At 65.9% G+C, this 56,275-nt stretch carries 54 protein-coding genes and 1 other RNA gene (2 of these 55 cut by a window edge); 36 read left to right on the forward strand and 19 right to left on the reverse strand.

Going from position 1 to position 56,275, the window contains the following annotated elements; translation table 11 throughout:
- Positions 1–214, forward strand: partial view of an ABC transporter ATP-binding protein/permease gene (locus WN73_RS08285; protein WP_271552292.1) — the final stretch only. Its footprint begins 1,637 nt before the window's first position; the window shows 214 of its 1,851 coding nt (coding positions 1,638–1,851); its start codon lies beyond the left edge, outside the window; its stop codon occupies positions 212–214.
- 196 nt (positions 215–410) lie between these two features.
- On the opposite strand, the gene WN73_RS08290 is transcribed toward WN73_RS08285, so the two are convergent.
- The 3 genes from WN73_RS08290 to WN73_RS08300 are packed head-to-tail and all read right to left on the reverse strand — an operon-like array spanning position 411 to position 2,909.
- Positions 411–857 carry a GNAT family N-acetyltransferase gene (locus WN73_RS08290; protein WP_028173454.1) on the reverse strand — a complete coding sequence of 149 codons (447 nt, stop codon included), beginning with the start codon at positions 855–857 and terminating at the stop codon, positions 411–413.
- Positions 857–1,885 (reverse strand): peptidoglycan -binding protein, encoded by a 1,029-nt coding sequence (locus WN73_RS08295; RefSeq protein WP_011084326.1) that lies wholly within the window; start codon positions 1,883–1,885, stop codon positions 857–859. The genes WN73_RS08290 and WN73_RS08295 overlap by 1 nt, the downstream gene beginning before the upstream one ends.
- A 4-nt stretch (positions 1,886–1,889) precedes the next feature.
- Positions 1,890–2,909, reverse strand: coding sequence for a hypothetical protein (locus WN73_RS08300; protein WP_038965387.1), 1,020 nt, complete (start codon positions 2,907–2,909; stop codon positions 1,890–1,892).
- 185 nt (positions 2,910–3,094) lie between these two features.
- On the opposite strand from WN73_RS08300, the gene WN73_RS08305 reads away from it, so the two are divergent.
- The 5 genes from WN73_RS08305 to WN73_RS08325 all read left to right on the forward strand — a co-directional run bounded on the left by WN73_RS08305 (position 3,095) and on the right by WN73_RS08325 (position 9,811).
- A complete protein-coding gene (locus WN73_RS08305) occupies positions 3,095–3,247 on the forward strand; it encodes a hypothetical protein (protein WP_162494056.1) in 153 nt (50 codons plus the stop codon).
- On the forward strand, positions 3,244–4,284 hold the full coding sequence (locus WN73_RS08310; protein ID WP_271552295.1) for an SAM-dependent methyltransferase: 1,041 nt from the start codon (positions 3,244–3,246) through the stop codon (positions 4,282–4,284). The genes WN73_RS08305 and WN73_RS08310 overlap by 4 nt, the downstream gene beginning before the upstream one ends.
- Before the next feature lie 347 nt (positions 4,285–4,631).
- Positions 4,632–5,039, forward strand: a complete 408-nt coding sequence (locus WN73_RS08315; RefSeq protein WP_038965389.1) for a hypothetical protein — start codon at positions 4,632–4,634, stop codon at positions 5,037–5,039.
- A gap of 419 nt (positions 5,040–5,458) precedes the next feature.
- Complete coding sequence (locus WN73_RS08320; protein ID WP_011084331.1) at positions 5,459–6,652, forward strand: efflux RND transporter periplasmic adaptor subunit; 1,194 nt, start codon at positions 5,459–5,461, stop codon at positions 6,650–6,652.
- Between the two features lie 6 nt (positions 6,653–6,658).
- Positions 6,659–9,811 (forward strand): multidrug efflux RND transporter permease subunit, encoded by a 3,153-nt coding sequence (locus WN73_RS08325; RefSeq protein ID WP_271552296.1) that lies wholly within the window; start codon positions 6,659–6,661, stop codon positions 9,809–9,811.
- A gap of 132 nt (positions 9,812–9,943) precedes the next feature.
- Here the strand turns inward: WN73_RS08325 and WN73_RS08330 are convergent, their stop codons facing one another.
- The 8 genes from WN73_RS08330 to tkt form a co-directional block, all read right to left on the reverse strand.
- The gene (locus WN73_RS08330; RefSeq protein WP_028173448.1) at positions 9,944–10,735 is read right to left on the reverse strand and encodes an inositol monophosphatase family protein; all 792 of its coding nucleotides are present in this window, start codon (positions 10,733–10,735) and stop codon (positions 9,944–9,946) included.
- A 98-nt stretch (positions 10,736–10,833) separates the two neighbouring features.
- Complete coding sequence (locus WN73_RS08335; protein WP_028173447.1) at positions 10,834–11,898, reverse strand: tetratricopeptide repeat protein; 1,065 nt, start codon at positions 11,896–11,898, stop codon at positions 10,834–10,836.
- A gap of 8 nt (positions 11,899–11,906) precedes the next feature.
- The gene (locus tag WN73_RS08340; protein ID WP_028173446.1) at positions 11,907–12,593 is read right to left on the reverse strand and encodes a thiamine phosphate synthase; all 687 of its coding nucleotides are present in this window, start codon (positions 12,591–12,593) and stop codon (positions 11,907–11,909) included.
- Positions 12,594–12,596: 3 nt separating this feature from the next.
- Positions 12,597–13,622: a class I fructose-bisphosphate aldolase gene (locus WN73_RS08345; RefSeq protein WP_028173445.1), complete on the reverse strand. Its 1,026-nt coding sequence runs from the start codon at positions 13,620–13,622 to the stop codon at positions 12,597–12,599.
- 239 nt (positions 13,623–13,861) lie between these two features.
- Positions 13,862–14,929 (reverse strand): class II fructose-bisphosphate aldolase, encoded by a 1,068-nt coding sequence (gene fba, locus WN73_RS08350; RefSeq protein WP_011084337.1) that lies wholly within the window; start codon positions 14,927–14,929, stop codon positions 13,862–13,864.
- Between the two features lie 54 nt (positions 14,930–14,983).
- A complete protein-coding gene (locus WN73_RS08355) occupies positions 14,984–16,180 on the reverse strand; it encodes a phosphoglycerate kinase (protein WP_011084338.1) in 1,197 nt (398 codons plus the stop codon).
- A gap of 139 nt (positions 16,181–16,319) precedes the next feature.
- Positions 16,320–17,327, reverse strand: a complete 1,008-nt coding sequence (gene gap / locus WN73_RS08360; RefSeq protein WP_028173444.1) for a type I glyceraldehyde-3-phosphate dehydrogenase — start codon at positions 17,325–17,327, stop codon at positions 16,320–16,322.
- 149 nt (positions 17,328–17,476) lie between these two features.
- Complete coding sequence (gene tkt / locus WN73_RS08365; RefSeq protein WP_074076589.1) at positions 17,477–19,492, reverse strand: transketolase; 2,016 nt, start codon at positions 19,490–19,492, stop codon at positions 17,477–17,479.
- Between the two features lie 366 nt (positions 19,493–19,858).
- Between tkt and WN73_RS08370 the strand changes: the two genes are divergently transcribed.
- From WN73_RS08370 to WN73_RS08390, 5 genes are all read left to right on the forward strand, one after another.
- Positions 19,859–20,179, forward strand: a complete 321-nt coding sequence (locus WN73_RS08370) for a DUF4164 domain-containing protein (RefSeq protein ID WP_020608063.1) — start codon at positions 19,859–19,861, stop codon at positions 20,177–20,179.
- Entirely contained in the window at positions 20,176–20,559 is a 384-nt protein-coding gene (locus tag WN73_RS08375; protein ID WP_028173442.1) for a cell division protein ZapA, read from the forward strand. The genes WN73_RS08370 and WN73_RS08375 overlap by 4 nt, the downstream gene beginning before the upstream one ends.
- 274 nt (positions 20,560–20,833) lie before the next feature.
- Positions 20,834–20,994, forward strand: a non-coding RNA gene (ssrS, locus tag WN73_RS08380) — 6S RNA.
- A 207-nt stretch (positions 20,995–21,201) separates the two neighbouring features.
- Positions 21,202–21,798: a 5-formyltetrahydrofolate cyclo-ligase gene (locus WN73_RS08385; RefSeq protein WP_028173441.1), complete on the forward strand. Its 597-nt coding sequence runs from the start codon at positions 21,202–21,204 to the stop codon at positions 21,796–21,798.
- Positions 21,776–22,600 (forward strand): TIGR00282 family metallophosphoesterase, encoded by an 825-nt coding sequence (locus tag WN73_RS08390; RefSeq protein WP_028173440.1) that lies wholly within the window; start codon positions 21,776–21,778, stop codon positions 22,598–22,600. Before WN73_RS08385 ends, WN73_RS08390 begins: the two co-directional genes overlap by 23 nt.
- 207 nt (positions 22,601–22,807) lie before the next feature.
- Here WN73_RS08390 and WN73_RS08395 read toward each other — a convergent pair whose 3' ends face one another.
- From WN73_RS08395 to WN73_RS08415, 5 genes are all read right to left on the reverse strand, one after another.
- Entirely contained in the window at positions 22,808–24,151 is a 1,344-nt protein-coding gene (locus WN73_RS08395; protein ID WP_271552303.1) for a c-type cytochrome, read from the reverse strand.
- Positions 24,148–26,316, reverse strand: coding sequence for a xanthine dehydrogenase family protein molybdopterin-binding subunit (locus WN73_RS08400; protein WP_028173438.1), 2,169 nt, complete (start codon positions 26,314–26,316; stop codon positions 24,148–24,150). The genes WN73_RS08395 and WN73_RS08400 overlap by 4 nt, the downstream gene beginning before the upstream one ends.
- An 8-nt stretch (positions 26,317–26,324) precedes the next feature.
- Complete coding sequence (locus tag WN73_RS08405; protein WP_028173437.1) at positions 26,325–26,789, reverse strand: (2Fe-2S)-binding protein; 465 nt, start codon at positions 26,787–26,789, stop codon at positions 26,325–26,327.
- A gap of 705 nt (positions 26,790–27,494) precedes the next feature.
- On the reverse strand, positions 27,495–28,919 hold the full coding sequence (locus WN73_RS08410; protein ID WP_271552307.1) for a methyl-accepting chemotaxis protein: 1,425 nt from the start codon (positions 28,917–28,919) through the stop codon (positions 27,495–27,497).
- Between the two features lie 119 nt (positions 28,920–29,038).
- A complete protein-coding gene (locus tag WN73_RS08415) occupies positions 29,039–30,787 on the reverse strand; it encodes a methyl-accepting chemotaxis protein (RefSeq protein WP_028173435.1) in 1,749 nt (582 codons plus the stop codon).
- Positions 30,788–30,992: 205 nt separating this feature from the next.
- Here WN73_RS08415 and WN73_RS08420 point away from each other — a divergent pair, with 205 nt between their 5' ends.
- The 8 genes from WN73_RS08420 to WN73_RS08455 all read left to right on the forward strand — a co-directional run bounded on the left by WN73_RS08420 (position 30,993) and on the right by WN73_RS08455 (position 37,392).
- Entirely contained in the window at positions 30,993–31,739 is a 747-nt protein-coding gene (locus tag WN73_RS08420) for a YebC/PmpR family DNA-binding transcriptional regulator (RefSeq protein WP_271552310.1), read from the forward strand.
- Positions 31,740–31,977: 238 nt separating this feature from the next.
- A complete protein-coding gene (gene ruvC, locus WN73_RS08425) occupies positions 31,978–32,505 on the forward strand; it encodes a crossover junction endodeoxyribonuclease RuvC (RefSeq protein WP_011084351.1) in 528 nt (175 codons plus the stop codon).
- Between the two features lie 185 nt (positions 32,506–32,690).
- Complete coding sequence (gene ruvA, locus WN73_RS08430; protein WP_011084352.1) at positions 32,691–33,308, forward strand: Holliday junction branch migration protein RuvA; 618 nt, start codon at positions 32,691–32,693, stop codon at positions 33,306–33,308.
- Between the two features lie 20 nt (positions 33,309–33,328).
- A complete protein-coding gene (gene ruvB, locus WN73_RS08435) occupies positions 33,329–34,360 on the forward strand; it encodes a Holliday junction branch migration DNA helicase RuvB (RefSeq protein ID WP_171463833.1) in 1,032 nt (343 codons plus the stop codon).
- Positions 34,361–34,453: 93 nt separating this feature from the next.
- The gene (locus tag WN73_RS08440) at positions 34,454–35,323 is read left to right on the forward strand and encodes a DUF6869 domain-containing protein (RefSeq protein ID WP_271552315.1); all 870 of its coding nucleotides are present in this window, start codon (positions 34,454–34,456) and stop codon (positions 35,321–35,323) included.
- Positions 35,324–35,408: 85 nt separating this feature from the next.
- Complete coding sequence (locus WN73_RS08445) at positions 35,409–36,326, forward strand: metallophosphoesterase (protein WP_028173433.1); 918 nt, start codon at positions 35,409–35,411, stop codon at positions 36,324–36,326.
- Between the two features lie 114 nt (positions 36,327–36,440).
- Entirely contained in the window at positions 36,441–36,845 is a 405-nt protein-coding gene (ybgC, locus tag WN73_RS08450) for a tol-pal system-associated acyl-CoA thioesterase (protein ID WP_246740660.1), read from the forward strand.
- Positions 36,846–36,924: 79 nt separating this feature from the next.
- Positions 36,925–37,392: a nuclear transport factor 2 family protein gene (locus WN73_RS08455; RefSeq protein WP_271552316.1), complete on the forward strand. Its 468-nt coding sequence runs from the start codon at positions 36,925–36,927 to the stop codon at positions 37,390–37,392.
- Positions 37,393–37,576: 184 nt separating this feature from the next.
- On the opposite strand, the gene WN73_RS08460 is transcribed toward WN73_RS08455, so the two are convergent.
- On the reverse strand, positions 37,577–38,281 hold the full coding sequence (locus WN73_RS08460; protein WP_271552318.1) for a type 1 glutamine amidotransferase: 705 nt from the start codon (positions 38,279–38,281) through the stop codon (positions 37,577–37,579).
- 42 nt (positions 38,282–38,323) lie between these two features.
- Positions 38,324–39,250, reverse strand: coding sequence for a LysR family transcriptional regulator (locus tag WN73_RS08465; protein ID WP_271552319.1), 927 nt, complete (start codon positions 39,248–39,250; stop codon positions 38,324–38,326).
- Between the two features lie 151 nt (positions 39,251–39,401).
- On the opposite strand from WN73_RS08465, the gene WN73_RS08470 reads away from it, so the two are divergent.
- From WN73_RS08470 to WN73_RS08510, 9 genes are read left to right on the forward strand one after another with little or no spacing between them, the layout of a single operon-like run.
- A complete protein-coding gene (locus WN73_RS08470; RefSeq protein ID WP_074077758.1) occupies positions 39,402–40,358 on the forward strand; it encodes an N-carbamoyl-D-amino-acid hydrolase in 957 nt (318 codons plus the stop codon).
- A 32-nt stretch (positions 40,359–40,390) separates the two neighbouring features.
- Positions 40,391–41,218 carry an ABC transporter substrate-binding protein gene (locus WN73_RS08475; RefSeq protein ID WP_271552320.1) on the forward strand — a complete coding sequence of 276 codons (828 nt, stop codon included), beginning with the start codon at positions 40,391–40,393 and terminating at the stop codon, positions 41,216–41,218.
- Positions 41,215–42,072: an amino acid ABC transporter permease gene (locus tag WN73_RS08480; protein ID WP_271552321.1), complete on the forward strand. Its 858-nt coding sequence runs from the start codon at positions 41,215–41,217 to the stop codon at positions 42,070–42,072. The genes WN73_RS08475 and WN73_RS08480 overlap by 4 nt, the downstream gene beginning before the upstream one ends.
- On the forward strand, positions 42,069–42,833 hold the full coding sequence (locus WN73_RS08485) for an amino acid ABC transporter ATP-binding protein (protein ID WP_271552322.1): 765 nt from the start codon (positions 42,069–42,071) through the stop codon (positions 42,831–42,833). The genes WN73_RS08480 and WN73_RS08485 overlap by 4 nt, the downstream gene beginning before the upstream one ends.
- A gap of 16 nt (positions 42,834–42,849) precedes the next feature.
- Positions 42,850–43,665 (forward strand): ABC transporter substrate-binding protein, encoded by an 816-nt coding sequence (locus WN73_RS08490; protein WP_271552323.1) that lies wholly within the window; start codon positions 42,850–42,852, stop codon positions 43,663–43,665.
- Positions 43,652–44,536, forward strand: coding sequence for a polysaccharide deacetylase family protein (locus WN73_RS08495; RefSeq protein WP_271552324.1), 885 nt, complete (start codon positions 43,652–43,654; stop codon positions 44,534–44,536). The genes WN73_RS08490 and WN73_RS08495 overlap by 14 nt, the downstream gene beginning before the upstream one ends.
- Positions 44,537–44,544: 8 nt before the next feature.
- Positions 44,545–45,201: an aspartate/glutamate racemase family protein gene (locus tag WN73_RS08500; RefSeq protein WP_271552325.1), complete on the forward strand. Its 657-nt coding sequence runs from the start codon at positions 44,545–44,547 to the stop codon at positions 45,199–45,201.
- A gap of 22 nt (positions 45,202–45,223) precedes the next feature.
- A complete protein-coding gene (locus WN73_RS08505) occupies positions 45,224–46,807 on the forward strand; it encodes an ABC transporter substrate-binding protein (protein ID WP_271552327.1) in 1,584 nt (527 codons plus the stop codon).
- Positions 46,804–48,177 carry an amidohydrolase family protein gene (locus tag WN73_RS08510; protein WP_271552328.1) on the forward strand — a complete coding sequence of 458 codons (1,374 nt, stop codon included), beginning with the start codon at positions 46,804–46,806 and terminating at the stop codon, positions 48,175–48,177. The genes WN73_RS08505 and WN73_RS08510 overlap by 4 nt, the downstream gene beginning before the upstream one ends.
- Before the next feature lie 210 nt (positions 48,178–48,387).
- Here WN73_RS08510 and WN73_RS08515 read toward each other — a convergent pair whose 3' ends face one another.
- Positions 48,388–49,287: a LysR substrate-binding domain-containing protein gene (locus WN73_RS08515; protein ID WP_028172978.1), complete on the reverse strand. Its 900-nt coding sequence runs from the start codon at positions 49,285–49,287 to the stop codon at positions 48,388–48,390.
- 276 nt (positions 49,288–49,563) lie between these two features.
- Between WN73_RS08515 and WN73_RS08520 the strand changes: the two genes are divergently transcribed.
- The 8 genes in view from WN73_RS08520 to WN73_RS08555 are tightly spaced (at most 27 nt apart) and all read left to right on the forward strand, a layout consistent with a single transcriptional unit that may run on beyond the window.
- Entirely contained in the window at positions 49,564–50,598 is a 1,035-nt protein-coding gene (locus tag WN73_RS08520; RefSeq protein WP_271552329.1) for an ABC transporter substrate-binding protein, read from the forward strand.
- 23 nt (positions 50,599–50,621) lie between these two features.
- Positions 50,622–51,659, forward strand: a complete 1,038-nt coding sequence (locus WN73_RS08525; protein WP_060910221.1) for an ABC transporter ATP-binding protein — start codon at positions 50,622–50,624, stop codon at positions 51,657–51,659.
- Positions 51,656–52,555, forward strand: a complete 900-nt coding sequence (locus WN73_RS08530; RefSeq protein WP_011089930.1) for an ABC transporter permease — start codon at positions 51,656–51,658, stop codon at positions 52,553–52,555. Before WN73_RS08525 ends, WN73_RS08530 begins: the two co-directional genes overlap by 4 nt.
- Entirely contained in the window at positions 52,552–53,358 is an 807-nt protein-coding gene (locus tag WN73_RS08535) for an ABC transporter permease (protein ID WP_011089929.1), read from the forward strand. The genes WN73_RS08530 and WN73_RS08535 overlap by 4 nt, the downstream gene beginning before the upstream one ends.
- Before the next feature lie 8 nt (positions 53,359–53,366).
- Positions 53,367–54,503: an NAD(P)/FAD-dependent oxidoreductase gene (locus WN73_RS08540; RefSeq protein WP_271552332.1), complete on the forward strand. Its 1,137-nt coding sequence runs from the start codon at positions 53,367–53,369 to the stop codon at positions 54,501–54,503.
- A 27-nt stretch (positions 54,504–54,530) separates the two neighbouring features.
- Positions 54,531–54,827, forward strand: coding sequence for a (2Fe-2S)-binding protein (locus WN73_RS08545; RefSeq protein ID WP_011089927.1), 297 nt, complete (start codon positions 54,531–54,533; stop codon positions 54,825–54,827).
- The gene (locus WN73_RS08550; RefSeq protein ID WP_271552333.1) at positions 54,824–56,242 is read left to right on the forward strand and encodes an FAD/NAD(P)-dependent oxidoreductase; all 1,419 of its coding nucleotides are present in this window, start codon (positions 54,824–54,826) and stop codon (positions 56,240–56,242) included. Before WN73_RS08545 ends, WN73_RS08550 begins: the two co-directional genes overlap by 4 nt.
- A protein-coding gene (locus WN73_RS08555) for an NAD(P)/FAD-dependent oxidoreductase (protein ID WP_271552335.1) crosses the window boundary here: on the forward strand, positions 56,239–56,275 show its start. 1,085 nt of this gene lie beyond the right edge of the window; only the first 37 of its 1,122 coding nucleotides appear in the window; its start codon is at positions 56,239–56,241; the stop codon falls past the right edge of the window. Before WN73_RS08550 ends, WN73_RS08555 begins: the two co-directional genes overlap by 4 nt.

Raw genomic sequence — 56,275 nt, forward strand, 5'->3', positions numbered from 1 at the left:
CGAAAGCGAGACGCTGGTTCAGACCGCACTCGAAGAGCTGATGAAGCACCGCACCACGCTGGTGATCGCCCATCGCCTGGCAACCGTCTTGTCCTGCGACCGCATCCTGGTGATGGACCAGGGCAAGATCGTCGAGCAGGGCACGCATGCCGAGCTGGTGGCTGCGAACGGGCTCTATGCGAGGCTCGCGAGGCTGCAGTTCGAGGGGGCGTGACGAGCGAGACACCCGCCGGCTGCCCTAAATTCGGTGTCGTCCCGGCGAAGGCCGGGACCCATAACCCCAAGAAGAAGTTTGTCGAAGACTCGTAGTGAAGAGTCCTCTCACGGTACGGTCACCTGCGCCTATCGATAGATCACGCGGTATGGGTCCCGGCCTTCGCCGGGACGACGCCGGAGAGATTGGCGCGCGCCTACGGCCTCCACACCATCTTCAGCACCGGCCGTCCCGAGGTCGGATTCACGTCGTCGCCGGCATGCGCAAAGCCGTTGCGCTCATAGAAGCGGATGGCGCGCGTGTTGTCCTTGTTGACGAGCAGCGTGACGCCAGAAGGTGACAGGCGCTTGGCTTCCTCCACCAGCAGCCGCGCGGCATCCGAGCCCCAGGATGCGGGATCGACCACGAGCTGGTCGAGATAGCCCTCGCCGTCGATGGTGACGAAGCCGGTTAGCGCGCCGTCCGCCTCCGCAACCACGATCGAGGCCTTCGGCACCAGATCCTTGCGCCAGCGCTCGCGCCACCAGTCCAGCCGCGCCGCGAAGTCGATCTGCGGGTAGGCCTGCTGCCAGGTGCGATGCCAGAGGTCGATGGCGGCAGCCTCGTCCTCGGCGCGATAGGGGCGGAGGTGGAGGGCGCTCACTACCGCTCCGTCAGCTTCAGCTCGATGCGGCGGTTGCGCTTGTAGGCGTCCTCCGTGTTGGCGGTGTCGAGCGGCTGGAATTCACCGAAGCCGGCGGCGACGAGGCGCTGGGCCGGCACGCCGAGCGAGATCAGGTACTGCACCACCGAGATCGCGCGCGCCGCGGACAGGTCCCAGTTCGACTTGAAGCTCGCACCGCTCACGGGGCGCACGTCGGTATGACCGTCGACGCGCAGCACCCAGGCGATCTCGGCCGGGATCTTCTTGTCGAGCTCGATCAGCGCGTTCGCCACCGTGTCGAGCTCGGCGCGCCCCTCGGGCAGGAGCGTCGCCTGGCCGGTGTCGAAGAACACCTCGGACTGGAATACGAAGCGGTCGCCGACGACGCGGATGTCGGGGCGGTTGCCGAGGATGGCGCGCAGACGGCCGAAGAATTCCGAGCGGTAGCGCGACAATTCCTGCACGCGCTGCGCCAGGGCGACATTCAAGCGAGAGCCCAGATCGGCGATCCGGTTCTGCGATTCCTTGTCGCGCTTCTCGCTGGCATCGAGCGCCTCTTCCAGCGCGGCGAGCTGCCGCCGCAGCGCGCTGATCTGCTGGTTCAGCACCTCGATCTGCGCCAGCGCCCGCGCCGAGACCGCCTTCTCCGAGTCCAACGCCTTGCCGAGTTCGGTGGACTTGCCCTGCGCGTCGTTGCCGGCGGCAGCCAGGCCGTCATAGAGGCCCTTGATGCGGTCGCGCTCGGACTCCGCCGAGGCGAGGCCGGCCTTCAATTGCGAGACCTGGTCGTCGAGCGTGAGCTTGCCGAGCTTCTCCAGCGACAGCAGCTCGTTGAGCTGGGCGATCTTGGCGTTGAGCTGCTCCAGCGCCTTGTCCTTGCCGCTCACCTCCTGCGACAGGAAGAACTGCACGACCAGGAACACCGACAGCAGGAACACGATCGACAGCACCAGCGTCGACAGCGCGTCGACGAAGCCGGGCCAGTAGTTGAAGGCGCCGTCGCTGCGGCGGCCGCGCGCTAGAGCCATGTCGCTAACCCTTCTCGGGCTGGCGCGCGAGCCGCTCCAGCAGGCGGCGGATCTCGCGGTTCTGCTCGCCCTGGCCGTCGGCCCATTCGCGGATCATCTGCTGCTCGGTGCGCATGTGCGAGACCAGCGCCTGGATGGCTTCGGCAAGGCTCGCCATCGCCGCCGTGGTGCCGCGGCTGGCGCTGCCTTCCTCCAGCACGGAGCGCAGCCGCTCGACGGCGGCCTGAAGCTCGCCGCTGGCAACACCCCCGCCGGTGGCGGCCACGGTCACTTCGCCGCGGCCATATTCGCGCACGGTGGTGGCGAGCCAGTCCTCGAGGTCGGTGTAGAAGCGGTTCTGGGCCTGGCTCGATTGCAGGTCGAGGAAGCCGAGGATCAGCGAGCCGGCGAGGCCGAACAGGGAGCTCGAGAACGAGATGCCCATGCCGCCGAGCGGGGCGGCGAGGCCCTCCTTCAGCGTGTCGAACAGCGCCCCGGAATCGCCGCCGACCTTGAGCCCGTCGATCACCTTGCCGACCGAGCCGACCGTCTCGATCAGACCCCAGAAGGTGCCGAGCAGGCCGAGGAAGACGAGCAGGCCGGTCATGTAGCGGGAGATGTCCCGGGCCTCGTCGAGGCGGGTCGCGATCGAATCGAGCAGGTGCCGCATCGTGGTCTGGGTGATCGTCATCCGCCCGGTGCGCTCGCCGCCCAGGATCATCGCCATCGGCGCCAGCAGCTTGGGGTGCCGGGCCGGGGCAAGGCCGGGATCGGCGATGCGGAAATTATTGACCCAGGACACCTCTGGGTAGAGCCGGATGACCTGGCGGAAGGCCAGCACGATGCCGATGAACAGCACCGCCCCGATCAGGGCGTTGAGGCCCGGATTGGCGAAGAAAGCCTGGATGATCTGCTTGTAGAGCACCACGCCCACCAGTGCGCAGAGCACGAGGAAGACCAGCATCCGCACCAGGAAGACGCTGGGCGAGGATAGCTTGGTGTATTCGATGTCCATGGGGGAGCGGGGCGAGGCGCCTGACGGCATGTCCGGTATCATCCGTTACGAAAGCTTGCTTGCGGCGCGCACTATGGCACAGCGCCAGCCCAAAAAAAGCGCCGGATGCGCGGATTCCGTGGAGAGCTTCCGGAACCCAAAGCCGAAACCGCGCTTTGATAAGGACGTATTTTGCAAAACTTCGGCAATCCGCAGGCTTAGGTCGGATTTTTTGCATGGTGACGGATCTCGGGGGACTGGACGTCATCGCGCCGTTGCTCGCGGTCCTGATGGCGTTCGCCTGCATCCGGCCGGGCGGCAACGCCCGAACCTGCCCGTTGCTTCTTCCGCGTCCCGAACCAGACATGACCAGGGGAGTGGCCGCATGAGCGTCGTTTCCGCGATCATCGGGACTGCCGAACGCGTGCCGCTGCCTGATGTCGTGATCCGCGCCGCGATCCAGCGTCTGTGCTCGCGGACGGCGACCCGCATCTCCGCCCTCGGCGCGGACGACGAGGCCGCCTTCGCCGGGCGGATGATGCTGCGGCCGATCGCCGAGGACATCGATGCCGCCAATGCCGGGCACGACGAGGCGCCCGCATCCTTCATCGCGCAGGCGCTCGGCCCCAACCGCAAATACTCGTCCTGCTTCTACACGACCGATGCGACCACCCTGCGGGAGGCGGAAGAGGAGGCGCTGCGCCAGACCGTCGCGCATGCCGGTCTCGCCGACGGGCAGACCATCCTCGAGCTCGGCTGCGGCTGGGGCTCGCTGTCGCTCTGGACGGCGCGGCAGTTTCCGCATGCCAAGGTGACGGCGGTGTCGAACTCGCAAGGCCAGCGGGCCTATGTCGAGGAGCAGGCGCGGCTGCGCGGGCTTTTGAACCTGCGCGTGGTCACCGCCGACATGAACGTGTTCGCGCCCGAGGGCCAGTTCGACCGCATCGTCTCGGTCGAGATGTTCGAGCACGTGATGAACTGGCGCAAGCTGATGACGCGCCTGCGGTCATGGCTCGCGCCCGAGGGGCGCCTGTTCATGCACATCGTTACCCATCGTTCCGGCTCCCATCTGTTCGACCGGGCCAATCGCGAGGACTGGATTGCGCAGCACGTCTTCACCGGCGGGCTGATGGCGAGCCATCACCTCGTCAGGCAATTCGACGACATCTTCACGGTCGAGAAGGAATGGTGCTGGAGCGGCACGCATTATCAGCGCACCGCCAACGACTGGCTCGCCAATTTCGATGCCCATCGCGACGCGATCGAGGCTTCCTTGCGCAACGTCCATGGCGACGAGACCGCCTTATGGATGCGACGCTGGCGCTGGTTCTTCCTCGCGACATCGGGCCTGTTCGGCTACGCCGGCGGAACGGAATGGGGCGTCAGCCACTACCGGATGAAGGCGGCGGATGAGGGGGTCTCATAGTCCCGCGTGCCCAGCGCATGCATGAGGTCCGCTGTGCCCCCATAGCGGCGCGATGGCAGACCTCATCCGAGGTCCGAATTGGGGCCAATTCCGGACATTCCTAAGGGGCCGCAGTGTCTTCGTGCGACGCCACCTGTTTCCCGGATGCGTCAGGTGACGTAGAATGTCACTGCCCCTTGAAGCGGGACGTGCCGAAATCACCGTCCGGGCAAACGAGAGCACGGGTGCTATCGGCAGGCACACTCCTCTTAGAGACCGTTCTTTTTTCGGTCTCGCACCACCGTTCACCACGAACTTTGCGCGCTGCGTTTGCGGCGGCTCGTTCGAGTAATGTCGGGAGGAAAGCAATGAGCAAGGTCAATCGAAGGTCCGCACTGGGAATCGGGTTGGCTGCAGTTTCGGCTGCCATGGTCAAGCCAGCGGCCGCTCAAGCCACAAGCTACAAGGATACGACGCCTTGGCCAGGTGTCGTGGTGCGTGAATATGAAGGCGAAACACCATCCCTGATCCCAGGTTTTAAGACCGTCTCAATGCGCGATATCATTATGCAGCCGGGGTCGAAGACCATGGGCCCCCCGATGATGAATGCCATGGTCTGCCATGTCACCGAAGGGGAGCTTCGGCTTGAGCAGGAGGGAAAGACCTTTACGGGCAAGAAGAATTTTGTCTGGACCTGCAACAAGGAAACAAAAGAACAGGCGTACAACGACGGGAATGTGGTCGCGATTATGCGGATCACCGACCTGAAAGCTTAAGTCTCGTTTCTTCGCAAGAGATCTATTGTGGGAGCGGATGGCGCATGCGAGGACGCGCCATCCGCGTGCAGGACCGCTTCGGGTCACGAGCGTGATGCTATGATTGATCGCAAAACTTCCGCTTGGCCGTCAGTAGCTGAATATCGTTTGCGCCCTCGTGAACGCACGTCCCGGCTCGAAACGTTTGATTGCGATGTTCTGTCGCAGCGCGCGGCGATGGAACTCGACTCACAATCCGGTGAGAGCCGGAAAGTGACCTGAACTCAGCACGATAGGTCATGTGACATTGGGCCGCCCGCGCCACGCGTTGCATCGCAGCAGGCGCATTCTATTTTGACGACATCAGCCGCGCGTGATTTGCCCAGAACGGGCCCGCGCGGAGCGTGACCAGTTTCAACAACATCGGGGCACTTAACTTCATGTCAGGACTTCGTGCGCGATCGGCATGCGTTGCAATGATGCTCGCGGCCTTTGCGCCGCTGCTCGCGGGCTGCGAGGAATCCAGCTCGGCCGTGTCCGCCGCCCAGCCTGCCGATCCTGACGTCAGCATCGTCGTCGTCAAGCAGCAAGCCCGCGCCGTGGTGCGCGAATTGCCCGGCCGCATCGCGCCGACGCGCGTCTCCGATGTGCGGCCGCGCGTCTCCGGCATCGTGGTCGAGCGCCTGTTCCGCCAGGGCAGCGAGGTCAAGGCGGGCGATGCGCTCTATCGCATCGATCCGCGTCCGTTCGAGGTCGAGGTGATGGCCAACGAGGCGGCGGTCGCCAAGGCCGAAGCCGGGTTGATGCAGGCCAAGCAGCAGGCGCACCGTATCGCCACGCTCACCAGCCAGCGTGCAGCGCCCGAAGCCGAGAACGAGAAGGCGGTTGCCGCCGAACGCCAGGCCCATGCCGAGGTCGAGGGCCGCAAGGCCGACCTCGCGCGTGCCAAGCTCAATCTCGACTATGCCACCGTGCGCGCGCCGATCGACGGCGTGGTTGGTGCAGCGCTCGTCAGCGAAGGCGCGCTCGCCGTGCAGAACGAGACCAACCTCGCCACCATCCAGCAGCTCGATCCGATCTATGCCGACTTCACCCAGTCGGTGAACGAGCTCAACCAGCTCCGCCGCGCCTTCGAGAGCGGCGATCTCGATCGCATCGAGGCCGATGCCGTCAAGGTGCGCCTCGTGCTCGACGACAACACCCTTTATTCGCTCGACGGCAAGCTGCTGTTCTCTGAAGCCAAGGTCGACGCCCATACCGGCCAGGTGACGCTGCGCGGCGAGTTCCGCAATCCGAAGCGCGAGCTGTTGCCGGGCATGTATGTCCGCGTCCGCCTCGACCAGGGCCTCGATAGCGACGCCATCGCGGTGCCGCAGCAGGCGATCCAGCGCAATGGCGGCGGCGGCAGCGAGGTGTTCGTCGTCAAGGATGACAACCGCATCGCGGTGCAGCCGGTGCGCACCGGCTCGGTGCAGGACGGCATCTGGTTCGTCACCGATGGCCTCAAGGCCGGCGACAAGGTCGTGGTCGAAGGCTTCCAGAAGTTCGCGGCCGGCGACAAGGTCAAGCCGCAATCCTGGTCGGAGGCGGACGCGACCGCAGATAACCGTCACGCTCAGAAGCTGACGCGGTAACGTGCCATGGCGAGTTTCTTCATCGACAGGCCGATCTTCGCCTGGGTTGTGGCGCTGTTCATCTGTCTGATCGGCGCGATCTCGGTGCCGCTGCTGCCGATCGCGCAATATCCGATCATCGCGCCGCCCTCGATCTCGATCTCGACCAGCTATCCTGGCGCCTCGCCGGAGAACCTCTACAACAGCGTCACGCGCCTGATCGAGGAGGAGCTCAACGGCGCCTCCGGCATCCTCAATTTCGAATCGACCAGCGACTCGCTCGGCCAGGTCGAGATCATCGCCAATTTCCAGCCCGGCACGGATACCAGCGCGGCGTCCGTCGAGGTGCAGAACCGCATCAAGCGCGTCGAGGCGCGGCTGCCGCGCGCGGTGATCCAGCAGGGCATTCTGATCGAGGAAGCCTCGAGCGCGGTGCTCCAGATCATCACGCTGAACTCGACCGACGGCAGCCTCGACGAGGTCGGCCTCGGCGACTTCATGATCCGCAACGTGCTCGGCGAGATCCGCCGCATCCCCGGCGTCGGCCGCGCCACGCTGTATTCGACCGAGCGCTCGCTTCGCGTCTGGGTCGATCCGGCCAAGCTCGTCGGCTATGGACTGACCGCCGACGACGTCAACAAGGCGATATCGGCGCAGAATGCGCAGGTCGCCTCGGGCAGCATCGGCGCCGAGCCGTCGACCTCGACCCAGCGCACCTCCGCGCTGGTGCTGGTCAAGGGCCAGCTCTCGTCCCCCGATGAATTCGGCGCCATCATCCTGCGTGCCAACGCCGACGGTTCGACCGTGCGCCTGCGCGACGTCGCGCGCATCGAGGTCGGAGGCCTCAGCTACCAGTTCAACACCCGCCTCGACGGCAAGCCGACCGCGGGCCTGTCCGTGCTGATGTCGCCGACCGGCAACGCGCTGGCGACCGCGAGCGCGGTCGAAGAGAAGATGAAGGAGCTGTCGCGCTTCTTCCCGGCCAACATCTCCTACGAGATCCCCTACAACATCACGCCCGTGGTCGAGGCCTCGATCAAGAAGGTGCTGTCGACGCTGGTCGAAGCCGTGGTGCTGGTGTTCGTGGTGATGTTCCTGTTCTTGCAGAACATCCGCTACACCATCATTCCGACCATCGTGGTGCCGGTGGCGCTCCTGGGCGCCTGCACCACGCTGCTGCTCGCCGGCTACTCCATCAACATGCTCTCGATGTTCGGCATGGTGCTTGCCGTGGGCATCCTCGTCGACGATGCCATCGTCGTGGTCGAGAACGTCGAGCGCATCATGAGCGAGGAGGGGCTGCCGCCGAAGGAGGCGACGCGCAAGGCGATGTCGCAGATATCGGGCGCCATCATCGGCATCACGCTGGTGCTGATGGCCGTGTTCGTGCCGATGGCGTTCTTCCCCGGTTCGGTCGGCATCATCTACCGCCAGTTCTCGGTGACCATGGTGGCCGCGATCGGCTTCTCCGCCTTCCTCGCGCTGTCGCTGACGCCGGCGCTGTGCGCCACGTTGTTGAAGCCCGTGGCCAAGGGGCACGGCGATTCCAGCAACGTCGTGTTCAGCCGGTTCAATCACATGCTGGAGGCCGCTCGGTTTCACTACGGGCGCACCGTCGGCTTCTCGCTGAAGCGCACCGGCCGCCTGATGCTGGTCTATGTCGCGCTGCTCGTCGGCCTGTCCTGGGCCTTCGTCAACCTGCCAGGCGGCTTCCTGCCCGTCGACGACCAGGGCTTCGTCACCACCGACGTGCAGACGCCGTCGGACTCCTCCTACGCCCGCACCGAAGCCGTGATCGAGAAGGTGGAAAAATATCTGGCGCAGCGGCCGGGCGTCGACAACGTCACCTTCCTCACCGGCTTCAGCTTCTCCGGTCAGGGCATGAACACCGCGCAGGCTTTCATCACCTTGAAGGACTGGTCGGAGCGTGGGCCGAAGGAGTCGGCCGCCGCGATCGTTGCCGACATCAACCGCGATTTGTCGTCGTCGATCCGCGATGCGAAGATCTCCGCGCTGCAGCCGCCGCCGATCGACAATCTCGGCAACTCCTCGGGCTTCTCGTTCCGTCTCCAGGACCGCGGCCAGAAGGGCTATCCGGCACTGATGCGCGCCGCCGACCAGCTCATCGCGGAAGCCAATGCGAGCCCGGTGCTGCAGAAAGTCTATGTCGAGGGCTTGCCCGAGGCGGGCGTCGTCAATCTCGTGATCGATCGCGAGAAGGCCGGCGCCTTCGGCGTCACCTTCGAGGACATCAACAACACCATCTCGACCAATCTCGGCTCGAACTACATCAACGACTTCCCGAACCGCGGTCGCATGCAGCGCGTCGTGGTGCAGGCCGACGCCCGCGACCGCATGCGCACCGAGGACATCCTCAACTACAACGTCAAGAACAGCCGCGGCCAGCTCGTGCCGTTCTCGTCGTTCACCACGGTGGAGTGGGCACGCGGCCCGACACAGATCGCCGGCTTCAACTACTATCCGGCGGTGCGCATCTCCGGTGAGGCCAAGCCCGGCTTCACCTCGGGCGACGCCATCGCCGAGATGGAGCGCCTTGCCGGCAAGCTGCCGCGCGGCTTCGGCTATGAATGGACCGGTCAGTCGCTCCAGGAGAAGCTGTCGGGCTCGCAGGCGCCGTTCCTGCTCGCGCTCTCGGTGTTCGTGGTGTTCCTGTGCCTCGCCGCGCTCTACGAGAGCTGGACCATTCCGCTCGCGGTGCTGCTCACCGTGCCGCTCGGCATCGTCGGTGCCGTGATCGCGGCGATGCTGCGCGGCCTGCCCAACGACGTCTATTTCACCGTCGGCCTGATCACCATCATCGGGCTTGCGGCCAAGGACGCGATCCTGATCATCGAGTTCGCCAAGGATCTGCGCAAAGAAGGCAAGCCGCTGGTGGACGCGACCATCGAGGCCTGCCGCCTGCGCTTCCGCCCGATCCTGATGACCGGCCTTGCCTTCATCTGCGGCGTGCTGCCGATGGCCATCGCCCACGGCGCCGGCGGCGCCAGCCAGCAGGCGCTCGGCAGCATCGTCATGGGCGGCATGATCGCGGTGGTGATCCTGGCGCTGCTGATGGTGCCGGTGTTCTTCGTCTCCGTGCAGCGCGTGCTGGCGGGTGATCGGGAGAAGGTGGCGGCGGAAGGCGAGGCCTACGGGCCCCCGGCGCCGGTGAAGCTATAGGGCAAACTGTCATGCCGGGGCGCGCATCGCGCGAACCCGGAATCCATCGCGCCACCATTGACTCGGATCAATGGATTCCGGGCTCGCGCCAAGAGGCGCGCCCCGGAATGACGACGTGGACGGGGCGGCGCGCTACGCAGGCTTCCGCAAAATCTTCACCAGCTCCCCGTGCACGAACTCGTTCCCGCACACCACATGCCCGGTCACCAGCGCATCGCCTGTCGTGTCGATGTCGCTCACCGTGCCGCCTGCCTCGCGCACCATGATCATGCCGGCGGCGATGTCCCAGGATTGCAGGTTGCGCTCCCAATAGCCGTCGAGGCGGCCGGCGGCGACGAAGGCGAGGTCGAGGGAGGCGGCGCCGAAGCGGCGCAGGCCCGCGACGCGGTCCTGGATCGCGGTCATCTCGCGGCGGAATTCCTCGTGGTCGCCGCGGCCGATATGGGGCAGGCCGCAGGCCACCACGCATTCGTTGAGCTGGCGGCGGCCGGCCACGCGCAGGCGCTGGTCGTTGAGGAAGGCGCCCTTGCCGCGCTCGGCGATGTAGAGCTCGTCATTGGCGGGGTTGTAGATCACGCCGGCGATGATCGTACCCTCGCGGGCGAGGCCGATCGAGATCGCGAATTGCGGGATGCCGTGCAGGAAGTTGGTGGTGCCGTCGAGCGGATCGACGATCCAGGTGTGGCTCTTGTCGGTGCCCTCGCGGGTGCCGCCTTCCTCGCCGATGAAGCCGTAGCCGGGCCGCGCCTTGGCGAGGTCCTGATAGAGGATCTCCTCGGCGCGCTTGTCGGCGAGCGAGACGAAATTCGCCGGCCCCTTGAGCGAGACCTGCAGATGCTCGATCTCGCCGAGATCGCGTTTGAGGCTGCGGCCGGCGCGGCGCGCGGCCTTGACCATGACGTTGATAGTGGCGGAATACAGCATGAGCTTCCGGTCTTGATCGGGGGAAATGGCGCGAAAACGCGCCTGTTTGGGGGATTGGGTGCCCTGTGGGGGGCCCAACGTCAAGTCATTGCGTCAGGTCATTTGGCGCCGAGCCATTTCCTGGCGGCGGCCTCGGCCTTGGCCCGGTCCTCGGCCGGCAGATCGGACAATTGCTTGTCGAGCTCCGGATCGCCCTTGCCGCCGGTCTTGGCCACCAGGTGCCATTTGAACCCCTCGACCTTGTCCACGGGCGTGCCCATGCCGTTGATCAGCACCCAGGCCAGCCGGTTCTGCGCGATCGCGCTGCCCTGGCGGGACGCCTTGCGGAGCAGGGCTACGGCCGCCGGTTGGTTCTTCGGCGTGCCGGTGCCGTTGAACAGCGCGATGGCGTATTCGACCTCGGCATCGACATTGTCGGTCAGCGAGGCCGCCTGGAGCAGCCGCACCGCGCGTTCCGGGTCCTTCGGCACGCCGGTGCCCTCCTTGTAGAAGGTCGCCAGCGCGTATTGCGCCTCGGGCAGGCCGGCGTCCGCCGCCTGCCGCAGCAGCTCGGCGGAACGCTTGACGTCCTGCGGCAGGGTCTGGCCGTCGAGATAGAGCAAAGCGAGGTTATAGGCAGCCTTGGGCTCGCCGAGCTTGGCGGCGGAAGCCATCAGCTTCACCGCCTCGCCCTTGTCGACCGGGCCGCCGCGGCCGGCGATGCGCATCATGGCGAGCGCGAACATCGCCTCGCGGTCGCCGGCGTCGGACGCACGCTTGTACCATTCGAGCGCCTTGGCGTAGTCGCGCTTGATGCCCATGGCGTTGGAATAGAGCTCGCCCAGCATGGTCATCGCCTTGGGATCGCCCGCCTGGGCGCGGGCGGTGGCGAGCTCGAACGCGGTCTTGTACTGGCCGCGCTGGTAGGCGCCGAACACCAGGTCGACATTGGAATTGTCGGTCGGAGGCGCCGGGATCACGGTCGCGGGCAGCGCCGGCTTGGGGGAGGCGGACGGCTTCGGCGCCGGCGCGGCCTCCTTCTTCTTGGGGGGCGCGGGCGGCTTGGCTTTCTGCTTCTCGGCCGGCGGGCTCGGCGTTGTGGCCGGCGGCGCGATCTGGAGTTGCGCGGCCGCGGGCACCGTGAGCAGCAGCGTGGCCAGGATGGTGATGCGCGGGAGCTTCATGTCGGGCGCTAGCCGTGCTCGCCCGCGGGATTTTGGCTTGCGAGCGCAGCCGCATGGGCCTTCTTGATCGTGGCGTCGGCCTCGATCAGTGCGGCCTTGGCCCCGCGCGGATCGGCCCAGACGAACTCGCCGACCAGCACGAAATCGGCGCCGCTGGCGGCGAAATCGTAGGCCTCTTCCAGCGAGGTCGCAAAGCCGACGCAGGGCGGCTCGAACAGCTCGGCCCACCAATCCAGCCGCTCGGCGATCGCCTCGGACGACGGACGCTGGCCCTTTGCATCGGGCTCGCCGAACAGCAAATAATCCGCGCCAATTTCGCCCGCATCCATGGAATGGTGCCGTGTCGTCAGCCCGCCGACGCCGGCGATGCGATCGGGCTTGAGCGATGGCAGCGCCTCTTTCAGCGCGGCGATGCCGGGCAGGTGCGCGCCGTCGGCACCGCCGCGCGCGACCAGTTCGGCATGGCCGTCGATCAGCAGCGCGGCGCCGGCCTTCTGGACCGGCGGCGCGAGTGCCTTGATCCACGAGATCATGGTGCGCTGGTCGGTCTCCTTCAGCCGCACCAGCACGGCCGCGACGTCGGCGGCCGCGAGCAGGCCCGGCAACTCGGCGACGAGCGAAGCTGGGTCATCGACAACAGGCGTCGCGAGATAAAGGCGCGGCGCCGGGCGCGGCGGAGGCGATTTGTTCGACAAGGTCTAGGCCGCTTTCTTTTCCAGGCTGCTTTGCCATTCGCCTTTGGAGGCGAGGCCGTTCATTCGTGCACGATGGCTGAAGGCGCGCTGGCCGGCCGCGACGTTCTCGGCCTTGCCGGACCAGGCCTTCTGCGGCGCGGCCTGAAGCGCGCGGCCGTAGGAGAAGGTCAGGCCCCAGGGCAGCGGGCCGAGCTTGTGCATGGCGTTGAGATGCGCGGTTGCCTCTTCGTCCGACTGGCCGCCGGAGAGGAAGGCGATGCCGGGCACCGCCGCCGGCACACAGGCCTTGAGCAGCCGTATCGTCTTCTCCGCGACCTCCTCGACGGGGGCCTGCTTCGCGCACTTCTTGCCCGAGATCGCCATGTTCGGTTTCAGCACCATGCCTTCGAGCGCGACGCGCTGCACGCGCAATTCCTGAAACGTCTTGTTGAGCACGCGCTGCGTGACCTCGTAGCAGCGGTCGATGTCGTGATCGCCGTCCATCAGCACTTCCGGCTCGACGATCGGCACGATCCGCGCGGCCTGGCACAGCGCCGCATAGCGCGCCAGTGCGTGGGCGTTGACGCTGATCGCCGTCATCGAAGGAATGCCGCTGCCGATGTCGATCACCGCGCGCCATTTGGCGAAGCGCGCGCCGCGCTCGTAATATTTCTTCAGCCGCTCGGCGAGCTTGTCGAGCCCGACGGTCACGAGCTCGCCCGGGCACATCGGCAAGCCTTGCGTGCCTTCGTCGACCTTGATGCCCGGGATGGCGCCGCTACTCTCGATCAGCTTCACCAGCGGCGTGCCGTCCTTCGCATCCTGCCAGATCGTCTCGTCATAGAGGATCACGCCGGAGATGTACTGGCTCATGGCTTCCCTGGATCGGAACAGCATCTCGCGGTAGTCGCGCCGGTTCGATTCCGTCGATTCCACGCCGATCGCGTCGAAGCGCTTCTTGATGGTGCCGGAGGATTCGTCGGCGGCAAGGATGCCCTTGCCGGGCGCGACCATGGCGGTCGCGATCCTGTTGAGCTCAGTCAGATCCATCGAGAGGTCCTCCCAAAACGATTCTGCCCTTGCCCGTGAAAATAGACCGTTCTCGGGCAAATGCCGAGTTAACGTTCGTCGCAGGGGTAAGGGGGTTCTCTGTCATTCCGGGATGCGCCGAAAGGCGCAGGCCCGGAATCCATAACCCCAGGCTGTGGTTATGGATTCCGGGCCCACGCTTCGCGTGTCCCGGAATGACGGGAGGGTGTGTCCGGAGGCCTTACGCCACCGCGCGATCGCTACGCGACGCGGGGGTCGAGCTCACCCTTGGCGTAGCGCTTGGCCATCTCGGCGGTGGTCAGGACCTTCTTGATCTTGGAGGCCTGGCCGGCGGTGTTGAACTCCTGGAGCCGCTGCTTGCACAGCTTGGTCATCGCTTCCATCGCCGGCTTCAGGTACTTGCGCGGGTCGAACTCTTCCGGATTGTCCTTCAGCACCTTCCGGATCTGGCCGGTCATCGCCATCCGGTTGTCGGTGTCGATGTTGATCTTGCGCACGCCGTTCTTGATGCCGCGCTGGATCTCGGTAACAGGCACGCCCCAGGTCGGCTTCATCTTGCCGCCATAGGTGTTGATGATGTCCTGGAGGTCCTGCGGCACCGACGACGAGCCGTGCATGACGAGGTGCGTGTTCGGCAGCTTGCGGTGGATCTCCTCGATCACCTTCATGGCGAGGATGTCGCCGTCCGGCTTGCGGGTAAATTTGTAAGCACCGTGCGAAGTCCCCATCGCGATCGCGAGCGCGTCGACCCTGGTCTCCTGCACGAACTTCACGGCCTCGTCCGGATTGGTCAGGAGCTGGTCGTGGCTGAGCTTGCCTTCGGCGCCGTGGCCGTCTTCCTTGTCGCCCATGCCGGTCTCGAGCGAGCCGAGCACGCCGAGCTCGCCCTCGACCGAGATGCCGCCGAGATGGGCCATGTCGGTCACGGTCTTGGTGACGCCGACATTGTAGCCCCAGTCGCCGGGGGTCTTGCCGTCGGCCTTGAGCGAGCCGTCCATCATCACCGAGGTGAAGCCGGCCTGGATCGCGGTCATGCAGGTCGCCGGCTCGTTGCCGTGGTCGAGATGCACGCAGACCGGGATGTGCGGGTAGATCTCGGTCACCGCGTCCATCATGTGCTTGAGCATGACGTCGTTGGCGTAGGAGCGCGCACCGCGCGAGGCCTGGATGATGACGGGCGCATCGACCTGGTTGGCGGCGTCCATGATCGCCAGCGCCTGCTCCATGTTGTTGATGTTGAAGGCCGGTACGCCGTAATCGTTCTCAGCCGCATGGTCGAGCAATTGACGTAACGTGATCCGAGCCATGTGTCTTTTTCTCCGGTTTGGGCCTTCAGGGCCCGCTAGCTACTTGTCGACTGACTACTTGATGCGCAGGACCTCGACGCCGGGCAGTGGCTTGCCTTCCATCCATTCAAGAAATGCGCCACCGGCGGTCGAGACATAGGTGAAGTCACCGGCCACGTGGGCCTGGTTGAGGGCCGCGACGGTGTCGCCGCCGCCCGCGATCGAGATCAACTTTTTCGCCTTGGTGCGCTCGGCGGCGTGCTTGGCGGCCGCGACCGTGCCGCGGTCGAACGGCTGCATCTCGAAGGCGCCGAGCGGCCCGTTCCAGACCAGCGTCGCCGCGTCGTCGATCGCCGCGTGCACGCGCGCGACCGATTGCGGGCCGACGTCGAGGATCATGCCGTCGGCCGGGATCGCATCGAGGCCGTAGGCGTGGGACGGCGCGTTGGCCGCGAAATGATAGGCGACGGTGGCGTCGACCGGCAGGATGATGGCGCAGTTGGCGGCTTCCGCCTTCTCAATGATGCGCAGCGCGGTCGGCGCGAGATCCTTCTCGGCCAGCGACTTGCCGATGCCGACGCCCTGGGCGTGCAGGAAGGTGTTGGCCATGCCGCCGCCGATCACCAGCGCGTCGACCTTGCTGACGAGATTTTCGAGCAGGTCGATCTTGGTCGAGACCTTGGCGCCGCCGATGATCGCGATGACCGGCTTGGTCGGCGAGCCCAGCGCCTTCTCCAGCGCATCGAGCTCGGCCTGCATGGTGCGGCCGGCGTAGGCCGGCAGCTTGTGGCCGAGGCCTTCGGTCGAGGCGTGGGCGCGGTGCGCGGCCGAGAACGCGTCATTGACCCAGATGTCGCCGAGCTTGGCCAATTCCGCGACGAAGGCGGGATCGTTCTTTTCCTCTTCCTTGTGGAAGCGGGTGTTTTCCAGGCACAGGATGTCGCCGTCCTTGAGTGCCGCCACGGCCGTGGCCGCGGGCTCGCCGATGCAGTCGTCGGCAAACGCAACGGGCTTGTTCAGGACCTTCGACAGCGCCTCGGTGACGGGCTTGAGCGACTCCTTGGCGTCGCGTCCCTTCGGCCGGCCGAAATGCGCGAGCAGGATCACCTTGCCGCCCTTGTCGGCGAGCTCGGTGATGGTCGGCGCGACGCGCTCGAGCCGGGTTGCGTCGGTGACGCGCCCGTTCTCCATGGGCACGTTGAGGTCGACGCGCAGCAGCACGCGTTTGCCCTTCACGTCGACGTCGTCGAGGGTGCGGAATTTGTTCGCCATGGGATGGCCTCAACCATTTGGACTGTCATTCCGGGGCGCGCTTAGCGCGAACCCTGGTGCGCAGTTGCGCACCTGAGAATCTCGAGATTCCGGGTCTGGTCCTTACGGACCATCCCGGAATGACGAAACCGCTGCGGAGTTAGATCACCTTCGCGATCGCGACCGCGGTGTCGGCCATGCGGTTCGAGAAGCCCCACTCGTTGTCGTACCAGGACATCACGCGCACCAGCGTGCCGTTCTGCACCTTGGTCTGGTCCTCGTGGAAGGTCGAGGAGTGCGGATCGTGGTTGAAGTCGATCGAGACGTTCGGCGCATTGGTGTAGCCGAGGATGCCCTTGAGCTGCTGCTCGGAGGCGCGCTTCATCGCCGCGTTGATTTCCTTCACGTCGGTGGCGCGCTTGGCAATGATCTTGAGATCGACGACCGAGACGTTCGGGGTCGGCACGCGGATCGCGACGCCGTCGAGCTTGCCCTTCAGTTCCGGCAGCACGAGGCCGATCGCCTTGGCGGCGCCGGTCGAGGTCGGGATCATCGACATCGCCGCCGCGCGGCCGCGATAGAGATCCTTGTGCATGGTGTCGAGCGTCGGCTGGTCGCCGGTATAGGCGTGGATCGTGGTCATGAAGCCGGTCTCGATGCCGACGAGATCGTTCAGGACCTTGGCGACCGGCGCGAGGCAGTTCGTCGTGCAGGAACCGTTGGAGACGACCAGGTGATCCCTGGTCAGCGTGTCGTGGTTGACGCCGTAGACGATGGTGGCGTCGGCGCCGTCGGCGGGCGCGGAGACCAGCACGCGCTTGGCGCCGGCGGTCAGATGTGCGGAGGCCTTGTCCTTCGAGGTGAAGATGCCGGTGCATTCCAGCGCGATGTCGACGCCGAGATCCTTCCAGGGCAGCTTCGAGGGATCGCGCTCGGCGGTCACCTTGATCTTGCCGCCTCCGAGGCTGATCGAATCACCGTCGACGGTGACGGTGCCGGGGAAGCGGCCGTGAACGCTGTCGAAACGGAGCAGATGGGCATTGGTCTCGACCGGGCCGAGGTCGTTGATGCCGACCACCTCGATATCCTTGCGGCCGGACTCTGCAATCGCCCGCAGGACGTTGCGGCCGATACGACCAAAACCGTTGATTCCAACGCGGACTGCCATCTTTCGTCTCCTTCAATGACCGTTGTCGTCCCGCCGGACGCGCGGCTAACGCGTCAGCGAGGGTTTTTTAGGGCGGACGCCCGGTTCGGCCGGGCGGTGCTTGATCATATGGGACGTTACGTAGTCCTTTTTTTTGGCAAGCTCAACTCTCAGGATACGCGCTTCAGCACGGCGTTAACCGCAGCCTCGGCGGTAATGCCGAAATGCTTGTACAGGTCCTTCGCCGGCGCGCTCGCGCCGAAGGAATGCATGCCGACAAATTCGCCATCCTGGCCGATCACAGCATCCCAGCCCCAGCGCACGGCGGCCTCGATAGCGACCTTCACCGGCGCGTTGCCGATGATCTCGGCGCGCTTGGCTTCTGGTTGCGCTAACAAAAGCTCGAGCGAGGGCACCGACACCACCCGTGACGGGATGCCGCGCTCGGCGAGCTGCTTCTGGGCGGCGACCGCGATTTCGACCTCGGAGCCGGAGGCGAACAGCGTCGCCTTGGCTTCGCCCTGCGCCGGAACCAGCTCGTAGGCACCGGCCGCGCAAGGATTGTCGTTCGGCGCGGTGGTGCGGAGCTGCGGCAGGTTCTGCCGCGTCAGCGCCAGCACCGTCGGGCCGTCGATGCGGTTGAGCGCGAGCTCCCAACACTCGGCGACTTCGACGGAGTCGCAGGGACGGAACACGCGCATGTTTGGAATGGCGCGAAGCGCGGCGAGATGCTCGACCGGCTGATGGGTCGGGCCGTCTTCGCCGAGGCCGATGGAATCGTGCGTCATCACGTAGACGACACCGGTGCCCATCAGCGCGGCAAGGCGCATCGCCGGACGCGCATAGTCGGTGAACACCAGGAAGGTTGCGCCGTTCGGCGCGAAGCCGCCGTGCAGGAAGATGCCGTTCATCGCGGCGGCCATGCCGTGCTCGCGGATGCCGTAATGGATGAAGCGGCCCTTCGGCGTCTTGGCCGAGAAGGCGGTCGCCGACTTCGCCTTGTTGTTGTTGGAGCCGGTGAGGTCGGCCGAGCCTGCGAGGAATTCCATCGGCATGGCGCCGGCAATGACTTCGATCACCGCTTCCGAGGATTTGCGGGTGGCCGCAACCAACGGCTTTTCCAGTAGCTCCTTCTTGTACGCGCGCACCGCCTTTGCGAGCGAGGCCGGACGCTCATGGCGCAGGCGGCGCTCGAACTCGGCGCGCTTGCGGCTGCCGAGCTCGCCGAGCCGTCCTTCCCATTCCTGCCGAGCCGCAGCGCCGCGGCTGCCGGCCGCGCGCCAGGCTTTCAGCACGTCGTCGGGCACCGAGAACGGCTCGAGCGAGATGCCGAGATTTTCCTTGGCGGCCTTGAGCTCCTCGGCGCCGAGCGCCTCGCCGTGCACCTTCGACGTGCCGGCCTTGTGCGGCGCGCCGAAGCCGATGGTGGTGCGGCAGGCGATCAGCGTCGGCTTGTTGGACTTCTTCGCGCGCGTGATGGCCGCTGTGATGGCGGCCTGGTCGTGGCCGTCGATCTTCTCGGCGGCCCAGCCGGCGGACTTGAAGCGCTTCACCTGATCGACGGAATCGGCGATCGAGGTCGGGCCGTCGATCGAGATGCCGTTGTCGTCGTAGAGCACGATCAGCTTGTTGAGCTTCCAGTGCCCGGCCATCGCGATCGCTTCCTGCGACACGCCTTCCATCAGGTCGCCGTCGGAGGCGAGCACGAAGGTGTGGTGATCGACGATCTTCTTGCCGAACTCGGCGGCGAGCATCTTCTCGGCGAGCGCCATGCCGACCGCGGTCGAGATGCCCTGGCCGAGCGGACCGGTGGTGGTCTCGATGCCCTTGGTGTGGAAGTTCTCCGGGTGGCCAGGCGTCAGCCCGCCGAGCTGGCGGAATTGCTTGAGCTGGTCCAGCGTCATGTCGGCATTGCCGGTCAGGTACAGCAGCGAATAGAGCAGCATCGAGCCGTGGCCGGCCGACAGCACGAAGCGGTCGCGGTCCGGCCAGGCGGGCGCGGCGGCGTCGAATTTCAGGAACTGCGTGAACAGCACCGTGGCGATGTCGGCGGCGCCCATCGGCAGGCCGGGATGGCCCGATTTCGCCTTCTCGACAGCGTCCATCGAAAGGCCGCGGATCGCGTTGGCCATACGGGAGTGGTCGACCTGCGTATGGGCCATACGGGAGGCATCGAGCTGCATCATGATGAAAATCCGTCTGGAATGAGGTGCTTGATGGCCGTGTGCGCCGCGCTGGATCGAGCCTGGCGGTCACGGGAGGTTGGGGGCTGGATAGCATCTCGGTTCCGGGAGTCCAAGGCAATCAAACGCCGGTTTGGCCGCAAAAGTTGCCTGGGGCATGATCCGGAAAAGCCGCAGCCGCGGATCATGCAGATCTGGAACCAGCCGGCCGCCATGCCGAGGGCCGATCTAGCGGTGCATAGTTTCGCGGCGACATTGCGCTGGGCTAGCTTGCCACGTAAATTTCTGCTTCTAACCGCTTGCCGAACCGAGTCTTTTGCCGGGCGGCAAGCCCCGATGCAAAGGCCACCAAGGTCCGCCGCTGACCGCATGAACGATCGCGTATCCAACAGTTCCGCCATGACGGAGTCCTCCGCCGTCGAGATCGAGATCGCGACCCGCAGGCTCATGGCGGCGCTCGACGCGCTCGAGAGCGCGGTGGAGCGCCGGCGCGACGCCGATCGCGACGAGAACGAGCTCGCCGCGCGAATCCAGGCGCTCGGCGCGGACCGCTCGCGGCTTGCCGATGAGCTCGATGGTGCGCTGGTGAAGGCGCGCAAGCTCGAGCGCACCAATCGCGAGATCTCCGATCGGCTGGATTCCGCGATCGTCACGATACGCTCGGTGCTCGATACCGGAGAGGATGGATGAGCCACATCAACGTCACCATCAACGGCCGGCAATACCGCATGGCCTGCGAGGAGGGCCAGGAGGTGCGGCTGCTCAAGCTCGCCGAAAGCCTGGAGACGCGGATTCAGTCGCTGCGCGGAAAATTCGGCGAGATCGGCGATGCGCGCCTGACTGTGATGGCGGCGCTGACCGTCTGCGACGAGCTGGTCGACGCCGGCAACCGCGTCCGCACCATGGAGCAGGAATTGACCGAGCTGCGGGATTTCCGCAATGCCGCCGTCGAGCGCGCCAGGATGACGCAGACCGCGGTGGTGAACGCGCTGAACGCCGCAGCCGAACGCATCGAGAAGTCGACCCAGGTCCTGAACCGGACCGTCGGAGGCGGCATCGCGATCGGGTAGGGACCGCGGAAGACTCGATCAGTTGGTCCGCTCGATGTAACCGCGGGCTCAACCTCTCCCGCTTGCGGGAGAGGTCGGCGCGAAGTGCCGGGTGAGGGCTCTCACCTCTTGGGGAATCTCAGTGCGGAGACACCCTCTCCCCAACCCTCCCCCGCAAGCGGGGGAGGGAGCGCACTTCCGCCGTGGCGGCAGGAAGGACTGATTTCATTGCACCGAAGCTCGGCAGCCCGTCGGCGGGCTGGCGGTTCGTCAGTATCGTTGTTACATTGCAAAGGCGAGGCTGCGACGCGCGTCCGGAGCCATATATCCCCGGGGCCTTATCGATCCTTTAGGGAACTGTCCCTGGCCGGGCCCGTGGGCCCGGACATATGGTGCCCACCTACTTTCGTAGGGAACTCCGGGATCGAGTGCTTCAACGGCGTCCGCGGCTTCGCACTTTTGTTTGCTTGGTTTGTGCTTGTCGAAATTGCGTCCCCGACACGCTTGCGGTTCAATTGAGTCTCGGTGTCATGCCCGCGAAGGCGGGCATCCAGTACGCCGCGGCGTCTCGGTTCTTGCAACTCGCGTCTCTGGAATACTGGATCACCCGCTTTCGCGGGTGATGACAGCGGAGCGAGGCTCTGCCTTCGGGGGAAAGCGCGCATGTCCAATTCGAAAGCCGAGCTCCGTGCCAAAGCCCTCGCCAAACGCGACGCGCTGAGCGAGAAGAAGCGCGCCGCCGCTGCCACCAAGCTCGCCAAGCGCGGGCTGCCGTTCAAGCTGCTGCCCGGCAGCATCGTCTCCGGCTATTCGCCGATCCGCAGCGAGATCGACCCGATGCCGCTCTTGAGGAAGCTCGCCGAGGAGGGCGCAAGGCTGGCGCTGCCCTGTGTCACCGCGCGCGGCCAGTCGCTGGTCTTCCGTATCTTTCATCCGAACGACCGGCTGATGCTCGGCCCGCTCGGCATTCCCGAGCCGTCGCCGGCAGCAAGCGAAGTCATCCCCGACATCATGCTGACGCCGCTCGCGGCCTTCGACCGGCTCGGCCACCGCATCGGTTATGGTGCCGGGCATTACGACTTCACCTTCGCTCACTTGCGCAAGACCAAGCAAATCGTCGGCATCGGGCTTGCGTTTGCCGCGCAGGAGATCGAGGCGGTTCCGGCACTATCCCACGACGTCGCGCTGGATTATGTGCTAACGGAATCGGACGTGTTCGATTTCCGGAGTTCTGAAGTTGCGCATTCTCTTCGTGGGTGATGTCGTCGGCCGTGCGGGGCGCACGGCCATCGCCGAATATCTGCCCGGCATGGTCAAGGACTGGTCGCTCGATTTCGTCGTCGTCAACGGCGAAAATTCCGCCGGCGGCTTCGGCATCACCGAAGCGATCTATCAGGAGTTTCTCGATGCCGGCGCCGACGCGGTGACGCTCGGCAATCACTCCTGGGACCAGCGCGAGGCCCTGGTGTTCATCGAGCGCGCCGACCGCCTGGTGCGGCCCGCGAACTATCCGCGCGGCACGCCCGGCCGCGGCGCGGCGCTGGTCGAGACCAAGAACGGCAAGCATGCGCTCGTCGTCAATGCTTTGGGCCGCGTCTTCATGACTCCGTTCGACGATCCCTTTGCGGCGCTGGAGCGCGAGCTCGGCGCCTGTCCGCTCGGCGTTGCAGCGGATGCGATCGTCGTCGATTTCCATTGCGAGGCGAGCAGCGAGAAGCAGGGCATCGGCTTCTTCTGCGACGGCCGCGCCAGCCTCGTCGTCGGCACCCACACCCATGTGCCGACCGCCGATCACCAGATCCTCAACGGCGGCACCGCCTACATGACGGATGCCGGCATGACCGGCGACTACGATTCCATCATCGGCATGCAGAAGGAAGAACCGCTGCGCCGGTTCACGTCGGGGATTCCCTCCGGCCGGTTCGAGCCGGCGGCCGGAGTGGCGACGCTCAGCGGCGTTGCGATCGAGACCGACGATGCAACGGGCCTCGCGCTGCGGATCGCGCCGGTGCGCGTGGGCGGCCGGCTGGAGCCGGCGACACCGAGGTTCTGGTTGAGCTGACGGTCGCGCTACACACTCGCTGTCGTCCCGGCGAAAGGCCGGGACCCATAACCCCAGGGAGAAGTGTGGGGCACAGCTCCCACTCCGAGTCTTCGCCACACTACTCCCTGTGGGTATGGGTCCCGGATCTGCGCTTCGCTTGTCCGGGACGACGGCGGAGATTGATGCGCGCGATTGCGCATCAATCTCGCGGCGGATGGCTGCGCGCTACTCCGCCGTCTGCTCCCTCAGCTCCGCCACATCCTTCGCCGTCAGCTTCGAGCCCTTCGCGCCGAACCGCGCCGTCACATAGTTCGCCACCGCCGCGATCTCGTCGTCGGTGTAGGCGTTGCCGAACGCCGGCATCGACAGCGCACCATCAGGCGTATGGCGCCTGGTGCCCGAGATCACGATCTGCGCGACGTTGGTGGCGGTGGGGTCGTTGACGGCCCAGGTGCCGGTGAGTGTCGCCATCGGCGACACCGGGCTCTCGCCGCTCCAGCCGTGGCAGCTGGCGCAGGCGCTGGCGAACACCTTCTTGCCGCGGGCGTCGGCCGTCACGCCGTCCTTGTGCGAGGCGGGCGCGACCGGCGCCGTGGTGGCGGGGAGGTCGGGCGAGGGCTGCGGCGGCACGCTGCGCAGGTAAGCAACGATGCTGCTTATGTCCTCGGGGGCGAACTGGCTGAAGCTGTGGTCGACGGCTTCACCCATCGGACCCGAGGCCGAGCCGTGGCCCGGCGCATGGCCGAGCGACAGATACGAGATCAGATCCGCGTCGCTCCAGTTGCCGAGACCTGTCGCCTTGTCCGACGAGATGTTGAAGGCGCGCCAGCCCGCCGTGATAGCGCCGGTGAACTTCTTGCGGTTATCCAGCGCGAAGCCGAGATTGCGCGGTGTGTGGCACTCGCCGCAATGCGCCAGCGCTTCGGCGAGATATGCCCCGCGATTCCATTCCGGGCTCTTCGACGTATCCGGCGCAAAGCGCGTGTCCGGATTGAACACGGCCGACCAGAAGGTCATCGCCCAGCGCTGGTTGAACGGGAACGACAGCGTGTTGTCGGGCGCCTTGGCGCGCACCGCCGGCAGGCTGAACAGATACGCTTTCACCGCGAGCACGTCCTCGTCGGTCATGAAGGTGTAGGACGTGTACGGCATCGCCGGATAGAGCCGCGCGCCGTCATTGCGTTTGCCGTGCTGGACCGCGTTCAGAAAATCCTGGTCGCTGTAATTGCCGATGCCGGTGTCCTTGTCCGGCGTGATGTTGGTCGAATAGAGCGTGCCGAACGGCAGCCTGAAGGCGAGCCCGCCGGAATAGTCCTCCTCGCCCGGCTTGGTGTGGCAGACCATGCAGTCGGCGGCCTTCGCCAGATATTCGCCGCGTTCGACCAGGCTCGCTTTCTCCAGCTTTGCCGGCACGCCGGTCGGCTTTCCGGCGCGGTAATCCGCCAGCGCCACTTTCGTGCCGCCGGCAAAGTCGAGCGGGCCGGGCCCGCGGACGAGGAAGACGCCAAGCGCCACCGCGACGATGGCGATCACAACGATACTTGTGAGGATACGCATCGTGCCGCTCATGCCTTCTTCCCCGCAGCCAGCAGTTTCCGGTCGATCGGGAGGCGCCGCAGCGCCACGCCGGTTGCGGCGTAAATCGCGTTGCGCAGCGCCGGCGGCCCCGCCGTCGTGCCGGTCTCGCCAATTCCGCCGGGTGCCTCGCCGCTCTTGACGACGTGAACCTCGATCTTGGGCGTCTGATGGATCCGCAGCATCCGATAGTCATTGAAGTTGGATTGCTGGACGCGCCCCTTTTCGATGGTGATCTCGCCGTAGAGCGCGGCGGTAAGGCCGAAGATCAGCCCGCCCTCGACCTGAGCCACGATCGTATCGGGATTGACGGCGATGCCGGTATCCACCACCGAGGTCGCACGGCGTAGATTGATCTCGCCTTGCTCGTCGACCTCAGCTTCCACAACGGTTGCGATGAAACTCCCGAAAGACGGCTGCAAGCACACGCCGCGCCCGACGCGCGCCGGCAAGGGTTGACCCCAATTGGCTTTCTCTGCCGCAAGATTGAGGACGGACAGGAAGCGCGATTGATTGGCCAGCATTCCACGGCGAAACTCGACCGGGTCCTTGCCCGCCTTGCGCGCCAGTTCGTCGATGAAGCATTCGACCGCGAACACGTTGTTGTTGGGCCCGACCCCGCGCCAGAACCCCGTTGGTATTGCCGGCGGTTCGGCCCGCACATATTCGACGTGGACATTCGGGATGTCGTAGGGCACGTCGGTGGCGCTGTCGATCGCGTCGATATCGATGCCCTTCTGGAAGGCCGGCGGCAGCCAGCGCGCGATGATCGCAGCGCCGGCAATCTTGTATTTCCAGCCGACGATCTTGCCGGCCGACAAGGTCGCCGCGATCGTATCGCGATAGACCGGTCGATAGACGTCGTGCTGAATGTCCTCCTCGCGGGTCCACACGACCTTGACCGGCCCGTCGACCTCTTTGGCGATGCGAACGGCCGCGACCACCATGTCAGGCTCGAGCTTGCGGCCGAAGCCGCCGCCCAGCAGGTGCTGGTTGACGGTCACCTTCTCGACCGGGAGCCCGGCCGCCTTTGCCGCCTCCGACTGCACGCGCGCCATGATCTGCGTTCCGGTCCAGATTTCGCAAGAATCGGGCGTGCAATGCACCGTGGCGTTCAACGGCTCCATCGTTGCGTGGGCGAGAAACGGCAGCTCGAACGAAGCTTCGAGTTTTTCGCCGCTCGCGAGACCCTTGGCGATGTCGCCGGTGGATCTGGCGACCACGCCGTCCTTTGCGCTGGCGGCGCGCAAATCGTCCCAAATCGCCTTCGAATTGAGCTTTGCGTTCGGTCCCTCGTTCCACGTGATGTCGAGCGCATCCAGGCCCTTTTTCGCCGCCCACATGTGATCGCCGACGACGGCGACGAGATCGTCGAGCACGACGATCTTTCGCACGCCCGGAATCTTCTTCGCGGCACGATCATCGACCTTGCCGACCTTGCCGCCGAAAACCGGGCACTGCGCCAGCGTTGCGAACTTCATGTTCGGCACGATGGCGTCGATGCCGTAGACCGCCTTGCCGTTGACCTTCTCGGGTGTATCGAGCCGCTTGAACGGCTGGCCGATATAGACGAAATCCTTGGGGTCCTTGAGCGGGACGTCCTTGGGCGGCGTCTGGCCGCTCGCGGCAGCCGCAAGCGCGCCATAGGAGAGCGTCCGGCCGCTCGCCTTGTGGGTCACCTCACCCTTCGACGTCGTGCAACTGGCGGGATCGACGTTCCATTGCGCAGCTGCAGCCTGCACCAGCATGGCACGCGCGCTGGCGCCGGCTTCACGCAGCGGCTTCCAGAATGCCCGGACCGATGTGGAGCCACCGGTCGCCTGAATGATGAAAATCGGATTGCCGTAGAGCTTCTCGTTGGCCGGTGCGTGCAGCAGTTGGACTTTCGACCAATCCGCGTCGAGCTCTTCCGCCAGGATCATCGAGATCGCGGTGTAGATTCCCTGCCCCATCTCGACCTGCGGCATCACCAGCGTGGTCGCACCTTCAGGGTCGATCCGGATGAAGGCGTTGGGCGCGAACTTGCCATCGGTCGTATCCTTCGGCTGCACCGGCTCGTTGACGGCGGCGCGCAGCGGCAGGTGGAAGGCGAGCAGGAAGCCGGTGGCAAGGCCGCCGGTCAGGAGCGTGCGGCGGGAGACGCTGTTGTGTGCATTCATGGCGGACCTCACGACTGACGGCCGGAGGCCGCCTGCTTGATGGCCTCGCGGATGCGCACATAGGTGCCGCAGCGGCAGATGTTGCCGGCCATGGCGGCGTCGATGTCGGAATCATCAGGGTTGGGCGTTGCCGCCAGCAGTGCCGCGGCCGACATGATCTGGCCGGACTGGCAGTAACCGCACTGGATCACTTCGGCATCGAGCCAGGCCTTCTGCACCTTCGCGCCCGTAGGCGTGCTGCCGATATGCTCGATGGTGGTGATGGTGCGGTTCTGGACCGCGCTCACCGGCAGCACGCAGGAGCGCACCGCCTTGCCGTCGACATGCACCGTGCAGGCGCCGCATTGCGCGATGCCACAGCCGAACTTGGTGCCGGTCATCCCGAGGATGTCGCGCAGCACCCACAGCAGCGGCATTTCCGGCGGCGCGTCGAAGGATTTCGTTTCGCCATTGATGGTGAGAACAGTTGCCATATGCATCCCCTTGCTCGACGATCGCTTGCGGCGATCAATTCGGCGAATTTCCGCGCGACCATAATCATAACGACGCGAAACGATGAAGCGTCGAAATTCCCGGCAATGCATATTTGCGCGACTGACGCGTCAGGCCATGACGTTCACGAATTTGTGCGGCGGCTCATTGGTATGATAATCGTCATATTGTGGCGCATTTTCGCCGCGCGCGCCGTGAATCGCCGCAGATGATCGTGCGAATGCGCAAAATCATGCGATCACGAAATTCGTGCGATTGGGAAAAGCGAGCGACGGCAAGCACGGTGCACGGGATCAATTGCAACGGCCAATAGCCGGATGGCCGACGTGCGCGATGATGACATCATGCTCCTGTTTTGCCCGACGGAGCAATGGCCGCACTAGGCGCTTGGAACGTTCTCCGCAATCCCTGGCAATCCCGACGCGGAGACACCCCCACCCCAGCCCTCCCCCGCAAGCGGGAGAGGGAGCCGAGTGCCGATGCCGCCGCATCATGCACACCACATGCGATAGCCCTGCCCACAAGGGGGGAGGGAACGGAGAGGGTGCTGCTGTCGGCCGCACTAGCTTCGATCTCATCCCATGAGGCTTCTAAGCCATTGATTCCGCGTGCCCCGGCTACTGTGCATGGGGTTGTTTTTCAGGTTTTTGATTGAAGGGCCGCAGGAGCGGCCGTCGCGAGATCCTTCAGCCGTGCCGGAAGCCCATCCGGAACGCGCCCCAGTGCTTGCCGCGGATCATGATCGGCGAGGACAGATCCTTCATCAGCACGAACTGCCCGCCGCCCATGTCGCGGCGGTAGGTCTGGAGCAGGAACGGCTTGGTGTTCGCAGCGACCTTCTTCACCGCGCGATCGGTGAACAGGCGGCGGTTGCGACAATTGGCGTTGTTCCAGACCGGGTCCTTGCCCTGTGGCAGGCGGTAGTTCGGATTGTGGGTCGGCAGGTAGCCGCCCTTGGCCCAGGCGACGCAGAACACGATGCGGGGATCGGCTTTCTGGATCGGGTCCTGGATGGCGGGCAGCACGCGATCGGTGAAGTCGACGTAGCTGGTGAGATACTGCTTTGGATCGGTGCCGGGAATCTCGCGGTACTTCTCGTCCATGAGCTGGTCGAGCGTGATCTCGCCGCGATCGATCGCGGCCTCGAACTCGGCCGAGATCCGCTTGGCGGTCTCGACGACCGCGCGGATCAGCGGCGCGTCCGACGTCTCCACGCCGCTGTCGGCGATCATCGCGATCAGGCCTTCGGAGGTGTCGAGCAGCTTGGCCACCCGCTCGTCGGCGTATTTGAGGTCGCGCGAGGAGAGGTCGACGCCCTTGGCGAGCTCGTTGAGCTCGCTGATGACGGTGTCGCAATGGCCGAGATTGGAGGTCGCCGCGCGCGCGACGCTGTCGATCTCCGCTTCCACGGAGGCGAAGCCCTGCTGGACGCGCGAGATGATGCTTGAGATCTGCTGGGCGCCTTCGCCGGCGGTCTTCGCGCGCTGCGAGGCGTCGCTGCTCTCGCCGATCAGGCCTTCGATCTGGCCGTCGAGATCGCGCACGGTGTCGGAGATCTGGTGCGTCGCCTGGCGGGTGGCTTCGGCAAGGTTCTTCACCTCGCTTGCGACCACCGCGAAGCCGCGGCCGGCATTGCCGGCCCGCGCTGCCTCGATGGTGGCGTTGAGAGCGAGCAGGTTGGTCTGCTTCGCGATCGCCTCGATCGAGCCGGACACCTTGGCCACCTGCGCCAGCGCCGAGCCGACCGCGCTCAGGCGCGCCTCGATCCGTCCAACGGCCGCGACAAGCTCGGAGATGTGGCTGACGGCGGTATCGACCGCGCTGCGCGACTGCGCGATCTCGCCGACCGCCGCGGACGTCGTCGTTTGCACCGCCTGCGACGCATTGGCGATGTCGTGGTTGGCCGAGACCATCGTCTCCGCCGTCTCCTGGAGGTGATGGAACCGTTCCGACTGGTTCGCGACGCGGTTGGCGACTTCCTGGACGTTGCCGGCGATGTCGGCGAGCTCGACGCCGAGACCGCCGATGCGGTCGGCGAGCTGGTCGATCAGGCGTTCAGCCAGCGTCCGGTCCGACCCGGTGTCCAATACTGCAAGTTGTGCCAGAGACATGTACGGGTTTTCTCCAGTCAGAGCCGTGGATTGGCTCTCGGCGGCATTCCCATTCCAGTTTCGACCTTAGAGGATGATTCGCGAGCGGCGTCTTGCCCAGGAGTGCACGAGAGCGGGCACTACAGCTTGTAAGCTGTGCGGAATCCGCCCCAGTGCCGGCCCTGCACGCGGATCGGGACGTCGATTTCGCGCATCATCACCGTATTCCCGTTACCCATGTCGCGCGCATAGCTCTGGACCAGGTACGAGCGCAGGTTGCGCGCGGCCGCGAGCCCCGCCGGATCGTTGAAGATGCGCCGGTTGCGGCTGTTGGCCGTGTTCCAGGCGGCGTCGCCCGGCCGCTGCGGATGCGAATAGATCTTGTTGTGCACCGGCAGGAAGCCGTTGCGGTCGACCATGGCGCAGAACGCCATGCGCGGTTCCTTGGCGAGAAACGCTTCCTGGAACGGCGGCAGTGCGCGGTCAGCCCAGTCCAGATACCTGGTGCGGTATTGCTGTGGATTGGTGCCTGCGATCTCCACATAGTCGGTGTCGAAAAGGTCGTCGATCCCGACCTCGCCGCGTGCAACCGCCTGCTCGAAGATTTGGGTCAGCGCGTTGCCCGCTTCCATCGCGCGGGTGACGAACTCCGTGTTCTCCTCGTGGATCGACCACAGCCGGTCTTCGATCTTCTCGCGGAGCTCGGCATCGGGATTGACGAAATGCGCGCGGGCTCCGGCCTTGGACTGCTCGACGACGCGCAGGCGGCAGGCGCCGACCAGTTCGAGGCTGCCTTCGATGATCGCTTGCGGCGTCAGCCGGCCCGAGCCCGCACCGCCAATCAGCACGCCGTCCATCGCGATCTCGTAGACCGGCATCACGCCGCGCGCGCTCTCGAATTTGAGATGGCAGGGCAGCCGCTCGGTCTTGCGGCGGTCGTCGTGCTCGCTCTGGCGCAGCAGCACCGCGCAGCGCGATTTCAGCTTCTGTGCGAAGGTGGTGACCGCCTTGCCGGCGCTGGCGACGTTCTCGCCATGGGTCTCGGCCGCCTTGGTCGCGGCATCGATCTCGGCCGCGCTCTGGCCGACCGAGACGATGAACTCCGAGGCGCTGGCGGCATTGCCGGAGACTTCGCTCGTGGTGGCATTCTGCTCGGCGACCGCGCCATTGACGGTTTCGAATACCGGGCGGATCGCCTCGATCGCCTGCGAAATGCGGTGCACGGCATCGGCGGAGCCGGCGGCGTCGCGCTGCAGCGCGTCGATCTTCTTGGTGATCTCTTCCGTCGCGCCTTGGGTCTGCACCGCGAGTGCTTTCACTTCGGTCGCGACGACCGCAAAGCCCTTGCCCGCAGCGCCCGCGCGCGCGGCCTCGATGGTCGAGTTGAGCGCGAGCAGCGTCGTCTGCCGCGCGATCTGCGCGATCAGATTGACGACGTTGCCAATGGCGGCGGAGGACTCGCGCAGTCGGTCGACATTGGCGCGGGCTTCCTGCGCCGCGGCACTGGCCTCGTCGGCGAGCTTGCCGGCCGCGCGAACCTGCGCGCCGATGCCCAGCGCGGACTGGGTGAACTTGTCGGCGGCATGGGCGAAGGTGGATGCGGTCGACTGTGCGGCGTTGGTGCGGCCGGTCAGGGCGTCGGTCCGGTCGCGGATGGCCGCAAGCGTCGTGGCGGTCGCTTCGGCGCCGCCGGCCACCGAATTGGCGGCGCGCTCGAGCTGGCGAATCATCGCGCCCAGCTCGAGTTCCAGCAGTTCCAGGATTTCCCTGGCAGAATCGCTCTCAGCGGCCGGGCCGGGCTCGGAATGGGCCGGCGGCGCCGCAGCCTGCGGGGCGGCCGCGGGCGCAGCCATGTCCGGCAGAGGCTTCCGAAATAGTCCGAACGCCATCAAGTCTCTCTTGTCGGGGGACGGTCGTACGCTATTTTCGCAGGCCGGAATGAAGTCAGGGTTAACGATGCCTGACATCTGGGCAAGGGCCACTACGGTGTTACCTTAAAGTCGTAGAGCCTCTTTCATTCCGGTGGGTTGGCGGCCTATAAGGCCGCGCTTCCCACGCTCACCTTAGGCGCACGATTCCTTTACGAGACCACGCATGGCCGGACATTCCCAATTCAAGAACATCATGCACCGCAAGGGGCGGCAGGATGCCCAGAAGTCGAAGCTGTTCGGCAAGCTGGCGCGGGAAATCACCGTCGCCGCCAAGCTCGGCACGCCCGACCCCGCCATGAACCCGCGCCTCCGCGCCGCCGTGATCGCCGCGCGCGCGGAGAACATGCCGAAGGACAATATCGAGCGCGCCATCAAGAAGGCGCTCGGCAGCGACGGCGAGAACTATGACGAGATCCGCTACGAGGGCTATGGCCCCGGCGGCGTCGCCGTCATCGTCGAGGCGCTGACCGACAACCGCAACCGCGCCGCCTCCGACATCCGCTCCTTCTTCACCAAGTCGGGCGGCAATCTCGGCGAAACCGGTTCGGTCTCCTTCATGTTCGACCGCACCGGCATCATCGAATACGACCGCAGCGTCGCTTCCGACGACGCGGTGCTCGATGCCGCGATCGAGGCCGGCGCAGACGACGTCGTCTCCGGCGAAGGCGGACACGAGATCTACGCCTCGACCGAAGGCTATCGCGACGTCGCCAAGGCGCTGGAAGCCAAGTTCGGCGAGCCGCGCAAGGCCGCGCTGATCTGGAAGCCGCAGAACACGGTCGCCGTCGATGACGAGACCGGCGAGAAGCTGCTCAAGCTGATGGACCTGCTCAACGAGCACGACGACGTCCAGAACGTCTACGCCAATTTCGAGGTGTCGGACGCGCTTATTGCCAAGATGGGCGGGTAGGGGACACACGAACGGTGTGCGCCCTCGCCCCGCTCTGCGGGGAGAGGGTTGGGGTGAGGGGCTGTTTCCGCGTCGGCGGTGATAGAGGGACTCGTGGAGTCCCCCTCACCCGGAATCCGCGCTTCGCGCGCATTCCGGCCTCTCCCCGCAAGCGGGGAGAGGCGAAGAGCGACACTTCCCCTGTTACTTCCGTTCTGTTTCTGTTTCCCCCGCCGCAGCCAGCCGCTATCACTGGCCCATGACTGCGCTCCCGATTCGTGGCCCCGTTCGCATCATCGGCATCGACCCTGGCCTCCGCCGTACCGGCTGGGGCGTGATCGAGGCTGAGGGCAACCGCCTGATCTATGTCGCCTGCGGTTCGGTGGAACCGCCGGACGACCTGCCGCTGTCCAGCCGCCTGCTCGCGATCCACGAAGGGCTCGCCTCTGTCCTATCCGATCACAAGCCGATGGAAGCCGCCGTCGAGCAGACTTTTGTGAACAAGGACGGCGTTGCGACGCTGAAGCTCGGCCAGGCCCGGGGCGTCGCCATGCTGGCGCCCGCAATGTTCGGCATCAGCGTCGCCGAATATGCGCCGAACCAGGTGAAGAAGACTGTGGTCGGCGCCGGCCATGCCGATAAGCAACAGATCGCGATGATGCTGAAGATATTGCTGCCGAAGGCCGAACCGCCGTCAGCCGACGCTGCCGACGCGCTCGCCATCGCCATCACCCACGCCCATCACCGCCAGAGCACGGCGCTCAGGCTGAAGGTGGTGGGAGTTTAAGTTCGAGTCATGAGGCGCAACATGAGCCGCACGCACACTCTTCTCCCTCCCCCCTTGTGGGGGAGGGTTGGGGAGGGGGGTAGCCCCGGGCGCCGGCGTCTGTGGCTTACCCCCCTCCCGGATCGCCTTCGGCGATCCGACCTCCCCCACAAGGGGGGAGGTAACAAGAAGAGCGCTGCGCAATCATGATCGGCAAGCTGAAGGGCCTGATCGATTCCTACGGCGAGGATTTCGTCATCCTCGACGTCGGCGGCGTCGGCTACCAGGTGCACTGCTCGACGCGCACGCTGCAGCATCTGCCGTCGCCCGGCGAGGCCGCCGTGCTGTCGATCGAGACCTATGTCCGCGAGGACCAGATCAAGCTGTTCGGCTTCCGCACCGACCAGGAGCGCGAATGGTTTCGCCTGCTCCAGACCGTGCAGGGCGTCGGCGCCAAGGTCGCGCTCGCCGTGCTCGGCACGCTGGCGCCCTCCGACCTCGCCAATGCGATTGCGCTGCGCGACAAGGCCGCGGTGGCACGCACGCCGGGCGTCGGCCCCAAGGTGGCCGAGCGCATCGTCACCGAATTGAAGGACAAGGCGCCGGCCTTCGCCAATGTCGATCCCGCCGTGGTGCATCTTGCCGGTGCCGTCGACGACCAGCGCGCGCCGCGCCCGGTGGCGGATGCGATCTCCGCGCTGGTCAATCTCGGCTATGGCCAGCCGCAGGCCGCCGCGGCCATTGCATCGGCCTCGCGCAGTGCGGGTGAAGGCGCCGAGACCGCGCAGCTCATTCGCCTCGGCCTGAAGGAACTCGCGAAGTGAGCGATCCCAAGGCCAACCGCATGGTCTCGCCAGAGCGCCGCAGCGACGATGTCGGCGACACCGCGCTGCGCCCGCAATCGCTGTCCGACTTCGTCGGCCAGCAGCAGGCGCGCAAGAACCTCTCGATCTTCATCGAGGCGGCGCGCAAGCGCGGCGAGGCGCTGGATCATGTGCTGTTCGTCGGCCCCCCCGGCCTCGGCAAGACCACGCTGGCGCAGATCGTGGCCAAGGAGCTCGGCGTCGGCTTCCGCGCCACGTCGGGTCCCGTGATTGCCAAGGCCGGCGATCTCGCCGCCCTGCTGACCAACCTCGAAGAGCGCGACGTGCTCTTCATCGACGAGATCCATCGCCTGAGCCCTGCGGTGGAAGAAGTGCTCTATCCCGCGATGGAGGATTTTCAGCTCGACCTCATCATCGGCGAGGGCCCGGCGGCGCGCTCGGTGAAGATCGAGCTGTCGAAATTCACCCTCGTCGGCGCCACCACGCGTGCGGGCCTCCTCACCAATCCCTTGCGCGACCGTTTCGGCATTCCGGTCCGGCTGAATTTCTACACGATCGAGGAGCTCGAAAGCATCGTCAGCCGTGGCGCGCGCGTGCTGAACGTCGGCATGAGCGCGGACGGCGCCAACGAGATCGCGCGCCGCGCCCGCGGCACGCCGCGCATCGCCGGGCGCCTGCTCCGGCGCGTGCGCGATTTTGCTTCCGCCGCGGATGCCGACACGATCGATCGCAAGATCGCCGATCACGCGCTGAGCGCGCTCGAGGTCGACGCCGCGGGCCTGGACGCCATGGACCGCCGCTACCTCACCACCATCGCGATGAACTATGGCGGCGGTCCCGTCGGTGTCGAGACGATGGCCGCAGCGCTCTCCGAGCCGCGCGATGCGATCGAGGACATCATCGAGCCCTATCTGATCCAGTGCGGCTATCTCCAGCGCACCCCGCGCGGCCGCCTGCTCACCTCGCACGCCTTCCGCCATCTCGGTCTCGCCGAACCCAATCGCGATGCGGCGCAGTTCGGCCTGTTCGGCACCGACGAAAGCGACGACTGATCGCCGAAGTCGATGAACCCGCAGGTTCCATCCCAGCACTAATCCGAACGCGCGGCGAACGGGATCGCCGTACACGGACTGGAGTGGGAAGGAATGGAGCCGACGGACGACACGAGGCTGCTCAAGACCATCGCGGCCGCGCCGCAGCTGCGCACGCCTGACGAAACCGAGGCGTTGCTGGATTCGATGCCGCTTGGCGAGCTGGCGTCGATGTGGTGCGCGCTTCAGCGCGTCAGCCGTCGCGACCAGATCGGCAGCATCTGGGCCATCAAGGTCTATTTCGACCATCTGCCGCATCGCAAGCCGCAAGCCGCGCTCAATCTCGTGCTCGATGTGCTCAAGACCGAGGCCGACAAGCCGACGGTGATGCAGCTGAACGACAAGTTCCTGCTGGCGCTATTCTATGCGCATGGCAAGGAGATGATGGCGCGTGTCGAGCAGGAAGCCGCGCACAATGACAGGCTGCGCTGGCTGCTAGGCGGCGTGCATGTCGGTCCCGACGATCCCTTGATGTCGCGTATTGCAAGCCTGGCCGATCGCGAGGCGTGGCATGCCGACCATCTGGCGCAGCGCACGCCGCGCGAGCCGCTCGATTGCGCCAACATGTCGGTTGCCGAGCTCGCGGGCGCCTGGGTCGAGCAATATTCCAGATCCGAGCGCGACCAGGACGACAATCTGTTCGCGATCATGGATTTCGAGCGCGACCTGCGCGAGGACGATCCCGACAGGATGATCGACCTGATCCTGGAGATCCTCAAGATCGAGTCCAACCCGGTGCTGCTGTCGCTGCTGGCCGCCGGTCCCCTCGAGGACGTGATCAGCGCCGGGACGATCGACCGCATCGAGCGCGAGGCGCGCGCCGACGCACGTTTTCGCGACCTGGTCGGCGGCGTCTGGTACTACCGCGCGCCCGACGAATTGAAGGCGCGGCTGGATGCGCTTATCGGCGAGAGCCGATGGTAGCGCTTGTGCAGACGGTCTGCACAAGAGTACCCCAATTCCGCTTCAATCGGACCGCATCAAGACGCCGTAGCAGAAGCGGGCTTCCATGATCACGCGCCGTCATCTCATCCGTTCCTTCGGCGGCCTGTCCGCTCTCGGCTTCTCGACCGCCGCCTACGGCGTCGGTATCGAGCCCCACCGGCTCGGCGTCACCCGCTATCATCCGACCCCGCGGCAATGGCCGGCGGATCTGCCGCTCAAGATCGCTGTGATCGCCGACGTCCATGCCTGCGATCCCTGGATGTCGCTGGAGCGGATCGAGGCCATCGTCGACCGCGCCAATGGTTTGAACGCCGACCTCGTCGTGCTGCTCGGCGACTATGTCGCCGGTCTTCACCAGGTCACGCGCATCATTCCCGCGAAGGAATGGGCCAGGGTGCTCGCGGGCCTGAAGGCGCCGCTCGGCGTCCACGCCGTCATGGGTAATCACGATTATTGGGTGGACACGGCCGTGCAGCAGGCCGGGCATGGCCCGACGGTGGCGCATCGTGCGCTCGAGGCGGCCGGCATTCCCGTCTACGAGAACGACGCCGTGCGCCTCACCAAGGACGGCCGCCCGTTCTGGCTCGCCGGCCTCGGCGATCAGCTCGCTTTTCTGCCGGCGCGGCGCTTCCGGAGCACGGGGCGCTTCGGTGCCGACGATCTCGCCGCGACGCTCGCCAAGGTCACGGACGATGCGCCAATCATCCTGCTCGCGCACGAGCCCAACATCGCGCCGCGCGTGCCCGCGCGCGTCGCGCTGCAACTGTCCGGCCACACCCATGGCGGCCAGGTTCGCCTGCTCGGCTGGTCGCCCGCCGTTCCGCGGCAGCACGGCCTCCGGCTCGCCTATGGTCATGTCAGGCTGAAATGCGACGTCATCATCTCCGGCGGCCTCGGTTGCAGCTTCATGCCGCTCCGTGTCGGCGTGCCGCCGGAGATCGTCGAGGTGACGCTGGGAAGGACGGGGCCGGCGGTGGCGTAACCCGCGCTTGCACGGCCGGCTGTTTTTGCGCAAAACGGGCTGGTTGCAAAAAGCGAAGAGGCTCGCGACGTGACTGCCCATCTCGACGGCGAGATCCGCGACGGCCGCCACCACATGCAGGTCCGCGTCTACTACGAGGACACGGATTTCTCCGGCATCGTCTATCACGCCAATTATCTGCGCTTCATGGAACGGGGGCGGACCAATCATCTGCGGCTGATGGGCGCCGAGCAGCAGGCGCTGTTCGAGCAGCCCGCGACGGAGGACTCCGGCTTCGCCTTCGTGGTGCGCTCGATGCACCTGGATTTCCTCAAGCCCGCGCGGATGGACGACGTGCTCGACGTCGTGACCTGGCCGATCGCGGTGAAAGGCGCCTCCATCATGCTCGCACAGGAGGTCCGGCGCGGCGAGGACGTGCTGGTCAAGGCCGAAGTGCGCGTCGCCTTCATCAGCGGCGGCCGTGCCCAGCCGATCCCGAAGTCGATCCGCACGCTGATGAAGGCTGATCTGATTTCGTGATCGCCCGATTGGTGATGGCCTCTCGACTCCGCCGGCTGCGGCGATAGATTTGCGGCCCCGACCAACCGATGAGGCCACCATGTCGCGTCCGCCGCTTCCCCCCTTTACCCGCGAGACCGCTGCGCAAAAGGCCCGCATGGCCGAGGACGCCTGGAATTCGCGCGATCCGGTACGTGTCTCGCTCGCCTATACCGAGGACAGCCGCTGGCGTAACCGCTCCGAGGTGTTCCAAGGCCGCGAGGCCATCGTCGCCTTCCTCACCCGCAAATGGGAGAAGGAGCACGACTACCGCCTGATCAAGGACCTCTGGGCCTTCGACGGCAACCGCATTGCGGTGCGCTTCCAGTACGAATGGCACGATGGAAACGGCCAGTGGTATCGCTCCTACGGCAACGAGCAATGGGAGTTCGACGAGCACGGCCTGATGAAGCGGCGCGAGGCGTCGATCAACGACATCATGATTGCAGAGAAGGACCGCCGGTTTCATTGGCCCGCGCCGGGGCCGCGGCCGGCGGATGTGGCGGGGTTGGGGACGGATCCGTTCTGAAGCGCTTCCTGTCCTCTCCCCGTTCTTACGGGGCCGCGACGAGATTCGCTCGCGCTGAGAGGGTCGGGGTGAGGGGCTGCTTCAGCAAATTCGATGGCAGACGGACTCGCGGAGAGTCCCCCTCACCCGGATTGCATCTTCGATGCAATCCGACCTCTCCCCGCAAGCGGGGCGAGGTGAAGTCTCACCGCCTCGCCAGAAACCGCGTAATCGCCCCACCGAGCTTCGCGTTGTCCAGCGGCTGCGCCAGCGACGCGCGCGCCGTGGCGACGACGTCATCCGGCGCCTTGCCGTCGCGCAGCTCGCAGCACACTTGCGCGAACTCCACGTCGAACTCCGGATGCGGCTGCACGGTCAGCGTCGCGCCGTTGGCGTAGAGCAGGCCGGCATGCGGGGTGAACTCGGACGAGAGGATCGTCAGCGCGTCGGTCGGCGGCTCGACCACCTGGTCCTGATGTGAGGCGGCGATCGCGACCGCTTCGCCTTCGACGACGCCGTTCTCGGGCAGCACCTGATAGACGTGCCGGCCGATGCCCCAGCCTTTCTCCGACTTGCGCACGGTGCCGCCCAGGGCCTGCGCGATCAATTGATGGCCGAAGCACACGCCGACCATCGGCGTCTTGTTGGCGTAAGCCGTACGCACGAAATCTTCCAGCGACGCGATCCAGTCGAGCCCGTCATAGACGCCGGCGGCCGCGCCGGTGATCAGCACGGCTTCGAGCTTGCCTGGATCGGGAAGTGCATCGCCATTCGGGATGCTGATCACGTCGACCGTGGCCGTCGGATCCTCGGCGCGGACCATCCGCTCGAACATGTCGGGAAACGAGCCGTGCTGCTCGCGATATTCTTGCGGGACCTGCCCGGTCTCGATGATGGTGATGCGTGCCATGTGCCCCCAAGGTCAAAAGGACAAGGTCAAAGGTTGCGATGCTCAGTCGCTTTCTGCCCCATGTTGCTGGTGTGGCGCTGGGCCCTCCAGCAGCGCGCTCTGCTTCCGCACCTCGCTCAGAAAGGCCTTGGCGAGGCGTGACAGCGGCTCGGCTTCCGACCAGAGCATGTAGGCGACCGCATGGGTCGTCGGCGTGAACGGCCGGACGACGAGGCCATTGCCGCCGTTCTGCCGCGGCGAGAACGGATCGACCACCGCGGCACCGACGCCGGCGGCCGCGAGCACGCAGGCGGTGTTGCAGTAGCGCACCTCGACGGTCGGCCGGAATGGCGCGCCGGCCCGCGCAAAACTGTCGCGCACGGCCTCGCCGAGGCGTGTGCCGCGCTCGAGCCCGATGAAGGGCAGGCCGGACAGATCCGCGGCCGAGATCACGGGCCGGTCGGCGAGCGGATGCCGCGGCGGCAGCACGCAGACCATCTCGCCGGTGTGCACCACCTCGTGTGCGATGCCGGGATGATGCGTCAGCCCGAGCGCGAAGCCGAGCTCGGCGACACGGCTGAGCACGCCCTCGATGATGCCCTCGTAGCGCCGCACGTCGAAGAAGACGCGCGTCTCCGGGCGGCGGCGCAGGAAGCCCGACAGCGCGGACGGGATGATGCTATAGGCAAGCGGCGGCGTCGCCACGATCGCAAGATGTCCGGACCGGTTCTCGCGCAGATCGCGCACGCGGTTCTCGAGTTTTGCGTGCAGCGCGAAGATCGCCTCGCTCTCCTTGTAGAGCGCCATCGCCTCGGCGGTCGGAAACAGCCGGTTGTTGACGCGCTCGAACAGCGCGAAACCCGCCTGCGCCTCCATGGTCTTCAGCGCGTTGCTGACCGCGGGCTGCGACAGTGCCAGCTCATCCGCCGCCGCCACCGTGGTGCGGTGGCGGATGACGGCACGCAGGATCTCGAGCTGACGCAGGTTCATATCACTGCCGATTATACTCAGGGCCAAAACATCATAGCAGAACGAATTGATTTTGCAGCCCCGTTTCCGCGTAATGGCGGCGGATTTGCACGTCGCATCAAGGGGTTCATTCGCCCATTGAGGCGGCACTGCGCACAGATTGGAGGCAATCTTGGTTCGTGTCCTTCGCGCCGCCGCCGCCCAGATGGGCCCGACGCAGAAAGCAGACTCGCGTGAGCATACGCTCTCGCGCATGCTCGCGCTGCTGGAGGAGGCCGCCGGCCGCGGCGCCAGCCTCGTGGTGTTTCCAGAGCTTGCCTTCACCACGTTCTTTCCGCGCTGGCTGCTGGAGGGCGAGGCGCTCGACCAATATTTCGAGCGCGGCATGCCCAACCCGGCGGTGGCCAAGCTGTTCGACCGCGCACGTGCGCTCCGTGTCGGTTTTTATGTCGGCTATGCCGAGCTGACGCCGGACGGCCGCCGCTACAATTGCGCCATCCTGGTCGATCGTGACGGCGAGATTCTCGGCCGCTATCGCAAGGTGCATCTGCCGGGCTCGGTCGAGCCGCGGCCGGGTGCGCGCTACCAGCAGCTGGAGAAGCGCTATTTCGAATATGGCGATCTCGGTTTTCCCGCCTTCCGGGCCGGTTCGGCCTGGGCCCACGCCATCATGGGCATGATGATCTGCAACGATCGCCGCTGGCCGGAATCCTGGCGCGTGCTCGGCCTGCAGGGCGTCGAGCTCGTCTGCATCGGCTACAATTCCGCTGCCTACGATCCGAATGGTGGCGCCACCGAAGACGGTGCCTTGCGCACCTTCCATTCGACGCTGGTGACGCAGGCCAATGCCTACATGAACGCGACCTGGGCGATCTCGGTGGCGAAGGCGGGCGAGGAGGACGGCTCCGGGCTGATCGGCGGCTCCTGCATCGTCGATCCCAATGGTCGCATCGTCGCGCAGGCCCAGACGCTGGCGGACGAGGTGGTCGTCGCCGACATCGATCTCGACCTCTGCCGCCAGGGCAAGGACAAGATGTTCAATTTCGCCGCCCACCGGCGGCCGGAGCAATACAGGGTGATCACCGAACGCGCCGGCGTCATCGAGCCGGCCGTTCTCGATGCGGACTGACCAAATGGCACGGCGTTAGCAAAGGAGCTGACATGACACGCCTCTCGCATTTTCTCAGCCTAGCAGCCTTGGCTGCCGTGACGTCGGCGCAGGCGGCCGAGCTTCCGGCGGAGATCAAGCAGGCGGGCGCGTTGAAGCTCACGGTCAACTCCACCTACGCGCCGATGGAATATCGCGATCCCGCGACCAACGAGCTGGTCGGGCTCGACATCGATCTGGCGGGCGAGCTGGCCAAGCGGCTCGGCGGCCTCAAGATCGTCTGGAGCGAGACGCCATTCGCCGAGCTGATCCCCTCGCTCCAGACCAAGCGCGCCGATTTCATCATCTCCGGCATCTCGGACCGCGCCTCGCGGCGCGAGACCGCCGATTTCGTCGATTACCTCCAGACCGGCCCGCAGTTCTTCGTGATGGCGGAGAGCGAGGCGAAGGCCGCGACGGATCTCTGCGGCAAGAAGGTCGGCACCACCCGCAGCACCAGCTTCCCGGTCGAGATCGAGAAGTGGAGCAAGCAGAACTGCGAGGCGGCCGGCAAGCCGGCGATCCAGTACGTGCCGGGCGAGAACTCGATCGACGTCCGCAACCAGCTCAAGCAGGGCCGCATCGACGTCGCCGTGCAGGGCAGCGAGACGCTGCCTTATGCGCAGACGCAGGAGCCCGGCAAATACCGCATTGTCGGTGAGGCCTTCGCCAAGGGCTACCAGGGCATCATGTTCCGCAAGGACGATGCGGCCCTGCGCGAGGTGGTGACCGAGAAGCTCACGGCGATGATCGCCGACGGCGCCTACAAGGCCGTTCTCGACAAATGGGGCCTTGGCGCGAACGCGGTCGCCCAGCCCATGCTGAACGCGGCGCCGCAATGAAGCCGGCGCCGGCACTCGCGGAGGGTTTCCCTGATTTGTCGGGGATGCGGATCGCGCGCGAGCCGCACTGGTTCCGCTGGCTCAGCGCGGCCCTGATCGTCCTCGTGCTGGCGGCGATCGTGCGCGCGTTTGCGAACGGTCAGATCGAATGGTCCTATGTCAGCCGCTTCCTGACCGTGAAGGTTATCCTCGAAGGCATCGTCAACACCATGGTGATGGCGGTGCTGGCGATGATGCTCGGCATCTTTCTCGGCATCGTCGTGGCGATCATGCGGCTGTCGCCCAACCCGGTGCTGAAGACGGTGGCCGCCGGCTACACCTGGCTGTTTCGCGGCACGCCGCTGATCCTGCAACTGCTGCTCTGGTTCAACCTCGCACTGGTGTTTCCGACCATCGGCATTCCCGGCCTGTGGAGCGCGCGCGCCGTCGACGTCATGACGCCGTTCCTCGCCGCGCTGCTCGGGCTCGGCATCAACCAGGGCGCCTACACCTCCGAAGTGATGCGCGCCGGCATGCTGTCGGTCGACATCGGGCAATATGAGGCAGCGCAGGCGATCGGCATGGGGCGGCTGCGTGCGCTGCGCCGGATCGTCCTGCCGCAGGCGATGCGCGTGGTGATCCCGCCGCTCGGCAACGAGTTCATCGGTATGGTGAAGGCGACCTCGCTCGCGAGCGTCATCCAGTATCCGGAACTGCTGCACAACGCCGAGAACATCTACTACGCCAATTCCCGCGTCATCGAGCTCTTGATCGTCGCCGGGCTCTGGTACCTGCTCGTGGTATCGATCCTGACCCCGCTCCAGATGCTGCTCGAACGCCGTTTTGCACGCGGCACATTGCGGCTGGCGCAATGACAAAGCCTCTCGTCGCGATCCGCTCCGTCAGCAAGAGCTTTGGAGAGTTCCAGGCTCTCAAGAGCGTTTCGCTCGACGTCTGGCCCGGCGAGGTGATGTGTCTGATCGGCGCCTCGGGATCCGGCAAGACCACACTGCTCCGCTGCATCAACCAGCTCGCCGCGATCGATGCCGGCGGCATCTGGCTCGACGGCGAGCTTTTGGGTGTGCGCGAGCAGGGCGGGCGGCTCCATCGGCTCACCGAACGGGAGATCGGGCGGCAGCGGCTGAAGACCGGCATGGTGTTCCAGCGCTTCAATCTGTTTCCGCACAAGACGGCGCTGGAGAATATCACCGAGGGCCCGACCCAGGTGCAGGGGCGTAAAGCCGACGAAGTGCGCACTGAGGCGCTCGAACTGCTCCGTCGCGTCGGGCTGGCGGCCAAGGCGGACTCGTATCCCGCGCAGCTCTCCGGCGGCCAGCAGCAGCGCGTCGCGATTGCGCGCGCCCTCGCCATGAAGCCGATGCTGATGTTGTTCGACGAGCCGACCAGCGCGCTCGATCCCGAGCTCGTCGGCGAGGTGCTCGCGGTCATGAAGGAACTGGCGAAGAGCGGCATGACCATGATGGTGGTGACGCACGAGCTCGGCTTCGCGCGCGAGGTCGCCGACCGCGTCGTCTACATGGACCAGGGCGCGATCGTCGAGCAGGGCCGCGCCTCCGACGTGTTGGGCGCGCCGCGCGAGGAGCGCACCAAGGCATTTCTTTCGGCAGTGATCTGACATTGGGGGTGTGGTGATGAAGAGGCTTTTGGTTGCGGCGGCGTTCTTGGCCGCCATGAGCGCATCGGTGATGGCGATCGAGCTGCCGGCGGAGATCGCCAAGCGCGGCAGCATCAAGGTGGCGCTGGTGCCGAACTATCCGCCGATGGAATTCCGCGATCCCGCCACCAGCGCGCTCACGGGCTTCGACATCGATCTTGGCGAGGCGCTCGGGCGCAAGCTCGGTGTGAAGATCGAATGGACCGAGACCAGCTTCGCCGAATTCATGCCGTCGATTTCGACGGGGCGGGTGGATGCCATCCTGTCCGGTTTCACCGACTATGCGAGCCGGCACGAGATCGCGTCCTTCGTCGATTATTTGCGCAGCGGCCCAAAATTCTTCGTGCAGCAGTCCCGCGCGTCCGAGTTCAAGGACATGGCTGCGCTCTGCGGCAAGAAGGTCGGCGCCAGCCGCCGGACCATGTTTCCCGCAGAGATCGACAAGTGGAGCCAGAAGAACTGCGGCAGCAATCCCGTCCAGTTCGTCGGCACCGACGGCTCGGCCGATGCACGCACGCAGCTCAGGCAGGGCCGTATCGATGCCGCCGTGCAGGGCAACGAGACGCTGCCCTATCTGATGGACCTCGAGCCGGGCACCTATGCGCCGGTCGGCGATCCCTTCGCGACGCAGTTCACGGGCATCGCGCTGCCGGTCAAGGAAAAGGCGTTGCAGCAGGCGATGGTCGAGGCACTAGATGCGCTGATCGCCGACGGCACCTATCGTACGCTGCTGGCGAAGTGGAAACTGAGCGATAACGCAATAGAGAAGGCGACCATCAATGCTGGACAGTAAGGCACTCAAGAGCATTCCGCTCGTTCCGGCCAACACCGCGGATCCCGCGCCGGACTATCCCTGGCCGAAGCCATACAAGTCGGCGATGTTCCTGTCGTTCGACGTGGACGCGGAGAGCGCCTGGACCAGCAAGGACGCCGTGCACGCCCAGCGGCTCATCACCATGAGCTATGGCGGCTATGAGGCCCGTGTCGGCACGCCGAAACTTCTGGAACTGCTCGACCAGCTCGATCTCAAGGCGACGTTCTTCGTCACGGGATGGTCGGTCGATGCGCATCCGGCGATGGCCGAATCCATCCTCAAGGCCGGCCACGAGATCGGCCATCACGGCTATCATCATCTGTTGCCCGATCCCGGCGATCCCTGGATCGAGGAGGAGCTGGAGCGTGGCTTCGAGGCGCTGAAGCGCCGGCTCGGCGTCAGGCCGACCGGCTATCGCGCGCCTTACGGCGAGTTCACCGAGGAGCTGCGCGTCGCGCTGGTGCGTCATGGCATCGTCTATACGTCCTCGTTCCGAGACGACGTCAGGCCCTATCGTCATCGTCTCGCCGACGGCAAGCCGGGCACGATCGAGCTGCCGGTGACCGCGAGCTATGACGACTGGATGCACGGCCTGTCCGCGCGCTTCAGCCCGCGCTCGATCTTCCCCAAGGAGCATGTGCTCTCGATGTGGAAGGACGAGCTGGATGAGGTCCGCGACTGGGGGGCGATGGTGACGACCGTGCTGCATCCGCAATGCAGCGGCCGTCCGATGCGACTGCGCCTGCTGCGCGAGTTCCTGACCTACGCAAAGTCCTGCCCCGACGTCTGGATCACCACCGGCGAGAAGATCGCGGAAAACTTCCTGCGCCACGAAGCCGGCAGCCGCTGAGCCACGCCATGACCCGTCGCCGTATCCTCGTCATCAACCCCAACTCCTCGACATCGGTGACGGCGGCGATCGACGACGCGGTCGCGCCGCTGCGGATCGTTGGCGGGCCTGACATCGAGGTGGTCGGCCTTGCCGAGGGCCCGCCCGGCATCAGCTCGCAGCGCGATGCCGACAGCGTGGTCATGCCGCTGGTCAATCGCGTCACGCGCGACGATGCGGATGCCTTCGTGCTCGCCTGCTTCAGCGATCCCGGCCTGCATGCGGTGCGTGAGGCGGCCGGTGGCCGCCCGGTGCTGGGTATCGCCGAATGCGGCATCTTTCGCGCGCTGATGCTGGGCGAACGTTTTGGCATCATCGCGCTGTCGCCGTCGAGCATCCGCCGCCAGCAGCGCATGGCGCGGGTGATGGGCGTGGACAGCCGCTATGCCGGAAGCTGGTCGGTCGGCGCGAGCGCGGCGGAGACGGCAGCCGCCGACATCCGCGGCCGGTTGATCGACGCCGGCCGCGCGCTGGTCACCCAATGCCGCGCCGATGTCGTGGTGATGGGCTGCGCCGGCATGGCGTCCCACCGCGCGGCAATCGCGGATGCGATCGGCGTGCCCGTGGTTGAGCCGGCGCAGCAGGCGGTGGCCGCTGCGATCGGCGCGGTCTTGTTGAACACGTAATATCCTTCAGGAGCCCTTCGTAATGCCCATCTCCCGCCGTTCGCTCCTCAAGGCCGCCGCAGCCATGCCGGCGCTGTCGCTGCCGGGCATCGTCCGCGCTGAATCTCAGTCCACGCTGCGCTTCATTCTCGTCATCGACCTTGCCTTCGTCGATCCCATCTACTCGACCGCACAGGTGTCGCGAAACCATGGCTTCATGGTCTACGACACGCTCTACGGCATGAGCTCTTCGCTCCAGGTCTCGCCGCAGATGCTGTCGGGCCATGTCATCTCCGGTGACGGGCTGCAATGGGACCTGAGCCTGCGCGACGGCCTGTTCTGGCATGACGGCGATCGCGTGCTCGCCCGCGATTGCGTCGCGAGCATCCGCCGCTGGGCGGCGCGCGACGGCTTTGGCGGCGAGCTGATGGAGGCGACCGCCGAGCTCTCCGCCGCCGATGACCGCACCATCCGCTTCCGCCTCAAGCGTCCGTTCCCGCTGCTGCCGCAGGCGCTCGGCAAGGCCGCGATCAACGCCTGCTTCATGATGCCGGAGCGGCTGGCGAGTCAGGACCCGTTCAAGCCGCTCACCGAGGTCATCGGCAGTGGCCCGTTCCGCTACCTCGCCGACGAGCGCGTGCAGGGCGCCCGCAATGCCTATGCCAAGTTCGAGCACTACCAACCGCGCACCGACGGCAAGCCGGATTGGACGGCCGGCCCGAAGATCGTGCATTACGACCGCGTGGTCTGGACCACGACGCCCGATGCCGGCACCGGCGTCGCCGCGCTCCAGACCGGCGAGCAGGACTGGCAGGAGACCACGCCGCACGACCTGTTGCCGATCATCAAGGCCGCCGGCGACATCGACACGCGCATCCTCGATCCCCGCGGCTACGCCTGCATGCTGCGCCTCAATCATCTCCAGCCGCCGTTCGACAATCCCGCCGTGCGTCGCGCGCTGCTGGGCGCGATCGACCAGTCTGCCTTCATGACGGCGGTCGCCGGCACCGATCCGGCCTTCCAGGTGTCGCCCATCGGCTATTTCGCTCCGGGCACGCCGATGGCCAGCGAGGTCGGTCTCGACGTCTTCCGCGGCCCGCGCGACTACGCCAAGGTCAAGGCGGATCTGAAGGCCGCCGGCTACAATGGCGAGAAGATCGTCCTGCTCGTCCCCACCAACTCGCTGGCGCAGAAGCCGCTCGGCGAGATCGCCGTGGACTCCTTGCGCAAGGCCGGCATGAACGTCGAATATGCCGGGCTTGATTTCGCCGTCGTGTTGCAGCGCCAGCTCAAGAAGGACCCGCTTCCGCAGGGTGGCTGGAGCGCGGCGGTCGGCAACTGGCAGGGCATCGACTGGCTCAATCCGGCCGGCAACACCAACATCCGCGGCGAAGGCAAAGTCGCCGGCTGGTACGCGAGCGAGAAGATGGGGGCCTTGCGCAGCCAGTGGCTGGCGGCCTCCGAGCTCGCCGAGCAGCAGCGCATCTGCCGCGAGATCCAGGCGGTGGCGTTCGAGGAAATCCCCTATATTCCGATCGGCCTGTACAAGCAGCCGACCGCCTATCGCAAGGCCATCACCGGCATTCTCGACGGCACCGCCGTGTTCTGGAACGTACGCCCCGCATGAGCACGATCGCAATCTTCGGCAGCTATGTGCTGTCACGGAAAGACGGCGCGCAGGATGTGCTGCGCGACCATTGGGTCCTGGTCGAAGGCAAGAAGATCGCCGCGGTCACGCGCGACAAGCCGAGCGCGGACGAGGTCTACGACAGGCCCGGCCGCTTCGTGCTGCCGGGCCTGTTTAACCTGCACAATCACTGCTTCTCTGAAGCCGTGGCGCGCAGCCACAGCGAGGACGGCAACGGTCGCAAGAACAATCAAAGCATCGTCTACACGGTGCTGCTGCCGCTCACCAAGCGCGGTGCGGATATCCTGTCGGCGGAAGAGCGCATGGCGGTCGCACGGCTCGGCATCCTCCAGCTCCTCAAGGGCGGCGCCACCACGGTGATGGAGCCGTTCCGCAATTCGATCCCCGAGATGTTCGACGCGGCGGAAGAGATGGGCATCCGCTTCTACGGCGCGCCCTACCTGTTCTCCACCTCCGACGCCAAGGCGGGTTCGGATGGTGTGGTTCAGTACTCCGGCGATGACGGTGCCGCCGACATGGCGACGTGGGATGCGCTTTATCAGCGCTGGAACAATCGCGGCGACGGCCGCATCAGCCTCGCGATGAGCCCGCACGCCACCGACACCTGCGGCCCCGATCTGCTCAAGGCCTGCGCGGCGCGGGCGCGCGAGCTCGGCGTGCCGATCACGACGCACATGGCGCAGAGCCGCGGCGAGGTCGAGACCATCGGCAAGCGCTATGGCGGCCGCACGCCGGCGGAGTATCTGGACTGGCTCGGCCTGCTCGCGCCCGACCTGATGGCGGCGCATTGCATGTTCAGCACCGACGACGATCTCAAGCTGATGGCCGCGCGCGGCATGACCGTGCTGAATTGCCCGCGCGTGTTCGCGCGTGCCGGCGTCACCGCCGCATTCAGCCGCTTCGCCGAGCACGGCGTGCGCACCGTGGTCGGCACCGACGGCTACAACATGGATCTGCTCGGCGAACTCAATGCGGCCTCGCTGATCTCCAAGATCACGTCCAAGCGCGCCGATGTCGCCAATTCACCGGAGTTGATCGAAGCGAACACGGCGGTCGCCGCCGACGTCGTCAAGCGGCCGGACCTCGGCCGGATCGAGCCGGGCGCGACCGCCGACCTCACGGTGGTCGATCTCACCCATCCGCATCTCCAGCCGCTGTTCGATTCGCGTCGCGCGCTGATCGCGCTCGCCAACCGCGCCAATATCGATCAGGTCATAGTCGACGGCCGCGTGCTGGTTGAAGGCGGCCGCTATCTCGGCGCCGACGAAGCGGCGATCACCGCCGCCGGCAGCGCTGCGATCGGCAAGATCTGGGACCTGCCGGAGGCGCAGGCGGCGTTCAACGGCTGAGAGGCTGCCGGTGCTACGAAGACGGTGCGCTCCCTCTCCCGCTTGCGGGAGAGGGCAGGGGAGAGGGTTGTCTCCACACAGGGACACTCCCCGTGTGGAGAGAGCCCCCACCCGGCGCTTCGCGCCGACCTCCCCCGCAAGCGGGAGAGGTTGAAGCGAGCCTGTGGCCAAATCGTTTCAATCCCCAAATCGTTTCAATCCAAAGGTATTCTAATCCTCAAACTCCGCGAGCGCCTTGCGCATGGTCTCGACCAGATCCAGCGCCACCGGCGAGGGGCTGCGCTGCGCCGGAAAGACCGCGGAGAATTCGAAGTCGATGCGCGGCAGGAAGCGGCGCACCACGACGCCGCGGGTGGAGAATTCCTGCGCGGTGAAGGGATCGCAGATCGCGACGCCAAGTCCTGACGACACCATGCCGCACATGATCTCCGACAGCGTGGTCTCCACCCGCAGCACGCGGCGGACATCATGGCGATGGAAGACCTGGTCGACGAGGTGCCGGCTCGACGATCCCGCCGACAGCGAGATGAACGTCTCGCCCTCGAAATCGCGCGGCTCCAGCACCTCTTTCTCCGCGAGGCGATGACCGGTCGGCAGCACTGCGACGCGCGCCAGCGCCGGCAGCCGCAGACTCGGCAGGCCGGAATGGGCGATCGGCACCTCGGCAAAGCCGATGTCGCATTGATTGTTCAGCACCCAGTCGACCACGATCGGCGAGATCACCCCGAAGAAGGCGAGGTTGAGGTTGGGGCGCTCCTTCAGGAAATGCCCGGCGAGCCGCGGCAGATAGCCGTTCGAGAGCGCCGGCAGCGCGGCGATCCGCAACGACCCGGTGCGGCGGCCGCGGATTTCTTCAGCCGCGGCAGTGATGCGTTCGAGTCCGACGAAGGAGCGCTCCACCTCGGTGTAAAGCGCCATCGCCGCGGCAGTCGGTACGAGGCCGGTACCGCGCCGCTCGAACAGCTCCATTTTCAACAGCGCCTGGAAGTCGCGCAGCAGCCGGCTGACCGCCGGCTGCGTCACGGTCATCAGCGCCGCCGCCTCGGTCACGCTGCCGGTCAGCATCGTCGCGCGGAAGGCCTCCACCTGCCGCGAATTGATCCGGGCCATACCAAATTCCATTCATAACATTTAGGCATGCAGAGGGTGCCATTATTCATTGGACGATGGAAGTATAGGTTTGCGATCTTTTTCATCAGGACTGGAGACAGCCCGCTTTTTCGGCAGATTGGAGGGGTTTGGACCTCCAGATCGCGCCAAAACCCGCCGAACGGGGGCCGGAGCCCTGATCGGGGAGGAATTTGCGCGGAAGGAGATGCGGAAGGCGCTTCAGTCAGCGAGACACGTCGGCGCGTCACCTCATTCCGGTATTGGAGATCGGTCCACATGAAGACTTTTCGCCTTCTGACAGCGGTCAGCATCGCGGCTCTCGTTGCCGCCTCTTCGGCCGCCTCGGCCCAGCAGAGAACGCTCTATGTCGCCGGCTATGGCGGCTCGTTCGAGAAGACCATTCGCGACGAGGTGATCCCGGCCTTCGAGAAGGAGAACGGCGTCAAGGTCGAATACGTCGCCGGCAACTCCACCGACACGCTGGCCAAGCTTCAGGCGCAGAAGGGCAACCAGCAGATCGACGTCGCCATCGTCGATGACGGCCCGATGTACCAGGCGATCCAGCTCGGCTTCTGCGGCAAGCTCGAGGGCCTGCCCACCGATCTCTACGACACCGCCCGCTTCAAGGACGATCGCGCTGTAGCGATCGGCATCGTCGCGACCGGGCTGATGTACAACACCAAGGTGTTTGCCGAGAAAGGTTGGGCGCCGCCGACCTCGTGGAACGACTTGAAGGACACGAAATACGCCAAGCAGCTCGTCATCCCGCCGATCAACAACACCTACGGTCTCGAAGCGCTGGTGATGCTGTCGAAGATGAACGGCGGCGGCGAGTCCAACGTCGATTCCGGCTTCAAGATCTTCAAGGAGCAGATCAATCCGAACGTGCTCGCCTATGAGCCGTCGCCGGGCAAGATGACCGAGCTGTTCCAGTCCGGCCAGGCCGTGATCGCGGTGTGGGGCACCGGCCGTGTGCAGAGCTTCGCCAACACCGGCTTCCCCGTCGACTTCGTCTATCCCAAGGAAGGCGCGGCGACGCTGCTGACGACGGCCTGTCCGATCACCAAGCCGAACGCTTCGCCGCTCGCGTCCAGCTTCGTCAAGATGTTGCTCGATCCAAAAATCCAGCTCGTGATGCTCAAGGATTACGGCTATGGCCCGGTGCTGAAATCGCTGGCGATCCCGCCGGAGCTCGGCAAGATGGCGCCGATCGGCGAGCGCGCGGCAAAGCTCTATAATCCGGACTGGACGGTCATCAACGAGAAGCGCGAGGAGTGGACCAAGCGCTGGAATCGCGAAGTCGAACGCTAATCGTTCGCGGCGGAGACAGCGTCATGGCCTATCTCGAGCTCGATCGGGTCGCCAAGCAGTTCGGAGCACAGACTGTGGTCGATGACTTCAGTCTGTCGGTGGGGAAGGGGGAGTTCATCTCCTTCCTCGGCCCGTCCGGCTGCGGCAAGACCACGACCCTGCAGATGATCGCGGGCTTCCTCGATCCCACGCGCGGCGCGATTCGCCTCGAGGGCAAGGACCTGACCGCGATCCATCCGGCCAGGCGTGGCCTCGGCATCGTGTTCCAGAGCTACGCGCTGTTTCCGCACATGACCGCGGCGGAGAACGTCGCCTTCGGCCTCGAGATGCGCAAGGTGCCGCGCGCCGAAAGGGCCGAGCGCGTTCGCGCTGCGCTCGCGATGGTCGGCCTCGCCGGCTACGAGGATCGCCATCCGCGCCGCATGTCCGGCGGCCAGCAACAGCGCGTGGCGCTGGCGCGTGCGCTGGTGATCAAGCCGAGCGTGCTGCTGCTCGACGAGCCGCTGTCGAACCTCGACGCCAAGCTGCGCGAGGAGATGCAGATCGAGCTGCGCCAGATCCAGCGCACCATCGGCACCACCACGATCCTGGTCACGCACGACCAGAACGAGGCGATGTCGCTGTCCGACCGCATCGTGGTGATGAGCCAGGGTAAGATCGAGCAGATCGGCACGCCGCAGGAGACCTATGAGAAGCCGGCCTCGGCCTTCGTCTCGCAGTTTCTCGGCAAGACCAACGACTTTGCCGCGACGATCGATCGGGCCACGGCGCCCGCGAAGCTGGTGGCGGGCTCCTGGAGCGCGCCGGCACCAGTTGGCCTCAGCGGTCCCGTCACCGTCAGCATTCGCCCTGAAAGAATTGGTTTTGGCGATGCGGGCCTCAGCGCAAAGATCGTCACGCGCATTTTCCAGGGCAATCACTGGCTGTTCCAGTGCGACAGCGAATGCGGTCCTGCGATCGTGATCCGCCAGAATGACGGCCAGTCACAGCCGGCCGAAGGCGAGACCGTTCGTCTTGCCTGGCGGCCTGAGGACATGAGCGTGCGCGGAGCTGCCGCATGAGTGCGGTCGCAGACACGGCTCCGCCGGGGGCCGCCGATGCGCGCATCGCACGCGCGCCATGGGTACTCTCCGCGCCCGCCTTGATGCTGTTCGTCGGCGTGCTACTGATTCCGCTCGCGATGACCGTGATGTTGTCGTTCCACGATTGGGGCCAGTACAAGGGCATCGAGCCGGTCTTCATCCTGAAGAACTGGCACGAGATCGCGACCGATCCCTACTACGCCGAAATGTTCTGGCGGACGTTTCGCATCGCGATCCTGACGACTCTCCTCACGGCCCTGCTAGGTGCGCCCGAAGCCTATATCCTCAACCGCATGAGCGGACGCTGGAAGAGCTTCTTCCTGCTCGTGATCCTCGGACCGCTGCTGATCTCGGTGGTGGCGAGGACGCTCGGCTGGGCGCTGCTGTTCGGCGGCAACAACGGGCTCGTCAACAAGCTCCTGATGTCGGCCGGGCTGATCCGTGCACCGATTCCCTTCATGTTCACCGAGACCGGCATGGTGATCGCGCTGGCGCATGTGATGATGCCGTTCATGGTGCTGTCGGTGTGGGCCGCGCTTCAGCGGCTCGATCCGCAGATCGAGAACGCCGCGATGTCGCTTGGTGCAGGTCCGATCACCACTATTCGCCGGATCATCATGCCGCAGATCATGCCGGGTGTGCTGTCGGGCGCGATCATCGTGTTCTCGCTCTCGGCCAGCGCCTTTGCGACGCCCGCGATCATCGGCGGCCGTCGGCTCAAGGTTGCGGCGACGCTGGCCTATGACGAGTTCCTGAACACGCTGAACTGGCCGCTCGGTGCGGCTGTCGCGACGCTGCTGCTGGTTGCGCTGGTCTTGATCGTCGTCGGCAGCAATGCGCTGATCGAGCGACGCTACGCGGAGGTGTTCCGATGAGACGGAACGGCCCCCTGGCGCTGATCTTCCACACCGTCTTCGTCATCGTCATGGTGGCGCCGATCCTGGTGGTCTGCCTCGTCGCCTTCACGCCCGAAGGCTTCCTGTCGCTGCCGACCAACGGCTTTTCGCTGCGCTGGTTCAGGACCATCGCGAACTATCCTGAATTCATTCACGCCTTCTGGGTCAGCCTCGGGCTCGGCGCGCTGTCGTCCCTCGTGGCGCTGTTGTTCGCGGTGCCCGCGGCGCTCGCGATCGCGCGCTATCGCTTCCGCGGCCGTGATGCGCTGGCGGCGCTGTTCCTGTCGCCGCTGATGATCCCGCATGTCGTGCTCGGCATCGCCTTCCTGCGCTTCTTCACCTCCGCCGGCCTCGGCGGCAGCTTCGCGGCGCTGATCATCGCGCATGTCATCATCGTGTTTCCGTTCGCGCTGCGGCTGACGCTTGCGGCCGCGACCGGCATGGACCTTTCGGTCGAGATGGCGGCGGTCTCGCTCGGCGCCGGCGGCTGGACGCTGTTCCGCCGCGTGACCTTGCCGCTGATCCTGCCCGGCGTCATCAGCGGCTGGGCGCTGGCCTTCATCCAGTCCTTTGACGATCTCACCATGACCGTCTTCCTCGCGGCGCCCGGAACCGAGACGTTGCCGGTGCGCATGTTCCTTTATATCCAGGACAACATCGATCCGCTGGTGACGTCGGTCTCGGCCTGCGTGATCGCGATCACCATGACCGCCCTCATTCTGCTCGACCGCTTCTACGGGCTCGACCGTGTGCTCGCCGGCAAGGGCGATACGGGACGATAGGAGAACTCATGTCAGGAGAATACGACGTCGCCGTCGTCGGCGGCGGGTTGCTCGGCTCCGCCATTGCCTGGGGCCTCGGCCGGCTCGGCAAGAAGGTCGCCGTGCTCGACGAAGGCGACATCACCAAGCGCGCCTCGCGCGCCAATTTTGCGCTGGTCTGGGTGCAGAGCAAGGGCCTGGGCATGCCGGCCTATACGGTGTGGACCGTGCAGGCGTCGCAGGCATGGGGCCGGCTTGCCTCCGAGCTGAAGCAGCAGACCGGCCTCGATGTCTCGCTGCAACAAAATGGCGGCTTCCATCTCACCCTCGGCGAGGACGAATTCGGCCAGCGCACCGAGCTCGTCAAGCGCATGCACAACCAGGTCGGCGCCGCCGACTACAAGATGGAGATGCTGCCGGCGTCCGAGGTGAAGAAGGCGCTGCCGCTGATCGGGCCGGAAGTTTCCGGTGGCAGCTATTGTCCGCTCGACGGCCACGTCAATTCGCTGCGCACGTTCCGCGCCTTCCACACCGGCTTTATGGCGTTCGGCATCGATTATCTTCCGGAGCGACCGGTTTCGGCGATCAGCAAGAGCGGCGGCGAATTCCGCCTGACCACGCCGAAAGGCGAGCTTCGTGCCGCCAAGATCGTGCTTGCCGCGGGCAATGCCAACCAGACGCTCGCGCCGATGGTCGGCCTCTACGCGCCGATGGGCCCGACCCGCGGCCAGATCGTGGTGACCGAACGCACCATGCCGTTCCTGCCGCATCCGCTGACCACGATCCGCCAGACCGACGAGGGCACGGTGATGATCGGCGACAGCAAGGAGGACGAGCTGGACGATCGCACGCTGAAGCATTCGATCAGCGCGGTGATGACCGATCGCGCGCAGCGCATGTTCCCGCATCTGTCGCGGCTCAACGTGGTCAGAAGCTGGGCCGGCATCCGCGTCATGCCGCAGGACGGCTTTCCGATCTATGACCAGTCGGAAACGCATCCCGGCGCCTTCGTCGCCTGCTGCCATTCCGGCGTGACGCTCGCCTCCAACCACGCCTTCGAGATCGCGCGCATGGTGGCGCAGGGCGCGCTCGAGCCGGAGCTGATCGGCGCGTTCTCCGCGCGCCGTTTTGGCGGCGATGGCGCTGCGAACAACAGCGGCTACTAGAGATATCAAGGAGCCAAGAGGCATCCCATGTTTAGACGATCCGAACAGGACAAACGCCCGCAAGTGCAGATCTTCGTCGATGGCGTTGCCGTCGCGGCGCGCCAGGGTGACACCGTCTCCGCCGCGCTATTGGCCTCCGGCCAGGATGCACGGCGTTCCACCGCGGTGAGCGGCGCGCCGCGTCTTCCTTACTGCATGATGGGCGTGTGCTTCGACTGCCTCGTCACCATCGACGGCGTCGGCAACCGGCAGGGCTGCATCGTGCCCGTTGCCGAGGGCATGCAGATCGAGATCCAGAAGGGCAAGCGGGAGATCGGAAGATGACTGTGGCTCCCAAGCGCGAAGATTACGACGTCGTGGTGATTGGCGCCGGGCCCGCCGGACTTGCCGCCGCTGCGACATCGGCCGAGGCCGGCCTGTCGACGCTGCTGCTCGACGAGAATATCGGCCCCGGCGGTCAGGTATTTCGTGCGATCTCCTCGACACCCGTGACCGACCGCAACCAGCTCGGCGCCGATTATTGGGTCGGAGCCGATCTCGTGCAGTCACTGCGCGCGAGCAATGCGGAAGTGATTCAGCGTGCGACGGTCTGGAGCCTCGACCGCAATCTCGACATCGCCGTCTCCGTCGGCGGTGCTTCGGCCTTCGTCAAGGCAAAGCGCGTGATCCTGGCGACCGGCGCGCTGGAGCGGCCGTTCCCGATTCCGGGCTGGACGCTGCCAGGCGTGATGACCGCGGGCGCCGCGCAGACCATGCTGAAATCATCGGCGCTGGTGCCGGATGGCCGCACCGTGATCGCGGGGCAGGGGCCGCTGCTCTGGCTGCTCGCCGCGCAGATTTTGCGGCTTGGCGGCCGCATCGACCGCATCCTCGACACCACCGAGCGCGGCAATTATTTCGCGGCGCTGCCGCATGCCTTCGCCTTCCTGACCTCGCCCTATTTCGCCAAGGGCCTGTCGATGATGCGCGAGGTGAAGGCGAAGGTGCAGGTCGTCTCCGGCGTCACGGAGCTCTCCGCGTCGGGTGACGGCCAGCTTGCCAATGTGAGCTATGTCGCCGGCGGCAAGCGCGAGACGCTTGCGGTCGATCTTCTGCTGCTGCATCAGGGCGTCGTGCCCAACGTCAATCTGGCGATGGCAGCCGGTGTCGAGCATCGTTGGGACGAGCTGCAATTGTGCTGGTCGCCCGTGCTCGATGCGAACGGCTCATCGTCGGTCGCTGGTATCGCGATCGCCGGCGACGGCGCCGGCATCGGCGGTGCCAATGCCGCCGTGGTCCGCGGCCGCATCGCGGCGCGCGCGGCGGTGGAAGCGTTGGCGCCCGCGGCTGCCGCGAAGCTCGCATCGATGGCAACGCTCCGCGCCGCTCTCGCCAAGGCCGAGCGCGGCCGCACTTTTCTCGACACGCTGTTCCGCCCGGCGCCGCAGTTCCGCATTCCCTCAGGCGATACCATCGTCTGCCGCTGCGAGGAGGTGACCGCAAAGGATGTTCTCGATTCCGTCGCGATCGGCGCGACCGGGCCGAACCAGCTCAAGGCCTATCGCCGCACCGGCATGGGCCCGTGCCAGGGCCGGCTCTGCGGCCTCACCGTCACCGAGCTGATGGCGCAGGCCCGGGCCAAGAGCCCGCAGGAGATCGGCTATTACCGGCTGCGTGCGCCAGTGAAGCCGATCACGCTCGCCGAGCTTGCCGCCGTTCCCAAGACCGAGGACGACGTCAAGGCCGTGGTGCGCGGATGACTGGAAACGTGGATGCGATCGTCATTGGCGGCG

Origin of the sequence: Bradyrhizobium sp. CCBAU 45394 (assembly GCF_028128655.1) — a bacterium.
Lineage (GTDB): Bacteria > Pseudomonadota > Alphaproteobacteria > Rhizobiales > Xanthobacteraceae > Bradyrhizobium > Bradyrhizobium diazoefficiens.

Bases quoted from the DNA above. Each gene is read 5' to 3' on its own strand.
- WN73_RS08295 (WP_011084326.1), bottom strand. From the start codon at position 1,885: ATGGCTCTAGCGCGCGGCCGCCGCAGCGACGGCGCCTTCAACTACTGG.
- WN73_RS08300 (WP_038965387.1), bottom strand. From the start codon at position 2,909: ATGCCGTCAGGCGCCTCGCCCCGCTCCCCCATGGACATCGAATACACC.
- WN73_RS08305 (WP_162494056.1), top strand. From the start codon at position 3,095: ATGGTGACGGATCTCGGGGGACTGGACGTCATCGCGCCGTTGCTCGCG.
- WN73_RS08310 (WP_271552295.1), top strand. From the start codon at position 3,244: ATGAGCGTCGTTTCCGCGATCATCGGGACTGCCGAACGCGTGCCGCTG.
- WN73_RS08315 (WP_038965389.1), top strand. From the start codon at position 4,632: ATGAGCAAGGTCAATCGAAGGTCCGCACTGGGAATCGGGTTGGCTGCA.
- WN73_RS08320 (WP_011084331.1), top strand. From the start codon at position 5,459: ATGTCAGGACTTCGTGCGCGATCGGCATGCGTTGCAATGATGCTCGCG.
- WN73_RS08325 (WP_271552296.1), top strand. From the start codon at position 6,659: ATGGCGAGTTTCTTCATCGACAGGCCGATCTTCGCCTGGGTTGTGGCG.
- WN73_RS08330 (WP_028173448.1), bottom strand. From the start codon at position 10,735: ATGCTGTATTCCGCCACTATCAACGTCATGGTCAAGGCCGCGCGCCGC.
- WN73_RS08335 (WP_028173447.1), bottom strand. From the start codon at position 11,898: ATGAAGCTCCCGCGCATCACCATCCTGGCCACGCTGCTGCTCACGGTG.
- WN73_RS08345 (WP_028173445.1), bottom strand. From the start codon at position 13,622: ATGGATCTGACTGAGCTCAACAGGATCGCGACCGCCATGGTCGCGCCC.
- fba (WP_011084337.1), bottom strand. From the start codon at position 14,929: ATGGCTCGGATCACGTTACGTCAATTGCTCGACCATGCGGCTGAGAAC.
- WN73_RS08355 (WP_011084338.1), bottom strand. From the start codon at position 16,180: ATGGCGAACAAATTCCGCACCCTCGACGACGTCGACGTGAAGGGCAAA.
- gap (WP_028173444.1), bottom strand. From the start codon at position 17,327: ATGGCAGTCCGCGTTGGAATCAACGGTTTTGGTCGTATCGGCCGCAAC.
- tkt (WP_074076589.1), bottom strand. From the start codon at position 19,492: ATGATGCAGCTCGATGCCTCCCGTATGGCCCATACGCAGGTCGACCAC.
- WN73_RS08370 (WP_020608063.1), top strand. From the start codon at position 19,859: ATGAACGATCGCGTATCCAACAGTTCCGCCATGACGGAGTCCTCCGCC.
- WN73_RS08375 (WP_028173442.1), top strand. From the start codon at position 20,176: ATGAGCCACATCAACGTCACCATCAACGGCCGGCAATACCGCATGGCC.
- WN73_RS08385 (WP_028173441.1), top strand. From the start codon at position 21,202: ATGTCCAATTCGAAAGCCGAGCTCCGTGCCAAAGCCCTCGCCAAACGC.
- WN73_RS08395 (WP_271552303.1), bottom strand. From the start codon at position 24,151: ATGAGCGGCACGATGCGTATCCTCACAAGTATCGTTGTGATCGCCATC.
- WN73_RS08400 (WP_028173438.1), bottom strand. From the start codon at position 26,316: ATGAATGCACACAACAGCGTCTCCCGCCGCACGCTCCTGACCGGCGGC.
- WN73_RS08405 (WP_028173437.1), bottom strand. From the start codon at position 26,789: ATGGCAACTGTTCTCACCATCAATGGCGAAACGAAATCCTTCGACGCG.
- WN73_RS08410 (WP_271552307.1), bottom strand. From the start codon at position 28,919: ATGTCTCTGGCACAACTTGCAGTATTGGACACCGGGTCGGACCGGACG.
- WN73_RS08415 (WP_028173435.1), bottom strand. From the start codon at position 30,787: ATGGCGTTCGGACTATTTCGGAAGCCTCTGCCGGACATGGCTGCGCCC.
- WN73_RS08420 (WP_271552310.1), top strand. From the start codon at position 30,993: ATGGCCGGACATTCCCAATTCAAGAACATCATGCACCGCAAGGGGCGG.
- ruvC (WP_011084351.1), top strand. From the start codon at position 31,978: ATGACTGCGCTCCCGATTCGTGGCCCCGTTCGCATCATCGGCATCGAC.
- ruvA (WP_011084352.1), top strand. From the start codon at position 32,691: ATGATCGGCAAGCTGAAGGGCCTGATCGATTCCTACGGCGAGGATTTC.
- ruvB (WP_171463833.1), top strand. From the start codon at position 33,329: ATGGTCTCGCCAGAGCGCCGCAGCGACGATGTCGGCGACACCGCGCTG.
- WN73_RS08440 (WP_271552315.1), top strand. From the start codon at position 34,454: ATGGAGCCGACGGACGACACGAGGCTGCTCAAGACCATCGCGGCCGCG.
- WN73_RS08445 (WP_028173433.1), top strand. From the start codon at position 35,409: ATGATCACGCGCCGTCATCTCATCCGTTCCTTCGGCGGCCTGTCCGCT.
- ybgC (WP_246740660.1), top strand. From the start codon at position 36,441: ATGCAGGTCCGCGTCTACTACGAGGACACGGATTTCTCCGGCATCGTC.
- WN73_RS08455 (WP_271552316.1), top strand. From the start codon at position 36,925: ATGTCGCGTCCGCCGCTTCCCCCCTTTACCCGCGAGACCGCTGCGCAA.
- WN73_RS08460 (WP_271552318.1), bottom strand. From the start codon at position 38,281: ATGGCACGCATCACCATCATCGAGACCGGGCAGGTCCCGCAAGAATAT.
- WN73_RS08465 (WP_271552319.1), bottom strand. From the start codon at position 39,250: ATGAACCTGCGTCAGCTCGAGATCCTGCGTGCCGTCATCCGCCACCGC.
- WN73_RS08475 (WP_271552320.1), top strand. From the start codon at position 40,391: ATGACACGCCTCTCGCATTTTCTCAGCCTAGCAGCCTTGGCTGCCGTG.
- WN73_RS08480 (WP_271552321.1), top strand. From the start codon at position 41,215: ATGAAGCCGGCGCCGGCACTCGCGGAGGGTTTCCCTGATTTGTCGGGG.
- WN73_RS08485 (WP_271552322.1), top strand. From the start codon at position 42,069: ATGACAAAGCCTCTCGTCGCGATCCGCTCCGTCAGCAAGAGCTTTGGA.
- WN73_RS08490 (WP_271552323.1), top strand. From the start codon at position 42,850: ATGAAGAGGCTTTTGGTTGCGGCGGCGTTCTTGGCCGCCATGAGCGCA.
- WN73_RS08495 (WP_271552324.1), top strand. From the start codon at position 43,652: ATGCTGGACAGTAAGGCACTCAAGAGCATTCCGCTCGTTCCGGCCAAC.
- WN73_RS08500 (WP_271552325.1), top strand. From the start codon at position 44,545: ATGACCCGTCGCCGTATCCTCGTCATCAACCCCAACTCCTCGACATCG.
- WN73_RS08505 (WP_271552327.1), top strand. From the start codon at position 45,224: ATGCCCATCTCCCGCCGTTCGCTCCTCAAGGCCGCCGCAGCCATGCCG.
- WN73_RS08510 (WP_271552328.1), top strand. From the start codon at position 46,804: ATGAGCACGATCGCAATCTTCGGCAGCTATGTGCTGTCACGGAAAGAC.
- WN73_RS08515 (WP_028172978.1), bottom strand. From the start codon at position 49,287: ATGGCCCGGATCAATTCGCGGCAGGTGGAGGCCTTCCGCGCGACGATG.
- WN73_RS08520 (WP_271552329.1), top strand. From the start codon at position 49,564: ATGAAGACTTTTCGCCTTCTGACAGCGGTCAGCATCGCGGCTCTCGTT.
- WN73_RS08525 (WP_060910221.1), top strand. From the start codon at position 50,622: ATGGCCTATCTCGAGCTCGATCGGGTCGCCAAGCAGTTCGGAGCACAG.
- WN73_RS08530 (WP_011089930.1), top strand. From the start codon at position 51,656: ATGAGTGCGGTCGCAGACACGGCTCCGCCGGGGGCCGCCGATGCGCGC.
- WN73_RS08535 (WP_011089929.1), top strand. From the start codon at position 52,552: ATGAGACGGAACGGCCCCCTGGCGCTGATCTTCCACACCGTCTTCGTC.
- WN73_RS08540 (WP_271552332.1), top strand. From the start codon at position 53,367: ATGTCAGGAGAATACGACGTCGCCGTCGTCGGCGGCGGGTTGCTCGGC.
- WN73_RS08545 (WP_011089927.1), top strand. From the start codon at position 54,531: ATGTTTAGACGATCCGAACAGGACAAACGCCCGCAAGTGCAGATCTTC.
- WN73_RS08550 (WP_271552333.1), top strand. From the start codon at position 54,824: ATGACTGTGGCTCCCAAGCGCGAAGATTACGACGTCGTGGTGATTGGC.